The 57,671-nt window shown below is 41.7% G+C and carries 53 protein-coding genes (1 of these 53 cut by a window edge); 46 read left to right on the top strand and 7 right to left on the bottom strand.

What is annotated here, in order from left to right; all coding sequences use genetic code 11:
- Nucleotides 1–106: 106 nt before the first annotated feature.
- A complete protein-coding gene (locus H171_RS04090; RefSeq protein WP_100304013.1) occupies nucleotides 107–661 on the top strand; it encodes a DUF2318 domain-containing protein in 555 nt (184 codons plus the stop codon).
- Here H171_RS04090 and H171_RS04095 read toward each other — a convergent pair.
- Nucleotides 658–1,026: a winged helix-turn-helix transcriptional regulator gene (locus H171_RS04095; protein ID WP_100304014.1), complete on the bottom strand. Its 369-nt coding sequence runs from the start codon at nucleotides 1,024–1,026 to the stop codon at nucleotides 658–660. The two genes, H171_RS04090 and H171_RS04095, sit on opposite strands and share 4 nt — an antisense overlap.
- A 229-nt stretch (nucleotides 1,027–1,255) precedes the next feature.
- Here H171_RS04095 and H171_RS04100 point away from each other — a divergent pair, with 229 nt between their 5' ends.
- The 9 genes from H171_RS04100 to H171_RS24055 all read left to right on the top strand — a co-directional run bounded on the left by H171_RS04100 (nucleotide 1,256) and on the right by H171_RS24055 (nucleotide 9,555).
- Complete coding sequence (locus tag H171_RS04100; protein WP_100304015.1) at nucleotides 1,256–3,736, top strand: heavy metal translocating P-type ATPase; 2,481 nt, start codon at nucleotides 1,256–1,258, stop codon at nucleotides 3,734–3,736.
- A 7-nt stretch (nucleotides 3,737–3,743) separates the two neighbouring features.
- Entirely contained in the window at nucleotides 3,744–4,466 is a 723-nt protein-coding gene (locus tag H171_RS04105; RefSeq protein WP_100304016.1) for a hypothetical protein, read from the top strand.
- 22 nt (nucleotides 4,467–4,488) lie between these two features.
- Entirely contained in the window at nucleotides 4,489–4,695 is a 207-nt protein-coding gene (gene copZ, locus H171_RS04110; RefSeq protein ID WP_100304017.1) for a copper chaperone CopZ, read from the top strand.
- Nucleotides 4,696–4,777: 82 nt separating this feature from the next.
- Nucleotides 4,778–5,485, top strand: coding sequence for a response regulator transcription factor (locus tag H171_RS04115; RefSeq protein ID WP_100304018.1), 708 nt, complete (start codon nucleotides 4,778–4,780; stop codon nucleotides 5,483–5,485).
- On the top strand, nucleotides 5,482–6,864 hold the full coding sequence (locus H171_RS04120) for a sensor histidine kinase (protein WP_100304019.1): 1,383 nt from the start codon (nucleotides 5,482–5,484) through the stop codon (nucleotides 6,862–6,864). Before H171_RS04115 ends, H171_RS04120 begins: the two co-directional genes overlap by 4 nt.
- Before the next feature lie 123 nt (nucleotides 6,865–6,987).
- Nucleotides 6,988–7,959, top strand: a complete 972-nt coding sequence (pta, locus tag H171_RS04125; RefSeq protein ID WP_100304020.1) for a phosphate acetyltransferase — start codon at nucleotides 6,988–6,990, stop codon at nucleotides 7,957–7,959.
- Between the two features lie 250 nt (nucleotides 7,960–8,209).
- A complete protein-coding gene (locus tag H171_RS04130) occupies nucleotides 8,210–8,629 on the top strand; it encodes a YbaN family protein (RefSeq protein WP_157803113.1) in 420 nt (139 codons plus the stop codon).
- The gene (locus H171_RS04135) at nucleotides 8,610–8,909 is read left to right on the top strand and encodes a DUF4491 family protein (RefSeq protein WP_330398761.1); all 300 of its coding nucleotides are present in this window, start codon (nucleotides 8,610–8,612) and stop codon (nucleotides 8,907–8,909) included. Before H171_RS04130 ends, H171_RS04135 begins: the two co-directional genes overlap by 20 nt.
- A 229-nt stretch (nucleotides 8,910–9,138) precedes the next feature.
- Nucleotides 9,139–9,555, top strand: coding sequence for a hypothetical protein (locus H171_RS24055; RefSeq protein ID WP_157803114.1), 417 nt, complete (start codon nucleotides 9,139–9,141; stop codon nucleotides 9,553–9,555).
- 247 nt (nucleotides 9,556–9,802) lie between these two features.
- Here H171_RS24055 and H171_RS04145 read toward each other — a convergent pair whose 3' ends face one another.
- Together H171_RS04145 and H171_RS04150 are read right to left on the bottom strand one after the other, a co-directional pair.
- Nucleotides 9,803–10,477, bottom strand: a complete 675-nt coding sequence (locus tag H171_RS04145; RefSeq protein WP_100304022.1) for a DUF5680 domain-containing protein — start codon at nucleotides 10,475–10,477, stop codon at nucleotides 9,803–9,805.
- A gap of 555 nt (nucleotides 10,478–11,032) precedes the next feature.
- Complete coding sequence (locus H171_RS04150) at nucleotides 11,033–11,398, bottom strand: GNAT family N-acetyltransferase (protein WP_100304023.1); 366 nt, start codon at nucleotides 11,396–11,398, stop codon at nucleotides 11,033–11,035.
- A 164-nt stretch (nucleotides 11,399–11,562) separates the two neighbouring features.
- On the opposite strand from H171_RS04150, the gene H171_RS04155 reads away from it, so the two are divergent.
- The 14 genes from H171_RS04155 to H171_RS04220 all read left to right on the top strand — a co-directional run bounded on the left by H171_RS04155 (nucleotide 11,563) and on the right by H171_RS04220 (nucleotide 28,940).
- Nucleotides 11,563–12,501: a UbiA family prenyltransferase gene (locus H171_RS04155; RefSeq protein WP_100304024.1), complete on the top strand. Its 939-nt coding sequence runs from the start codon at nucleotides 11,563–11,565 to the stop codon at nucleotides 12,499–12,501.
- 232 nt (nucleotides 12,502–12,733) lie between these two features.
- Nucleotides 12,734–13,585 (top strand): N-acetylmuramoyl-L-alanine amidase family protein, encoded by an 852-nt coding sequence (locus tag H171_RS04160; RefSeq protein WP_100304025.1) that lies wholly within the window; start codon nucleotides 12,734–12,736, stop codon nucleotides 13,583–13,585.
- A gap of 291 nt (nucleotides 13,586–13,876) precedes the next feature.
- Entirely contained in the window at nucleotides 13,877–15,286 is a 1,410-nt protein-coding gene (locus tag H171_RS04165) for a glycoside hydrolase family 1 protein (protein WP_100304026.1), read from the top strand.
- Between the two features lie 186 nt (nucleotides 15,287–15,472).
- The gene (locus tag H171_RS04170) at nucleotides 15,473–16,843 is read left to right on the top strand and encodes a PTS transporter subunit EIIC (protein ID WP_100304027.1); all 1,371 of its coding nucleotides are present in this window, start codon (nucleotides 15,473–15,475) and stop codon (nucleotides 16,841–16,843) included.
- A 150-nt stretch (nucleotides 16,844–16,993) separates the two neighbouring features.
- Nucleotides 16,994–18,442: a M81 family metallopeptidase gene (locus H171_RS04175; protein ID WP_100304028.1), complete on the top strand. Its 1,449-nt coding sequence runs from the start codon at nucleotides 16,994–16,996 to the stop codon at nucleotides 18,440–18,442.
- A 16-nt stretch (nucleotides 18,443–18,458) separates the two neighbouring features.
- The gene (locus H171_RS04180) at nucleotides 18,459–19,835 is read left to right on the top strand and encodes a M24 family metallopeptidase (RefSeq protein WP_100304029.1); all 1,377 of its coding nucleotides are present in this window, start codon (nucleotides 18,459–18,461) and stop codon (nucleotides 19,833–19,835) included.
- 121 nt (nucleotides 19,836–19,956) lie between these two features.
- Nucleotides 19,957–20,742, top strand: coding sequence for a MurR/RpiR family transcriptional regulator (locus H171_RS04185; protein WP_100304030.1), 786 nt, complete (start codon nucleotides 19,957–19,959; stop codon nucleotides 20,740–20,742).
- A gap of 241 nt (nucleotides 20,743–20,983) precedes the next feature.
- Nucleotides 20,984–23,020, top strand: coding sequence for a BglG family transcription antiterminator (locus H171_RS04190; RefSeq protein WP_166433590.1), 2,037 nt, complete (start codon nucleotides 20,984–20,986; stop codon nucleotides 23,018–23,020).
- A complete protein-coding gene (locus H171_RS04195; RefSeq protein ID WP_025233773.1) occupies nucleotides 23,014–23,289 on the top strand; it encodes a PTS sugar transporter subunit IIB in 276 nt (91 codons plus the stop codon). Before H171_RS04190 ends, H171_RS04195 begins: the two co-directional genes overlap by 7 nt.
- Before the next feature lie 37 nt (nucleotides 23,290–23,326).
- On the top strand, nucleotides 23,327–24,607 hold the full coding sequence (locus tag H171_RS04200; protein WP_100304032.1) for a PTS ascorbate transporter subunit IIC: 1,281 nt from the start codon (nucleotides 23,327–23,329) through the stop codon (nucleotides 24,605–24,607).
- Nucleotides 24,607–25,305, top strand: a complete 699-nt coding sequence (locus tag H171_RS04205) for a tryptophan synthase subunit alpha (protein WP_013273214.1) — start codon at nucleotides 24,607–24,609, stop codon at nucleotides 25,303–25,305. The genes H171_RS04200 and H171_RS04205 overlap by 1 nt, the downstream gene beginning before the upstream one ends.
- A gap of 333 nt (nucleotides 25,306–25,638) precedes the next feature.
- The gene (locus H171_RS04210) at nucleotides 25,639–26,202 is read left to right on the top strand and encodes a TetR/AcrR family transcriptional regulator (RefSeq protein WP_100304033.1); all 564 of its coding nucleotides are present in this window, start codon (nucleotides 25,639–25,641) and stop codon (nucleotides 26,200–26,202) included.
- Nucleotides 26,203–26,315: 113 nt separating this feature from the next.
- Nucleotides 26,316–28,733 (top strand): endopeptidase La, encoded by a 2,418-nt coding sequence (gene lon / locus H171_RS04215; RefSeq protein WP_100304034.1) that lies wholly within the window; start codon nucleotides 26,316–26,318, stop codon nucleotides 28,731–28,733.
- Nucleotides 28,734–28,940 carry a DUF1858 domain-containing protein gene (locus H171_RS04220; RefSeq protein WP_330404158.1) on the top strand — a complete coding sequence of 69 codons (207 nt, stop codon included), beginning with the start codon at nucleotides 28,734–28,736 and terminating at the stop codon, nucleotides 28,938–28,940.
- A 72-nt stretch (nucleotides 28,941–29,012) separates the two neighbouring features.
- Here H171_RS04220 and H171_RS04225 read toward each other — a convergent pair whose 3' ends face one another.
- Complete coding sequence (locus H171_RS04225; protein ID WP_100304035.1) at nucleotides 29,013–29,396, bottom strand: DUF6483 family protein; 384 nt, start codon at nucleotides 29,394–29,396, stop codon at nucleotides 29,013–29,015.
- A 220-nt stretch (nucleotides 29,397–29,616) separates the two neighbouring features.
- On the opposite strand from H171_RS04225, the gene H171_RS04230 reads away from it, so the two are divergent.
- The 3 genes from H171_RS04230 (at nucleotide 29,617) to H171_RS04240 (ending at nucleotide 33,467) form a co-directional block, all read left to right on the top strand.
- Entirely contained in the window at nucleotides 29,617–30,741 is a 1,125-nt protein-coding gene (locus H171_RS04230) for a CdaR family transcriptional regulator (protein ID WP_100304036.1), read from the top strand.
- Nucleotides 30,742–30,869: 128 nt separating this feature from the next.
- A complete protein-coding gene (locus tag H171_RS04235) occupies nucleotides 30,870–32,261 on the top strand; it encodes a GntP family permease (RefSeq protein ID WP_100304037.1) in 1,392 nt (463 codons plus the stop codon).
- Between the two features lie 48 nt (nucleotides 32,262–32,309).
- A complete protein-coding gene (locus tag H171_RS04240) occupies nucleotides 32,310–33,467 on the top strand; it encodes a glycerate kinase family protein (RefSeq protein WP_100304038.1) in 1,158 nt (385 codons plus the stop codon).
- Between the two features lie 51 nt (nucleotides 33,468–33,518).
- On the opposite strand, the gene H171_RS04245 is transcribed toward H171_RS04240, so the two are convergent.
- Both H171_RS04245 and H171_RS04250 read right to left on the bottom strand, forming a co-directional pair.
- Entirely contained in the window at nucleotides 33,519–35,774 is a 2,256-nt protein-coding gene (locus H171_RS04245; RefSeq protein WP_166433591.1) for a methyl-accepting chemotaxis protein, read from the bottom strand.
- A 361-nt stretch (nucleotides 35,775–36,135) separates the two neighbouring features.
- A complete protein-coding gene (locus tag H171_RS04250) occupies nucleotides 36,136–37,131 on the bottom strand; it encodes an SPL family radical SAM protein (protein WP_100304040.1) in 996 nt (331 codons plus the stop codon).
- Nucleotides 37,132–37,290: 159 nt separating this feature from the next.
- Between H171_RS04250 and H171_RS04255 the strand changes: the two genes are divergently transcribed.
- Nucleotides 37,291–37,992, top strand: coding sequence for an ATP-binding protein (locus H171_RS04255; RefSeq protein ID WP_100304041.1), 702 nt, complete (start codon nucleotides 37,291–37,293; stop codon nucleotides 37,990–37,992).
- Nucleotides 37,993–38,078: 86 nt separating this feature from the next.
- Here the strand turns inward: H171_RS04255 and H171_RS04260 are convergent, their stop codons facing one another.
- On the bottom strand, nucleotides 38,079–38,756 hold the full coding sequence (locus tag H171_RS04260) for a Crp/Fnr family transcriptional regulator (protein WP_100304042.1): 678 nt from the start codon (nucleotides 38,754–38,756) through the stop codon (nucleotides 38,079–38,081).
- 112 nt (nucleotides 38,757–38,868) lie between these two features.
- Between H171_RS04260 and H171_RS04265 the strand changes: the two genes are divergently transcribed.
- The 18 genes from H171_RS04265 to H171_RS04345 form a co-directional block, all read left to right on the top strand.
- On the top strand, nucleotides 38,869–39,204 hold the full coding sequence (locus tag H171_RS04265; protein ID WP_100304043.1) for a cupin domain-containing protein: 336 nt from the start codon (nucleotides 38,869–38,871) through the stop codon (nucleotides 39,202–39,204).
- A 44-nt stretch (nucleotides 39,205–39,248) separates the two neighbouring features.
- Complete coding sequence (gene hcp, locus H171_RS04270; RefSeq protein ID WP_186802586.1) at nucleotides 39,249–40,841, top strand: hydroxylamine reductase; 1,593 nt, start codon at nucleotides 39,249–39,251, stop codon at nucleotides 40,839–40,841.
- A gap of 33 nt (nucleotides 40,842–40,874) precedes the next feature.
- The gene (locus H171_RS04275) at nucleotides 40,875–41,057 is read left to right on the top strand and encodes a DUF1858 domain-containing protein (RefSeq protein WP_100304044.1); all 183 of its coding nucleotides are present in this window, start codon (nucleotides 40,875–40,877) and stop codon (nucleotides 41,055–41,057) included.
- A 15-nt stretch (nucleotides 41,058–41,072) separates the two neighbouring features.
- Entirely contained in the window at nucleotides 41,073–41,693 is a 621-nt protein-coding gene (locus H171_RS04280; RefSeq protein ID WP_100304045.1) for a hypothetical protein, read from the top strand.
- Nucleotides 41,681–42,229: a hemerythrin domain-containing protein gene (locus H171_RS04285; protein WP_100304046.1), complete on the top strand. Its 549-nt coding sequence runs from the start codon at nucleotides 41,681–41,683 to the stop codon at nucleotides 42,227–42,229. Before H171_RS04280 ends, H171_RS04285 begins: the two co-directional genes overlap by 13 nt.
- Nucleotides 42,230–42,308: 79 nt before the next feature.
- Nucleotides 42,309–42,716, top strand: a complete 408-nt coding sequence (locus H171_RS04290; RefSeq protein WP_100304047.1) for a hemerythrin domain-containing protein — start codon at nucleotides 42,309–42,311, stop codon at nucleotides 42,714–42,716.
- 292 nt (nucleotides 42,717–43,008) lie between these two features.
- On the top strand, nucleotides 43,009–45,708 hold the full coding sequence (locus H171_RS04295; protein WP_100304048.1) for a cation-translocating P-type ATPase: 2,700 nt from the start codon (nucleotides 43,009–43,011) through the stop codon (nucleotides 45,706–45,708).
- A 547-nt stretch (nucleotides 45,709–46,255) separates the two neighbouring features.
- Nucleotides 46,256–46,975: a LytR/AlgR family response regulator transcription factor gene (locus H171_RS04300; protein WP_100304049.1), complete on the top strand. Its 720-nt coding sequence runs from the start codon at nucleotides 46,256–46,258 to the stop codon at nucleotides 46,973–46,975.
- Nucleotides 46,976–47,165: 190 nt separating this feature from the next.
- Nucleotides 47,166–49,664, top strand: a complete 2,499-nt coding sequence (locus H171_RS04305; protein ID WP_100304050.1) for a helix-turn-helix transcriptional regulator — start codon at nucleotides 47,166–47,168, stop codon at nucleotides 49,662–49,664.
- Between the two features lie 567 nt (nucleotides 49,665–50,231).
- On the top strand, nucleotides 50,232–52,067 hold the full coding sequence (locus tag H171_RS04310; protein WP_100304051.1) for a methyl-accepting chemotaxis protein: 1,836 nt from the start codon (nucleotides 50,232–50,234) through the stop codon (nucleotides 52,065–52,067).
- Nucleotides 52,068–52,166: 99 nt separating this feature from the next.
- The gene (locus H171_RS04315) at nucleotides 52,167–52,664 is read left to right on the top strand and encodes a chemotaxis protein CheW (protein ID WP_100304052.1); all 498 of its coding nucleotides are present in this window, start codon (nucleotides 52,167–52,169) and stop codon (nucleotides 52,662–52,664) included.
- A gap of 127 nt (nucleotides 52,665–52,791) precedes the next feature.
- Complete coding sequence (locus H171_RS04320; protein WP_100304053.1) at nucleotides 52,792–53,607, top strand: CheR family methyltransferase; 816 nt, start codon at nucleotides 52,792–52,794, stop codon at nucleotides 53,605–53,607.
- Nucleotides 53,608–53,613: 6 nt separating this feature from the next.
- Nucleotides 53,614–54,639, top strand: a complete 1,026-nt coding sequence (locus H171_RS04325) for a protein-glutamate methylesterase/protein-glutamine glutaminase (RefSeq protein ID WP_100304054.1) — start codon at nucleotides 53,614–53,616, stop codon at nucleotides 54,637–54,639.
- 182 nt (nucleotides 54,640–54,821) lie between these two features.
- The gene (locus H171_RS04330) at nucleotides 54,822–55,145 is read left to right on the top strand and encodes a hypothetical protein (RefSeq protein ID WP_100304055.1); all 324 of its coding nucleotides are present in this window, start codon (nucleotides 54,822–54,824) and stop codon (nucleotides 55,143–55,145) included.
- Nucleotides 55,146–55,166: 21 nt separating this feature from the next.
- Complete coding sequence (locus H171_RS04335; RefSeq protein WP_456300619.1) at nucleotides 55,167–55,379, top strand: excisionase; 213 nt, start codon at nucleotides 55,167–55,169, stop codon at nucleotides 55,377–55,379.
- Nucleotides 55,380–55,508: 129 nt separating this feature from the next.
- Complete coding sequence (locus tag H171_RS24970) at nucleotides 55,509–55,703, top strand: integrase DNA-binding domain-containing protein (protein WP_157803222.1); 195 nt, start codon at nucleotides 55,509–55,511, stop codon at nucleotides 55,701–55,703.
- Nucleotides 55,704–55,773: 70 nt separating this feature from the next.
- A complete protein-coding gene (locus H171_RS04340) occupies nucleotides 55,774–56,544 on the top strand; it encodes a tRNA threonylcarbamoyladenosine dehydratase (RefSeq protein WP_100304056.1) in 771 nt (256 codons plus the stop codon).
- Nucleotides 56,545–56,548: 4 nt separating this feature from the next.
- A protein-coding gene (locus H171_RS04345) for a rhodanese-like domain-containing protein (RefSeq protein WP_242976855.1) crosses the window boundary here: on the top strand, nucleotides 56,549–57,671 show its 5' portion. It continues 47 nt past the right edge of the window; 1,123 of the gene's 1,170 nt are visible here — the first part of the coding sequence; it begins with the start codon at nucleotides 56,549–56,551; its stop codon lies off the right edge, out of view.

The following is a 57,671-nucleotide window of genomic DNA, read 5'->3' on the forward strand; positions in this document are numbered from 1 at the left end:
CACTGGCACTGCATACTCCCGGTTTTAGGTATTATCATAGCAATGTTTTTTATGGGAGACAAACAGAAAAAGAATTAACAAAGTATAAATTCAGGAGGACATTTACATGTTACAGAAATTTCAGAACGGATATGACATAAGAGACGGAAAGAAACGCAGTGGACTTCCAATGAAGCTTGCGGTACTGATGATAGCTGCCGCAGCTCTTACTGCATGTGCACCCAAGGATACGGCGGAGAAAACAGAATCAACCAAAGCGGCGGCAGAAAGTACCCAAAAGGTGGAGAATGGAGAGACACTTGTAATTCCGGTAAAGGATATTTCAAGCACGGCCCAGTTTTATCCGGTTGATGTGGACGGTACTAAGATGGAGGTCATAGCTGTCCAGGCTCCGGATGGAACGATCCGGACAGCATTTAACACCTGCCAGGTATGTTATGATTCGGGAAGAGGATACTATAAGCAGGAGGGAGATGCTCTTGTCTGCCAGAACTGCGGAAACCGTTTTCCAATGAACCGGGTGGAAGTGGAGGCAGGCGGATGCAATCCCTGGCCTATTTTTGACAAGGAAAAGACCGTGACAGACGAGTCCATCACGATCTCTTATGATTTCCTTAAGGAATCCAAGGATATATTTGCCAACTGGAAGGCTTCTTATTAAGAGTTTTTTGTGGGGAATTTCATGGAGCAGCTTACGGTAAGGCCATTCTGCCTTAAGTAATCTGCTCCCCAATTATACATGGTTTCCAGAATAGGGCGGATACTGTTTCCCAGATCTGAAAGCATATACTCCACCTTTGGCGGCACCACCGGATATACGGTACGGATGATTAACTGATCCTCCTCCAGTTCCCGCAGCTGTTGGGTGAGCATTTTGGGTGTTGCCTGGGGGATGAGCTTGCGAAGCTCTCCAAACCGAAGGGTATTGTTAATTAAGTGCCATAAGATGAGGGCTTTGTATTTCCCTCCGATCATATCCAATGTGGCATCTACCGGGCAATGATAAGTTGTGCAGTCGTTGTTCATTTAAAGTCTCCTCCCTTAGTATCATTTTGGGTACTATAACACAAAAAAGTGCATACTTGCAAATTTCGCAATTAGTGCCATAATAATAACATGAGTACTCGAAAAATACAAGATAACAGGATAGTATATTTTTGGAGGCCATGGAAAAATTAGTATTATTGTGATCTTTGCCGACGCCGGAGGGGACGCCCAAAGGAAGGGGCAGTAAAAAATAGTGAGGTGAATCAGAATGGAAAGTCAAATTTTAAATATAAGGGGCATGACCTGTGCAGCCTGTGCGCAGAGAATTGAAAAAACAGTGCGAAAGCTTTCCGGTATCAGCCAGGCGAATGTGAATCTGGCTAGTGAAAAGCTGTTTGTGGAATATGACAGCAGCGCCCTTGAACTTTCTGCAATTAAAGCAGCAGTATCAAAAATCGGTTATGAAGTGGTGGAAAAATCCGAAAATGCCAATGTGACCATACCAATCGGTGGAATGACCTGTGCGGCCTGCGCCAAACGTATAGAAAAAGTTGTGGGAAAGCTGGAAGGCGTGATAAGTACATCGGTTAATTTTGCAACTGAAAAAGCTACGGTTACCTATGATCCTCAGAAGGTCAGGATGTCAGCCATACGGGCGGCCATTGAAAAGGCAGGCTACAAGGCTCTGGAAGTAAACAAAGCGGATGCAGCGGATGAGGACCGGGCCCGTAAGCAGCGGGAGATTAAGACCCTATGGACGAAGTTCATCGTGTCTGCGGTGTTTTCCATACCTCTTCTCTACGTTGCCATGGCACCCATGATTAAAATCATCAGTCTGCCTTTCCCGGCAGGGATCGCACCCATGGAGTACCCCCTGATCTATGCTCTTGTAGAACTACTGCTGGTGGTTCCGGTCATAGGCGTTGGATATAAATTCTATACCATAGGCTTTAAAGCCCTGTTTCAGAGAAGTCCAAATATGGATTCCCTGATCGCCATAGGAACTACCGCTGCTGTTCTTTACAGCATCTACAACACGTTCCAGATTGCAGAAGGTCATTTTATGGCAGTGGATTCCCTGTATTTTGAATCTGCGGGAGTTATCATCACCCTTATTCTGCTGGGAAAATCCCTGGAGGCAGTTTCAAAGGGAAGAACCAGTGAAGCGATCAAGAAGCTCATGGGCCTTGCGCCCAAGACTGCAATCATTCTTGAAGACGGCGTGGAAAAAGAGATTCCTATTGACGAAGTAGAAATCGGTGATATGATTTTAGTAAAGCCCGGCGAAAAGATCCCGGTAGACGGAACCGTGATAGGCGGCCACACTGCCATCGATGAATCCATGCTGACCGGTGAAAGCATGCCGGTGGATAAAAAAGAAGGGGACCAGGTTTATGCCGCTTCCCTAAACACCACAGGAACCATTCAGTTCAGAGCGGAAAAGATCGGCAGCGATACAGCCCTTGCTCAGATCATCAAGCTGGTAGAGGACGCTCAGGGCTCAAAGGCTCCGATTGCTCAGATGGCAGACATTGTTTCCGGATATTTCGTTCCGGTCGTTTGTGTGATTGCCCTGCTTTCCGGTATTGCCTGGTATATCGGCACCGCCGGAGACTTAAAGTTTGCACTTACCATATTTATTTCAGTTCTGGTTATCGCCTGCCCATGTGCCTTAGGTCTTGCGACACCTACTGCTATCATGGTTGGAACCGGAAAGGGCGCAGAAAACGGTATCCTGATCAAGGGCGGAGAAGCTCTTGAGACAGCCCATAAAATCAGTACGATCGTATTTGATAAAACAGGCACAATTACCGAAGGGAAACCCACGGTGACTGATGTTCTGGCCGTAGAAGGGGTTTCCAAAGAACTGCTGCTTCAGCTTACGGCTTCTGCAGAAAAGGGTTCCGAGCATCCCCTGGGGCAGGCAATTGTCCATGGTGCGGAAGATGCAGGACTTACCTTAAGTGCAGCGGAACATTTTGAGTCCTTAACCGGACGGGGGATAGAAGCGAAGATAGACGGAGAAGATATCCTTGCCGGGAACCGGAAGCTGATGACGGAACGAAGCATTTCCTTAACAGGAATGGAAGAAGCTTCAGACCAGCTGGCCGGGGAAGGAAAAACACCGATGTATGTAGCCATTAACGGCAAGCTGGCAGGTATTGTAGCCGTTGCGGACGTTGTAAAGGAATCCAGCAGGGCTGCCATTGAAAGCCTGCATAAGATGGGCATAGAAGTAGCCATGATTACCGGTGACAATAAGAGAACTGCAGAGGCGATTGCAAAGCAGGTAGGAATTGACCGGGTACTGTCCGAGGTTCTTCCTCAGGATAAATCCGATGAAGTCAGGAAGCTGCAGGCCGAAGGCCGCAAGGTAGCCATGGTAGGTGACGGAATCAACGACGCTCCGGCTCTTGCCCAGGCGGATATCGGTATCGCAATCGGTTCCGGTACAGACGTAGCCATGGAATCCGCTGACATCGTTCTCATGCGTTCCGATTTAATGGATGTGCCCACAGCCATCAACTTAAGCAAGCAGACCATCCGAAATATCAAGCAAAACCTTTTCTGGGCCTTCGGTTATAATGTGATTGGAATCCCAATTGCTGCAGGGCTTTTACATCTGCTCTTTAACGGGCCGCTTCTTAATCCGATTTTTGCGGCAGCAGCCATGAGCTTAAGCTCAGTTTCCGTGCTGACGAACGCATTGCGGCTGAAACGATTCAAACCAACCACAGGAACGAGGTGAACCGGATATGAACAAAAATGGAAAATTAATTGCAGCGGTGGGAGCAGCCGCAGTATTGGTGGCGGTGATCATTGCAGCGGTTATACAGACAGCGGGGGGAAATCTGGATGTAGTCGGAAAACAATCAGCCGGATCCTTTGAAACAATTTTAAATACGGTCCCCGATAATGTGAAAGCTGATGAAATCAATGGAGGCTGGTCCTTAACTGCCCCGGATGGCGGTGTACGCTTTATCTGGAGCGGAGATTACAGCCAGAGTCCACTTCATGACGTAATGCTGGAGCTTGAAGCAGCCCCATTTACCGATGCAGGGCTTGATACGGATAAGCTGCCGGATAATTACGCAGCCTATGATGGAATGCTGATGGTAGGAACAAAGCTTGGAACTGAAAAACCGGATTCCAAGGGTGAAGCAACTCCTCTTGCAGCCTATGAGCAGATCGTAAATAAGCACCGAAGCTTTATCAATTACCATATGGACATGGATCACTACGGGGTAAAGCTTGGAGACGGCAATATGTTTGAATGGGCAAAGAATATGGAGACAAATACCGTAAAAAACCAAAATCAGGATAAGGACATTGTTTTTGTATTAAATCCCGAACCTCTCATTGCAGCCGGTGTTGATCCGGAGAAAGTGGAAGGCTGGGTATATGCCCCGGTTTCAGTAATGGAAGGCGGAAAGACTTTAGAGGTTTATAAATTATTAAAACCCTTTAATTTAAAATAAAAATATAACGGAGGTAACTCAAATGGCAAAATCAGTTATAAATGTAGATGGAATGGCATGTGAACACTGTGTAAAGGCAATCACTAATGCAGTTGGTGCTTTATCTGGCGTATCCGGTGTATCGGTGGATCTGGCAGCAAAAACCGTAACCGTGGATCATGACCCGGATCAGGCATCTGTAGATAAGATCAAAGCTGAGATTGAAGATCAGGGCTATGATATCATTTAATAACAAGTAGAGAGGACGGGAACCGCCATTTGAGCGGTTCCCGCCTTTCGCGTTTTAATTTCTGACAGATAGAGGTGCTAGAATGCTTAAAAGCAGAAAAAATGTGTTGGTCGTGGATGATGAACCTAAAATACTGGAGGTCGTCTGTCTGCTTTTGGAAAGCAAGGGGTTCCGCACTTTCCCTGCCGAAAACGGCAGGAAGGCCCTGGAGATATTTGATTCGGAAAATATTTCTCTTGTTATTCTGGATCTTATGATGCCGGATATCTCAGGAGAAGAGGTGTGCATTGCTATCCGTAAAAAATCCCGGGTTCCCATCATCATGCTGACTGCCAAGGTGGATGAAATCGATATAGTGGACGGGTTTGGCCTTGGGGCGGATGATTATGTTACTAAGCCCTTTGGTTTGAAAGAACTGTATGCCAGAGTTGAAGCTGTTCTCCGCAGGACAGAAAGCGACCTGGTGCCCCTTGTTAAAAGGAATTCCTGGAGAAACGGAGATCTGATCATTGATTTTGAGAAGAATGAAGTTCGTAAAAAGGGAATCAGCCTGACCCTGACGCCCAGTGAATTGAAAATCCTTTCGGTGCTTATCAAATACCCTGGGAAGGTCTTTACCAGAGAGGAACTGATCGAGGCGGCTCTGGACAAGGGCTTTGCCGGATATGACCGAGCGATTGACAGCCACATTAAAAACATAAGGAAAAAGGTTGAGGATGATCCTAAAAATCCGGTGTATGTGCGGACGATCCCGGGACTTGGATATAAATTCGGAGGAGATGGAGATTGAAGAGCTTAAGAAAACAGTTGTCTCTTTCAATTTTGCTGACGCTTTTGATCACCATTGGGCTGATTGGCCTTCTTTCCAACTGGTTTATAAACCGGGAGTTTGAGAAGTATATCACTGAGCTGGGACGGGAGCGCCGGGAAAATATTGTAGATGATTTAAGCAGGCAATACGATAGTTTTAAACGGAACTGGAAGCTTGATTATGTCCATGCCATCGGCATGAATGCCTTGTATGACGGGTATATTTTGAAGCTGTATGACGCAGGAGGAAACATGGTATGGGATGCGGAAAACCATGATATGAGCCTATGCGGACAGATTATGAATGAGATATCAGCTCGTATGGAAGAGAGGGGCGCCGAGGGCGGCTTTGTAGACAACACCTATGCGATTGATCAGAATGGGAAAAAGGTGGGAGCCGTCTCTATTAAGTATTACGGTCCGTTCTTTATGAACGAGGCTGATTTTAATTTTATCAATGTCATGAATACAGTTCTTCTTATCATAGGAATTCTATCCAGCGCCTGCTCGGTGGTAGTCGGGTATCTCCTTGCCCGCAGAATATCCCGTCCAGTTACAAAAACGGCTTATATTGCCAAACAAATATCAAAGGGCAATTATGATATCCGGTTTGAGCCAGGTACAAGGATACGGGAGCTTGATGATCTTGCAGACGCAATCAATCATCTCTCCGATGCCCTTAAAACACAGGAAGGACTGCGCAAACAGATGACCGCGGATGTGGCTCACGAACTGCGGACACCACTGACAGCCTTGAGTTCCCATTTGGAAGCCATGATCGAAGGCTTATGGGACGCAACGCCTGAACGGCTGAAAAGCTGCCATGAGGAGGTAATGCGTCTTGGAACACTGGTTGAGGATCTGGGGCAGCTGGCGAAGATCGAGGGTGAAAACCTGGTCTTAAATAAATCCCGGATCGATTTGCTGGAAATTGTACAAACGGTGTCCGATACGATGAAGGGAGAAATCAGCAAGAAGAATTTGTCCCTTACCATAGAGGGATGTCCGGTCTTTGCCGAAGCGGATAAAAACAGATACAGCCAGGTTGTGGCCAATCTGCTTTCCAATGCCGTCAAATATACGCCAGAGGGCGGAGCTATAGGGATTAAAGTATATGAAACGGACCGGTGGGGGATTGTTAAGGTTAAGGATACGGGAATTGGGATTCCTGAAGCGGAATTGCCGTTAATCTTTGAACGCTTTTACAGAACCGATAAATCCAGGAACCGGAAATCCGGAGGTGCCGGAATCGGCCTTGCTATTGTGAAATCCATTGTTGCCGCCCATAATGGGACTGTGACGGTGGAGAGCGTTAAGGAGCAGGGAAGCTTTTTTACGGTAAGCATTCCCAAGAAGTGAAACCAATTATGAGAGATCATATTGATAAGTTTTGGACAGTTAGGGAAACGTTATTGATTTATTCATGTGATTTGGTTTATACTTGATATAGTAAGTATTATTTAACCAGAGGAGGAAATGAATATGTTCGAAAATATGGTTGCCGCATTGAAAGTTCAAAAAAGAAAAATCGTATTTACCGAAGGCACTGATCCAAGAATCCTGGAAGCAGCCAGCCGCCTTTACAAAGAAGGTGTTCTTACGCCTGTCCTTCTTGGCAATCCTGGTAAAATAGACGCAGCTGCCAAAGAATTTGGCTGGTCCGTCGATTGCATTGAAAAAATAGATCCGCTTAATTATGAAGGATTTGAAGAAATGGTAGCCGAAATGGTAGAATTGAGAAAAGGTAAGATGGATGAAGCAGCCTGCCGGGCCGCACTTGAAAAATCCAATTATTTCGGAACCATGTTGGTCAAAATGGGAAAAGCAGACTGCTTGTTAGGCGGAGCCACCTATTCGACTGCTGATACGGTAAGACCGGCTTTGCAGCTGATAAAAGCCAGGCCAGGCAGTAAAAATGTATCCAGCTGCTTTATTCTATACCGGCAGACAGAAAGCGGCAATGAAATGTATGCGATGGCAGATTGCGCCATTAATGTTGATCCCGACGAAAACGAGTTGGTGGAAATTGCTTTGGAGACAGCCAGAACGGCCAGTACTTTCTCTATTAATCCCAGTGTTGCACTGCTTTCTTACAGTACCCTTGGTTCCGGTAAAGGCGAATCCGTTGATAAAATGCGCAATGCGGCTGAGAAATTGAAGGCCATGGATTTAGACTTTCCGGTAGATGGTGAGCTGCAGTTTGATGCTGCTTTTTCTCCCACAGTAGCGAAGGTAAAGGCGCCGGACTCTCATGTAGCCGGGCATGCCAACACATTTATTTTCCCGGATATCGATGCCGGCAATATCGGCTATAAAATTGCACAGCGCCTAGGAGGTTTTGAAGCTTTCGGTCCCATTCTGCAGGGTCTCAATGCTCCGATCAACGATCTCTCAAGAGGATGCAATGCTGATGAGGTCTATAAAATGTCAATTATAACAGCGGCTTTGATATAAGCCTGCTATAAAATGTAGAGATATCTTGAATCGCTAAAAGCATCAGAATAGAATATTTTGACGCTTTTGGCGATTTATAAGTTGAAAAAATATTACCTGCTAAAACTGGAGATACCTATGACGATGCACATCGCCCCGGATACCGAGGTGGCACGAATAATCAACTCATAGCCCCAATACTATTATATAGATCATGATATATATATCCGGACTACAGGAAGCACCAGCGTGGAATGAACAGGAGGATCTTGTGTTAAAAAAAGTCATATATGTGTGTATTGGAATCGCTGCCATGGCCTTGGGAACTATGGGAACGGTGGTGCCTGGCCTGCCTGCCACTCCGTTCTTCCTGGTAGCCTTGCTTTGTTTTACAAAAGGTTCTGAAAAACTCAATTGCTGGTTCAGAGGCACAGGCCTGTATGCAAAATATGTGAAAAGTTATGAATACGACCGGTCAATGACAAGAAAGCAGAAGCTTACCATTCAGGCAGCCGCAGGATTGATGATGCTTATCTCCTTTATTATGATCGGAAATCTTGCTATACGTATGCTTCTTATCGTAGCCTTTATTCTGCATAATTATGTTTTTATCTTTGTGATTAAAACGCGTCAGGCAGGCAGAATGGAAATGACTATAAAGGGAGAGGTTGATGACAAATATGAATTATGATGGAATTCTTATCGGTATCGGATCGTTTCTTATTATCGGATTATTACATCCGGTTGTTATCAAGGGAGAATATTACTTTAGCAGCAGAATCTGGCCGCTTTTTCTGATCGGGGGAATCTTGTGTATCGGCTTCTCTCTTGCATGCGCTAAGGTAGTATCATCCGCACTTTTGGCAGTTTTGGGCTTCTCGCTTTTATGGAGTATAAAGGAGCTTAAAGAACAGAAAGAAAGGGTGGAAAAAGGCTGGTTTCCCAGAAATCCAAAAAGAAAATGGCAATGACAAACAAAAAACGATCCATAAAGGATCGCTTTTTGAATTGCGGAGAAATCGCCGTCAGGTACAAGAAAACATATCGATTCGGTTTAGTGATATTCCGGTATATGACCAACCAAATCTTCGGTCCCAACGGAACCCTACGACGGTATTTGCCCAGATCTGAACTGGGAAAAACCAAAACTCCAATCCGTTGCTTAACCATACATAAGTAAATCGTCCAATGCAATTTCTCATGGACCCAGGATTGACAAATCTGACTCCAGGGCTTGGAGGACCAGGCCTTCTGGGAACGCCGGATGGTGGTGGTCCCATAGGTACCGGACCGCCGCCTCCTGGTGGCCTGCCAGTAGGTGGAGATGGTGGTCTGCCAGTAGGTGGAGATGGTGGTCTGCCAGTAGGTGGAGACGGCGGTCTGCCAGTAGGCGGAGACGGCGGTCTGCCAGTAGGCGGAGATGGTGGTCTGCCAGTAGGTGGAGACGGTGGTCTGCCAGTAGGCGGAGACGGTGGTCTGCCAGTAGGTGGAGACGGAGGCCTGCCGGTAGGCGGAGACGGCGGTCTGCCAGTAGGCGGAGACGGCGGTCTGCCAGTAGGCGGAGATGGCGGTCTGCCAGTAGGTGGAGATGGCGGTCTATTAGTAGGTGGAGCCTGAGGTCTATCAATAGGCGAGGTTGGCGATCTATCGGTAGGTGGGAATGGGGGCATATTTTTTCTTCCTTTCCGGATGTTGATATTAACATTATATGAGATACAGGAAAAGGAATTGCCATGAACCGTAAGGAAAATAAGGATTACGCCAAATCGGATATAGGTATAGACTGTTCTTATTTTAATACATGGTTAATAACTTAAGAGTCAGTCATATTGATAATTTAAATACAGGCATTGTGCTAATCATCTTACTTTACGATTCCCCCATGAAAATAACACTCATATACCTGTAAATTCTTATAATATATTTCTTCATATCCCTGATACCATTTGAAATCTCCGCACACCTTGCAATTATAAAAATAATCATTCTCTTGATAGAAGTCAGGACCGCGGTAGGGTTTATCCCGGGGTACGGCCAATAAAGCTGCCTTTAAAAAATCACTGTTAAAATTACTGCTTGTTACCCGACCGGAGTAATTCATTGCATAGATAGGTATGCTGTTTTTCCACACAGCCTCTTCTCCGGAAAAACACTCGCCGCCGATATACGTGTCTAAATACAAGAAGGCACCTTCCTCATATCGTAAATCATGGGAGTTTGGCCTTGAAGAGACACATTCCCTGCCTTTCCCAGCATAAGTATTACATTTTGCCTTAATAAGAAAATCAATTAATTCATTACTGTCGCAGGAATCCTGCTTGACGATGGAAGTAATGCAGGAATCATTATCTTTTACTAAATGGTCAATCGTAATTTTAAAGAATTCTGATATACTGATGAGATTGGAAATATCAGGATATGCTTGGCCGCTTTCCCATTTTGTTATGGCTTGGCGGGATACGGATACTTTTTCAGCTAGTTCCTCCTGTGTTAAGCATTTGCTTTTTCTTAGAAGCTGTAATTTTTCTGGAAAAATCATAGAAATCCACCTCCGTGTTTTTTACTATCTTACCATATTTGAATCGTACTTTTGTAGTCCCTGCTGGTTGCTTTTTTGCTACTTTTACTTGCTTATTGCATTTAATAAGTGCCGTTGACATTTTCGGATAATGTGAGCACTTTATGGACAGATGAAGTTTTTAGGTGAAAAGAATTATACTCTGTAATTCATTATTGAAATCGTTTAAGGATATACCTATTCATGTTATGACTTACTTTTCATGAATAAATAAGCTGAAATTAGATATGCATTCAGTAACAAATATTGATAGTTCGTAGATTAGGTGGTAGTATATTCTTGATACTTATTTTATTGATCATATGGGGGAGATTGTAATGAAGCTTGAAAAGATGGAAGAATTTTTTGATAGTCGACTAGACGGTTATGAGGACCATGAGCTATTTCCGTTACTGACAGAGGGAATGGAGAGTATTATTGGGCTGACTTTGCATTATCCTTACATAAATCTCTGGGATACTCTATAGAGGACTGCTGACCTAATATCATATCCGGCAGCCCTCCCCTTATGTTATACTATAATTTGCATAACATCATCAGTAGATCCCGATACGTCCCATCCTTTAATTTTTCAGCATTTTCAATTGTCCCGCATATCTTAAACCCATGTTGTTCATAGACATGGACTGTTCTTTTATTATCTGCAACGACCTGAAGTTCAACCTGTTCATATCCTAGCTTTTTCGCATAATCGAGGCAGCATTTAGTTAGCATATGACCTATTCCCAGATCCCAGTAATCTTTTAACACTGCAATTCCATAACCAGCTCTGTGTCTTGTTTTCATATTTTCCCTCATGCAATAAATAGTCCCATTAGCAACCAGTTTATTGTCAATATACCGTGGTTCGTTAATTCTGCAGCAGCTAAGCCTTTCTGGCATATGCAATCATCATATTGAATAATTTGACTATTTTTTTCAGTATTGTTATAATATTGACGAACACAATTTTATTTGTGATCAAAAGGATTCCGATACGGATATAATATGTTTCGTTTAGGAAGTCCCCATTAATACCATTTATTATTAGATGAAAGAGGATTGCAATGCAAACAAAGATCGCTGTAGCTGATTACCATTCTAATTTGAAAAAGTTTCTCGAATTTACTGAGATACGTACCAAGATCACAAGTCTGATTCCGTTCCTTATGTCTCTGGCTTATCTGTTTTACCGCAGGCAGCCGGTAAATGTTGAGCGCACGGTTTTATTTTTTTGTTCTATGTTTTTGTTCGACTTAACGACAACTGCGATCAATAACTATATTGACACCAAAACGAATGGTCAAAAGCTGTCTTTTTCACGGGGCAAAGCAAAGCTTATCATTTATCTGCTGTTCGGCATAAGCACTGCTTTGGGTCTTGCCCTGGCATACCGCACGGATTTGGTCGTGCTGCTGTTGGGCGGTCTGTGCTTTCTCTGCGGAGTGTTTTATACCTGGGGGCCGGTTCCAATTTCCCGTTTACCCTTGGGAGAGATTTTTTCAGGACTGTTTTATGGTCTGTTTATCCCTTTTCTGATGCTTTACATGAACATGCCGTCTGGAACATTCCTGACTTTAACCGTGGATTGGCATACAATCCGGTTTGTTTTAAATGTTGCACCTGCGTTTTCACTGCTTTTGCTTTCGGCTGGCCCAATCTGTGCGACTGCGAACATTATGCTGGCTAACAATATCTGTGATCTGGAAAAGGATATTACGGTAGGGCGTTACACGTTACCTTACTTTTTCGGCAAACATGCATTAGGAGTTTTTGCCGGGCTGTATTATGTAACTTATTTGACATGGGCGGCGTCTGTTGCATTTAAGATCCTATCTCCGGTCTGTTTGCTGGCGTTATTCACCATTATTCCGGTTCATAAGAACATTTGCCGCTTCAGAGCGGAACATATCAAGGAAAAGACCTTTGTCCTTTCGGTACAGAATTATATTATCATTGTGGGAGCTCAAACACTGGTGATCTTTTTAAGCGGTTTATTTCTTTGATGGGAAACTGCTGTTATCGCAGAGCTTTTAATAGTTCATGTTTACTATCATTAATGCTGGAATTTACAGCAAGTCAATTCCAATCCTTTGATCACTGGCATAAATTCACTCCCAATGTAAGGAAAATGTTTAAATCCTAACGATCATTAAGTAAATTGTAAATATATCGTAATGCCAAAATCTGGGATCTGCTGTTATACTATATCTTATAAAAGATGAAGGAGGACATAACATGAAGAAATATTTAAAGTTACTGTTAACCGGTATTAGCTCCTTAGCATTAGTCCTGTCGGCCAGTGCTTTTACAACTCAAGCAGAGGAACAGACTTCGTTGCCAAGCTCCATCCGTATTTACGGAACAGTAACCCAGGTTTCCGAAAACAGACTCCGTATGATAAGGAAAGACGGTGCCAGTACAGACCAGGAAATCATTCTGAACCTATCCTCTGAGTCGAAAATTTTAAATGCCGTCAGCGGAGATCCTGAAGCAGTTGGACAAATACAGGAAGGAGAATTTATTTATGCTGACATTAGTCCGGTTATGACCATGAGCCTGCCGCCTATGACAAATGCCTTTACAGTGCTTTGTAAAATCCCGGCTGACTATCAGGTTCCGGAATACATAACGGTAGCGTCTATGTCTATAAACTCAGATGGGAAGACGGGTATCCTTACCTCTGATACAGGGAAGCAATACAGGATAACAGAGCAAAGTAACCTGTTTCCATATTTAACCCGTAACATAGTTACGGTCCATGATCTGACAAAAGGACGTAATTGCCTGGTCTGGTCAACGGATAATGCGGTTTCAAAAATTATGGTATTCCCAAATTCAGGCACATCGGATGTGCAAACCGGCTGGGTAAAAAAAGACGGCAACTGGTATTTTTATGATATCAATGGCTTATCATATACTGGCTGGCTGAATGATAACGGTGACTGGTATTACTTGGATCCTGAGAGTGGAATTATGAGAACAGGATTCATCACCCTGGAAGGCAAAACATACTATCTTCAAAAAGATGGCCGCATGCTTACATCTGCCAAGACATTTATCCCCGATGAAAACGGCGTATTAAGATAACCGCTAATCAAAGCCCGAGGGCCGGAGATAATGGCTGGATTGTCAAGCCAGCTATAAACCATTGCAAAACTAGTTTCAAAGCCAATTTCAAAAACAGAAATAGTTAGTAAAATAAGCATTAAGGTGAAAGAAGCCCCTTCCCCTTAATGCTTATTTTTATAATAGATAACGAAAGCTTAAGCCGGATAAAAATCGTTCGTATTCTGAACTACATGAAATTTTTAAAAGGATTATAATAAAAAGTGTAAAACGTTTTGCGATTATTGTTTAAGAGAGGAATACAGAAAAAACATGAGTATCAAAGGAAATTTTTTATGGGGCTCGGCAACCGCTGCTTATCAATGTGAAGGAGGTTGGGACGAAGATGGGAAAGGATTAAATGAGTGGGATGTCTTTAACCATGAAAGTTCTCTGAATATAAACAATGAAGATGGTGACGTTGCCAGTGATTTTTACCATAGGTATAAAGAAGATATAGACCTGATGGCAGAAGGAAACCAAAATACTTATAGATTCTCAATCTCATGGGCCAGAATCATTCCGTGGGGAGTTGGCGAGGTCAATCCGAAAGGAATTGAATTTTATAACAATGTGATTAACTATTGTCTGGAAAAAGGAATTACCCCGAATGTGACATTATTTCATTACGACCTCCCCAACGAGATGGCTAAAATCGGCGGATGGGAGAATCGAAAAGTTATAGATGCATTTAATGAATATGCAAAAGTATGCTTTGAAAACTTTGGAGACCGGGTTAAGATTTGGTCCACGATCAATGAACCAAGATATTATGCGTATTGCAGTTATGTTGTTGGAAATTATCCGCCAAACTACAAAGCTGATTTTGGACGCTTTTGGAACGTTCTTTATAACCTGATGCTGGGAAGTGCGAAAGCCGTTCAAAGCTATAAAGAGTTAGGTATGAAAGGAATCATTGGGGTTGTTCATGATAATGGAAATGTTGAATTAGACCCTGACACGAAAGAAAAAGAATTAGTAAAATTAAGGGCTGATATTTTTTACAACCGTATGGTTTTAGATACCGCCGTGTTAGGTAAAATACCGGCTGAAATGAACAAGGTGTTAGAGGATAACAATGTTGATGCCTCATTTATTTATGAAGAAGATATTCCTGATTTTGAAAAAGGCAAGATCGATTATATTGGTCTGAATCTTTATAATCGTCAGTATGTAACCGATTATTCTGAGGGTGAAACTGAAATATTCCACAATAATAAGGGAAAAGGATCAAAATCCAAAGAAGGAATTCGTATTAAGGATCTGTTTGAGACATCATTTGACCCTGATGTCAGACGTAATCTTTGGGGAAGAGAGGTCTATCCAAAATGTATGTACAATGCCTTAAAGGAAATTAAGGCAAAATATGGAGATATTTTGGTTTATGTCACGGAAAACGGATGTGGTCAATATGAAACTCCCGATGATAATGGCTATGTAAAAGATACGGAAAGAATAGAAATATGCAGTGAATTTATCGACTACATGTTACAGGCAAGAGAAGAAGGAGTCAATGTGCAAGGGTATTATATGTGGTCTTCCATGGATCTTTATAGTTGGATTAATGGCTATGAAAAGCGGTATGGCATTGTCAGAGTTGATTTTAAAAACAACAACAGACGAATTCCCAAGGAAAGCTACTACTGGTATAAAGCGCTTATCGCAGCCCAAAGGGGCATCTGAAAAGGGCAGAAAATCCTATGGTATCCACCTGAAGTTTTCGCCACCGGTTTCAAAGTACTTTTATAAAATATTATTGAAGTGTACAAATAAGTAAAGGAACGATTTGGCTGCTAACATAATAAATTTTGATATAGCTATATAATGGTAAATTCCAATGAAGAATAATATGGGTGGAGGAAAAATAAAATGAAATATGTTGAGATGTCAAAGCAAGTATTAGAGCATGTTGGTGGTATTGAAAACTTGAATCATGTTGAGCACTGCGCAACCAGGCTTCGTTTACACTATAACAGCAAGAAACTTGTAAATGAAGAAGCGTTAAAAGGAATTGAAAATGTCCTTAGTATTGTCAGCAAAGCCGGACAGGTCCAGATTATCATTGGGCCTAATGTGAATGAAGCATATAACGATTTCTTAGATACGTCAGGATGGAAAGAAGGCGCAACCAGCGAAACAGCTGCCCCGGAAGAACCGGAAGAAAAGAAGGCGATGTACTATGTTAATAAATTTGGTAACTTCATGGCCGCAGTCTTTATGCCGATTGTTCCAGCACTGATCACAGGCGGAATGATTCTGGCATTTAAAAACTTACTGGTTAACTACTTTGGTGTTGCCATGGATTCTGGTACTGCGGTTATTTTATCTTCGATTTTCAGTGCTGCATTTACCTTTTTGCCGGTTTACATTGGATTTACAATGGCGAAGCGTTTAAAAATGGAACCAATCATGGGCGCTTTTTTAGGCGGACTGCTGGTTAGTTCCAATATCAGCGGTGCAGCAGGATTAAGCTTCCTGGGAATTGGAATTCCGGTGGTAGAATATACAGGCAGTGTATTGCCAATTATGCTTGGTATTGGCTTTATGTATTTTGTGGACAAGTTATTCCAGAAATATATTCCTGAAACAGTAAGATATTTTTTGAAACCATTATGTACAATGATCGTTGTTGTCCCTGTTACTTTAATTGTTTTAGGGCCGATAGGAACCGTTTTAAGTACTTATGTAGGTGTTGGAATTACAAACTTAATGAATGCAATTGGCGGAATAGCCATGCCGGTTTTTGCGGTGGTTTACCCTTACATGGTCATGCTGGGATTAGACAAAGCCATTATGCCAATTGGATTTAACAGTGTTGCGACAATTGGATATGATCCGGCGATTATGGTTATGGGATTTATCTCAAACCTATGTATAGGCGGAAGTGCATTGGCAGTAGCTACAACCATTCGAAACGATAAAAGCAAAAAAGGTATGATTGCATCCTTTGGTATTACTGCACTTTGCGGAGTTACGGAACCTGCATTTTATGGGTCGTTAATTATGAGGCCAAAAGTTTTGATTGGTACTGCAATCGGAGCGGCAAGCGCTGGTTTGGTTGCTGGTATCTTTGGATTAAAGAGCTATGTTATGGGAGGATGCCCAGGATTATTAACAGCTTTGTTCTTTGTCGATAAAAATGGCGGCCTGGGTAACTTCTTTTTGGCCGCAATAGTATCAATTGTGGCAGTTGCGGTATCTTTTGTATCATGTAAGTTTATTCTTTCAAAAACAGAGTAATAAAAATAAAATAAAAATTTTAAATAAGGGTGGCTGGCTTAATCTATTATGTAAGAATATTATAAAAATCACTCCTGTGAATAATATTCATAGGGGTGATTTTTTATAGTGAGAGGCACACTTTTAACCTTATTCAGGAGGAAGAATGTAATGAAAGTTTTGATAGCCCAATTTGTTATTGAATCCAATGCAAACATTCCGTATAAAAGTAAATTGGAAAATTTTAATCTTTTATTAGGAGAAGATTGCATTCGGGAAATGAATTGTGAAAATGTATTTGGGAGAGAAGGAATCGAAATCATACCTTCCATTTATGCCAATGCGGCAGCAGGTGGTGTATTAGAGAAAGATGCATTTGATTTCATTGAAAATAGAATTCTGGAGGATGTTAAAAAGCACATTCATGAAATTGATGGTATCTATCTTCACCTGCATGGCGCGAGCGAAGTGGAAGATTTAGATGGCGGATCAGGTGATCACCATATAGTGAAGGAAATTCGCAAATTAGTCGGGCCTTATTTACCGGTTGCAGTGGTTTGTGATCCACATGGCAACTTATCAAAGGAATATGTAGAAAGCACAACACTGATCCGCAGTTACCGGAATTCTCCACATACAGATATAAAAGAAACGATCTCGTTTATTTGTGAAAAGATGGCAGCACTGTTGAAGACGCGTCAAAATATTACGCCGGTATACCGTAAATTACCGATGATTTTGGGCGGGGAACAAAGTGTTTCTGCGGATGAACCAGTTAAATCCATCAATCAATACTTAGAAGAATTAGAAGAAGATAAAAGAATTCTAAGCTGTTCCTGGCATGTAGGCTATATTCGCCATGATTGTGATGTTGCAGGATGCGGTATTGTTGTTATCCCAGCAACAGAAACCGACCAGGAATATGCAAATATAATTGCAGATAAATTAGCCAAGTATGTATGGGATAAACGGCATGAATTCCATTATACCGGACTGACTGCACCGCCGGAAGAAGCAATGAAAATGGCTTTGGAATTTAAAGGTATGCCTGTATTCATCACTGATTCCGGGGATAATGTGACCTCTGGAGCCGTGGGAGGCAATACATTCCTGTTGCGCCAGGTACTGGCACTTGACAATACCTGCAACAAGAAATTTTTGTTTGCCGGCATAAATGATGCAGATGCATTAATAAAACTGGCCGGTTTGCAAGAAGAGGAAGAGACATCAATTTCTTTAGGAATTAATTTGGATGAGTTATCCGCTAAAGTAGATTTAGATGTTACAGTCAAAGCAAAAGGATATTTGGCAGGCTACTCTTATGTAGGTGAAGGGAATTTTGGCGATTGTATTGCCATTGGTGTCAAGGATAAACCAATTGATATCATTGTTTCAGGAAATAATCATCCATTTGTGGAAATACACCAGTTTCATACTGCTGGCGTAAACTATGAAGACTATGATATCATTATAGTTAAGCAGGGATATATTTTCCCGGAATTAAAAGAAGAAGGCAAATTAACTGTTATGTCATTAACCCAGGGTGCAACGCTGCAGGATACTTCAAAGCTGCCATTCAAACGCATTATGCGCCCAATGTTTCCGATTGATGACATTTAAAGAAGGAGAATATAAAATGATACAGCTAAAAGAAATAAAAGCGCCGGAATTAGAACAGAATCTTGTACCAGTTGCATTAAGTGATGAAACAATGGAAGAAAGAAAAGAAAAACTGTTGGCAAAGATGAAAGAGAAAGGTTATGATACAATTGTTATCTATGCCGATTTGGAACATGGAAGTAATTTTGAATACATATGCGGTTTCCTGCCTCGTTTTGAAGAGGCTTTATTCGTGCTTCATTCTTGTGGTAAGGCATATATGGTATTAGGAAATGAGAATTTGAATAAAGCAGCAAAATCAAGAATTGAAGTAACGGCTGTGCACATGCCGTATTTTTCCCTTCCCAACCAGCCAATGGACACAGAGAAAAGCGTCGCTGAAATTTTAGGGCAGTGCGGATTGGAAAAAGCAAAAAATATTGGTTTTGTTGGTTGGAAGAATTTTACCGGCAAATCCGAGGATAATACTTCATTATATGATATTCCTTACTTTATCGTACAAGCAATCATGAGCATCTGCAAGGAAGCCAGATTTTCTAATGCTGCTGGCTTATTCATTGGAGATGGAGGGGTACGAACCACAAACAATGCCAATGAATTTGCGCATTATGAATTTGGGGCTGCACTTGCAGGAAATTGTATATTGGAAGTTATGGAAGAGTTTGATGAGGGAAAAACAGAAATGCAGCTTGCAGAGAAATTAGCAGCATTTGGACAGCCTCATAATGTGGTAACAATCATGGCGGCAGGGGAGCGTTTTGTAAAAGCCAATATATACCCAACCAATAAAGTAATTAAAAAAGGAGACCGCATTTCAATCACTACGGGATTCAAGGGGGGATTACAAAGCCGCGGCGGATATGCGGTATTCAGCGAAGAGGATTTGCCGGAAAGTGAAAAAGACTACTTAAAGAAGGTAGCAATTCCCTACTACACTGCGGTAAAAACTTGGTTAGAAACGATTTATATTGGTATGGACGGAAACGAATTATATGATAAAATAGAGGAAGTGCTGCCAAAAGCCCGGTATGGATGGTCATTAAACCCTGGTCACTTGTGTGCCGATGAAGAATGGCTTGCTTCTCCAGTGTACCCTGGTTCTGAGGAACTAATAAAGAGCGGAATGCTGTTCCAGATTGATATTATTCCATCTGTTCCCGGATATGGCGGAATCAGCTGTGAGAGCGGAGTTATGCTGGCTGACAAGGCATTACGGGAAGCAATAAAAAAAGAATATCCGGAAATGTGGAACCGAATCCAGAAACGCAGGGCTTATATCAGGGAAGAATTGGCAATCAATCTTTCAGAAGAAGTTATTCCAACAAGTAATGCGACGGCATACTGCCGCCCATTCTTACTCAATAAGAAAGCAGCATTCACTGGTTCCAAATGAGGATTTTGATCGTTGTTTAAATATCGATCCTAAACACTTTTATCTGCATACCCGTCCGGTTATAAATAGCTTATAATAGAAGAGTACTCATGCATTAATAAGCTCAATGGAGGAATGTAAGGTGGAAATCAACAACCTAGGTCTCTTAAACTCTTTATCATTAATAGTAAACGCAGGAAAATCAGATAATATAGAATATGTATTAGCACAGTATATTTTAAAAAATCTATATAGAATTTCCAGTGTCAGTATTTCAGAAATCACAGAGGAATGCTTTACATCTATATCAGCCATCAGAAGATTCTGCGAACAACTGGGATACGATAATTTCAGCAAATTAAAAAGTTCAGTGACTAAATTAGTATTTCCTAGCAATTTAAGATATAGAGATATTGAAGAATATTCCAATTATCAGAGCCATATAAAAAGTCTTATTAATGACATGATTATAGATATCGATGAGCATTTTAATTTTGAAAAGATAAGTTTTTTGTGTCAGCTGCTTCATAAAGATGTTAATATCGTGTTCTTATGTGCAAACAATACAAGCGGAACGATCGCAAAGTTCCAGCAGGAATTAATGTTTGCATCTAAGGTTACTCATGTTATTTCAAATTCATTTACTAAGAACAATGTTTTAAAATCTTTCAATGATGAAGATATCATAATTACTGTATCAGCATCCGGAAAATTTGCAGAGCTGTCACTGGAATTTGTTAAAAGTTTAAGAGGCCATAAATTTTTGATAACGGGAAACAGGGATCAAAGTTTAAAAAGTGCTTATGAAGATGTTTTTTATATAAGTAAGAATAGTATCTCAAATGATTACCTTAGTATTTATGGGAAATATGGCATTACCTATATACTTGATTTATTATCCATGCAATATATATTTTTATATTCTTAGATGATTAAAAATTTAGCTTTCGCATAACTGATATCTGAGCAAATTCAATTATGTGGAAGCTGCTGATGATTTTGTAGTTTAAACAACCTTGACCTATGGATCATCATATGGCGTCAGCGCAAGCGGCGTCTTTTTTTGTGGTCCGCCTGCCATATACCTATCCATTCAAAAAAAGTGAAGTAAATTGGATTTGTCGATGCTTTCATTGGAATGCTATACTTATCACATAAAGGAGGAAACCATGGAAAACCGACTTTTAGAAATATTCCGCCTTGTCTGCCAGAGCAACCGTGAGTTTACCGTGCGGGAGCTGGCACAGCAGTTTTCTGTAAGCAGCAGAACGATTTACAGTGATATAAAAAAATTAAACGAATTGCTGGAGGCTTCCGGATACCCTGAAATCAATGCAGATAAGGGGAAGATGTTTTATACGGATCCGCTGATGATTGAGTTTGAGAGTCTGATCCTCTCAACGCCGGCTTTTGTCTTGTCGAATTTAAGAATACGGCGTCTGCGGATTACCACGTCCATTCTTTTGTCCGGCGACCAGTTCACGGTGGATGACCTGTTGAAGGAACTTGATATATCAAGAAATACCCTCATCGCTGATTTAAAGGAAGTAAGGGAAATGCTCAGCTTTCATTCCATCGCGGTAGAGGCCACACCCTTTAAAGGGTACCGGATCTCGGGCAAAGAACAAAACATCAGGAATCTTCTGATTCTTTCCATCAGTGAAGATCCGCTGTTTTTTGAGGACAGGGCAGGAAAAGAAGATATGCAGATCCTTTATTCCTGTGAGGCCTTTCTGGACGATGTGGCAAGAAGGCTTAATGTAGAACTAAGCGATGTATCATTTAACCGTATGCTGATCGCCTTTTATGTTACCTATGCAAGGATCTCCATCGGAAAAGCTTTCACCGGGGGACCAAAGGATGTGTTAACAAGAGAAGAAAAGGCTTTTGTGGAACGGCATGAGGAAATTGAAGCGATATTCGGCAGGGAAGTATCGATTGATGACTGCTTTTACCTGGCCAATAAACTGGCAGAAGCATCTGTGGTCAAATCCGAGGAGCTGCTGTCTGAAAAATGGCTGCCATTTAATCTGGTAACAAACCAGTTTATCGATGCAGTGGCACAGGAATACTCCTTTGAAGCTTTTCGAACCGATTCTACGCTTTATGAGGGGCTGCTTAACCACCTGCGTCCTGCTTATAAGCGGGCTTTGGCTGGGGAATGGGCTGAAAATCCATTATTGAGTTATGTCCTGGAAAACTTCTTCCAGCTTAACAAAGCAGTGGCAAAGAGTGTAAAGGTACTTGAAGAAGAGCTTAAAGTGCATTTTAATGAGCATGAGATATCATACTTCACATTGTTTTTTGCTTCTGTAATAGAAAGAAATGAAAAACAGATCCGCAGGACGCCCAATGTCATCATTGTCTGCAACGCAGGTATCAGCACTTCTGAGATATTAAAGAGCAGGCTTCAGGCCATCTTCCATGTGAATATATTGGGGACATTCAGTGTGAGAAATGCGGCACTGTGGCTGAAGGAGCATACTCCGGACCTGATTATATCCACGGTACCTTTTAAGTGGAAGGACACAAAGGTGCTGAAAGTAAGCCCTTATTTATCGGATTATGACATAAAGGAAATACAGAGCCAATTGTCATTTTTAACTGCCAGGATCCATATGGCCGAGGTGATGAACATTATTGGCAAATATGTGGAAATCGAGGATCATAAGCTGGCGCCTTTAAAAAATGAATTAAGTATATATTTGGGAATTACAGAAAATTCAGAACCAAAGAAAGGAATTTATCAACCGATGTTAAAAGAAATTTTGACCACAGATTTAATTAAAGCAAAATTTGAGGCCGCCAGTCGGGATGAAGCCGTAAAAGAAAGCGGCAGGCTCCTTGTGGATAAAGGGCTGGCAGATGAGTCTTACATCCAGGCAATGCTAAAAAATGTTGAGGTGAATGGAACCTATATTGTCATCTCACCGGGAATCGCCATGCCGCACGCAAGACCTGAGGAAGGTGCACTGGATATCGGCCTTAGTATTGTAACGTTAAAAGAACCCGTTGTATTCGGACATCCGAAAAACGACCCGGTTAAAATCGTGGTGGGCCTTTGTGCCATAGACCACCAATCACATTTAAAAGCGCTTACCGAGCTTGCGGACATTTTAATGGACGAAAAAAAGGTAAATGAAATAACCAATGCAAATTCCGCAGAGGAAATATTACAGATCATAAAGGGGGATTCACAATGTTAAAAATTGTTACAGTATGTGGTGCAGGAGTGGGAAGCTCCATGATGCTTCGCCTGTTTACCCAACAGATTCTTGATGCAGAAAAGATTGAAGCAACTGTAGATGCTTCGGATATCGGTTCCGTCAGCCCGGATTCCTATGATATTTTAATTACAACTTCAGATTTTGCCGATGTTTTAAGAGATTCAAAAGCGCACATTATCAGGATCGACAATATGATGGATAAGCAGTATTTAAAAGAACAGCTTCTTGAAGCAATAAACAAGAGATAATCGGAAGGCGGATGGCGGCCTTGGAAGGGAGAGAAAAATGGGAGTAGTAATGTATTTGATTAATAATGTTTTCAGCCAGGCTGTATTCATTATTGGAATTGTTGTAATTGCAGGTATGATTGCCCAGAAAAAAACCTGGGATCAGATCCTTCCCAGCGTGATTAAGACGATGATCGGCTTTACCATGATCAACGTAGGAGGGCAGACCCTCGGTATGTCTCTGCTGCCTTTGCAGGGAATGATTTCAAAGATATTCAATATGCCGGCTGTGTCAGTGGATATTGGTGCGGCTCAAACCGAAAGCCTTACCGGGATCGGTACAGAAATGGCATTGATCTTTGCACTGGGCTTTCTGGTGAACCTTTTGCTGGCAAGATTCACACGCTTTAAATATGTGCATTTGTCAGCCCATGTATCCTTCTTTTATGCCGGATTGATTGCGGCGCTGTTAAAATTCGGAACCAATCTGGCTTTTGTACCGCTTGTAATAACAGGTTCCATATTGTTAGGCCTGTATATGACCTTTTCCTGTGCCTATGTGGCGGTATTTATGAAGGAAGTAAAGGGAGGAGAGGGCTTTACCCTTGCCCATTCCAGCTCCATCGGAATTCTGATTTCTTCTCTGCTTGCCAAAACCTTCGGGAACAAGGAAAATGACCTTGAAAACTTAAATGTTCCAAAGAAGCTTAATTTCTTACGGGAGATGACCATTTCCTTAACCATTGTAATGACGGTTCTCTTTCTGATCATAAGCCTGATTTCCGGCCCGGCCTGGATGCGTGAAAACATTACCGGCGGACAGGATATTGTTGTGTTCAGCTTTTTACGGGGCCTGTCCTTTGGAATGTGGATCACAGTTATTATAACAGGTGTAAGGATGATGCTTTCCGAAATCATTTCCGCATTCCACGGCTTTGCCAATAAGATTATCCCTAATTCCGTACCAGGACTTGATATCCCTCTGCTTTTCCCGAATTATCCTAATTCCGTGATATTGGGCTTCCTGAGCAGCTTAATTGCCGGTTTGATCGGTATGATGATTCTTGGCTTTATTAACTATCCGGTTGTGGTATTCCCGGCTTTGATCCCCACCTTTTTCACCGGTGCTGTAACAGCCATTTTCGGAAATGCCCATGGCGGACGCAGAGGTGCGATCATAGGCTCCTTTGTAAATGGTTTGATCCTTATTTTTGGACAGGCTCTGCTTCTGCCCATGATTGGAACTTATGCGCCGATTATGCGTATTTTAAGCGAGACAGATTATTCCTTCTACGGTCCGATCTTAGGCTGGGTGCTTAAGCTGTTTGGAGGCATCTAATGAAAAATTTAGTGTTTTACCTTACTTTGCATTATCCGGACAGGGAAACTTTTTTTAAGATTTTAGAATTATTGGATCATAAAAAGGCAGGTTTTGTTGAAATCGGAATACCGGTTGACAATCCTTTTGTAGACGGAGCAGTGATACAGCAGACTCATAAAGAAGCGTTGGAGCAAAAGATAAGCTACGTCGATGTAATACACACCCTGGAAGAAATCCGCAGGCGTTTCACGTTTAAAGTTGTGTTAATGACTTATAAGGAAGGCGTAGAATACTTTCATCTTTCTGACGTACCGAAAGACCTATATGACGGTTTTCTATGTGTGGATGGAGAATTTCCGACCGGATCCTTCCCGAACCAGATCACTGTACTGGGCCGGTCCCTTAGTGATGAGAGCATAGCAAAGGCTCTTGCGCATAATGACCTGTTTGCCTATATCGTTTCCGGGGAAGGGAAAACCGGATCGTTTGATAAGCTTCCTACGGAATACGCTGAAGTAGTAAAAAAAGTAAAATCTGTTTCAAAGACACCGGCCTATGTAGGCTTTGGTATAAAATCCGCCGAGGACGTGAAGGAAGTCATGAAAAATGGCGCCGATGGAGCCATCATAGGGACGGAGTTCATAAAGCGTTACCAGCTTGGAGGTATGGATGCTTTGAATGCTTATATGGAAGAGTTGAAGTTAGCCGATGCATAGGCTGGTCTTCCAATCTGCTTAACATGACAAGGGGAGTGTTAGGTTAAGCAGAGGGCAGGCAATAGTTTAGTATCCAGATTAATACTGCCAGCATGATAATGTTATACAAAAAGATAGAGGTTATAAAATAGCCCTGTCATAAAGCTATGTACGAAAAATAAGTCTTGATTGGCCTGAAAAGTCATTTTCAAGACTTATTTTTTATGTTATGAAAGGTATTTTATTGTGAAAACCCCTATTACAGATAGGAATATAATATTTAATTAGAAAAAGTAAAAAAATAGTTGACAATAAGTGAATGATCATTTATTATAAAAACATAGAGGTGATGGCATGAGAAAAAAAGACGACGAAAAAGTGAAAAGCATAAAGGAAGCAGTTATCAAGCTGATCCTGCAGGAGGGCTTCCATGGCACTTCTGTCTCTAAAATCGCTAAGATGGCAGGGGTTTCGCCGGCAACGGTTTATATCTACTTTGAGAATAAAGAAGATATGCTGCACGATATTTACCTGGAATACTCGGAGGAAATATATGATTATTTATTGGACCGTGTAAAACGGGAAATGGAGGGACGGCAGCAGATCGAAGTGCTCATCCGAAGCTACTATAACTATATATTAGAGAACAAGGAAATCTTTAGCTTTGTGGAGCAATTTTCCAATTGCCCCTCATTGGCCAACAACTGTTCCGGGAAAAAAGGCATTTGTAATATTTACAGCCTGATGTCGGATATGAAGAGGAGTAATCTCGTTAGGAATTACAAAGAAGATAATCTTTTGGCCATCATTTTTCAGCCGGTGAAAGCAATTGCTGTTGATAACCGTAAGAACGAGACACAGAAAGAGGTTTTGCTGCAGGAAATGATTCAAATTATACAAGACGCAATATTGCTTTAGTTTTTTACAAGCGAGATTATTTTGTGAATATATTTTACAAAAAGTCTCGCATAAAAACAAATCCATATTAAATGAACATTCACTTAAGGAATACGCACAGAAAGGATAAAACTATGACAAATCATGATAAAAATAACATAGGAATCGTTTTCCCAATTTCCAACAAGGTTTTATTGCCGGATGTCGTAACTACGGTTCGTTTAGAAGCCCTTGACGAAACACATATGATGTATCTGGAAAACGAAGAAACCATAAAGATAGCTTTGCCGTTAAAACAGAATTTTGGTAAGAATCCAAAGCATGAGGAAGATTTTTACCGGACAGGCCTGACCTTTGAGGTTACAGGAATGGACCAGACGGAAAAAGGGATCCTGCTCTCCGTAAGGCTGATGGACCAGGTCAATGTTAAAGAGCTTCAAATAGAAGACGGCGTTATCTATGCCCAGTATGAGCTTAGTCAGAATCAGGAAGATTTAGACGAGAAGAGCCGGGAAGAAATGCTGGGCTATATCAAAAATGTTACCAGTGAGATAAGCTCCAAATTTTCAGGAGGAGAACAGTACCAGAGGATTGTCAATGAGTTTAAGGATTTGAATTCCATTATTGTGTATCTGTCTCAATTCCTTCAGATACCCAACGATGAAAAGCATGAGCTTCTGGAAATGTCTTTAAAAGATAGAAGCCTACGTTTCCTGGATTACATGTTGAAGCAAAAGGAAATGATCGAGCTGCAGATGGAGATTTCCGAGAAGTTCTCCGAGAAAGCAAACCGGTATTACAGGGAATCCGTACTTAGAGAACAGTTAAAGGCCATTCAGGAAGAATTAGGAGAAGGCAAAAAGGACGAAGGAAAAAAGGAGCCAGATTATTTAAAGAAGATCGAAGAGGCAGGTATGCCGGATGAGATCAAAGAGGCGGCTCTTGAAGAACTGGAAAAGTTTGATGATCAGGGCCCTAATAAACTGGATTACAACGTGATCCGTAATTATCTGGATCTTTTGGTTCAGCTTCCATGGAAAAAGGAAGAGGCAAAGGACATTGATCTTGACGAGGCAAGACGGATTCTTGACGAACAGCATTACGGACTGCAAAAAGTAAAGGACAGGATCATTCAGCATCTGGCAGTCATGCAGTTAAACAAAGCTAAAAAAGGTTCCATACTTCTCCTTGTAGGACCGCCGGGAACCGGAAAAACAAGCCTTGGCAAAAGCATTGCAGAAGCCCTTGGCAGAAAATACATCCGTTTAAGCTTGGGCGGTATCCGGGATGAATCGGAAATCAGAGGGCACCGAAGAACTTATGTCGGAGCCATGCCGGGAAGAATTATCCAGAGCATCCGAAAGGCAGGGAAAACCAATCCTGTCATGGTATTGGACGAAGTGGATAAGATTATGTCCGGCGGTTTCAGCGGAGACCCTGCCAGTGCGCTTTTAGAGGTTCTTGATCCGGAGCAGAACAACAGCTTTACCGATCATTACATGGATCTTCCTTATGACTTATCCGATGTTTTCTTTGTGGCAACAGCCAATTCTTTGGAAAGCATTCCAGGTCCTCTCTTAGACCGGATGGAGGTCATCCAGATAACCAGCTATACCATGGACGAAAAGTTCCATATCGGAAAAAATCATCTGATCCCAGAGGTCCTGAAAGAACATGGCTTAAAGCAGGAGCAATTGGTGATTGAAGATGAAGTATTGCAGAAGATTATCAGTGATTATACGCTGGAAGCCGGCGTGCGGGGGCTGAAAAAGCAGCTGTCCGGCCTGGCCAGAATTACAACGGAAAAAATCGTGTCCAAAAAAGCGGAGCTGCCTTTTGTGATTAAGGAAGAAGATCTGGAAGAATATCTTGGCAGTCAGGTATCCCGTCACGATAAGGCCCAGCAGGATAATCCTCCGGGAGTGGTTACAGGCCTCGCATGGACACCGGTGGGAGGAGAAATACTCTTTATCGAGGCGACCGATATGCCGGGAACCGGAGCGGTCATATTGACCGGAAAGCTGGGAGATGTGATGAAGGAATCTGCTAAGATTTCCTTAAGCCTGTTAAAATCCAGACTGCCTTTAAATGCCTTTAATTTTAAAGAAAGAGACCTTCATATCCACGTTCCGTCAGGAGCGGTTCCTAAAGATGGTCCATCGGCCGGAATTGCATTATTTACAGCATTAGCCTCGCTTGTTACCGGCAACAAGGTGGATTCAAGACTTGCCATGACCGGAGAAATCACTTTACGGGGAGCGGTCCTGCCCATCGGAGGCTTAAAGGAAAAGCTTCTGGGCGCTCAAAGAGCCGGAATCAACAGGGTCCTGATTCCCAAAGATAATGTAAGTGATTTAAAGGATGTACCGGAAGAAGTAAAGAATCAGCTCACGATTATACCGGTGGAAACGATTGAGGATGTACTAAAAGAGTCGTTGGGGATTTTCCTGCCCAGAATCGAACATGTATATTTTCAGAAGGGCGGGAACGGACTATTTCCCGATGGGCTAAACACACCACATAAAAATATAGAGAGAAAAGGGGTAATCTAAATGAATATGACAGTGACAAAGGATACTTTAATCGGAGAGGTCTTAGAAGCAGACCGAACCACCGCACACTTCTTTTTTGAAATGGGAATGCATTGCCTTGGCTGTCCCGCATCTGCCGCTGAGACCGTGGAAGAGGCCTGCATGGTCCACGGCGTTCCGGCGGAAGAACTGATCGACAAGTTAAACAAGCATATGTCAGAGCAATGACATTATCAATTTAAAAGGAAGGCGTCTTCAGATGAAGATGCCTTCCTTTTATCATGTCATATGGATGTTCGATTAACCTCTGCCCAGAAGAGCTTCTGCCATGCTGTCATAGCCATAAATGGATGATACGTATCTTAAACCGTCTGTAATTTCGTTTTTGGAATAATCATGCTCTTCAAGAAAGTTAAAATCGATCTGATTTAAGTGATAATAAAACATGAGCGCCATTTTAAAATGTTCCAAATCGTCGGAATCCAGCTCATCCAATAATTTGTTTTCTGCCTCATTGATCTTTCCGGCCTGGATAAGAGCTAAAAGCTCAAGATAATTTGATGCCGTCTCCTGGTCTTTAAAATTCAGTTCCTCTTTTTCTCCTAATTCAATATGAAAAATCAGCTTCAGCAGAGTTGTCACCATTTCATGAATCATGCGCATGATAAAATCATCTTGTAACATAAAATTCTCCTTTTTTACCGTCGTATATAATAAGTATAAAATGTTATGATAAAAAATAATTTACCACAAATCTGAGTAAAAGTAAAATGTATATAGTAAGAAAAGGATAAAATCCACTGCTATTGAAGGAAAAAGCAAAGTATGGTAAGCTGTTTTCAATAATGATGAAGAAATATCCGATGATTTCGAATGATATAGTTTAAGCTACGGGAGGATGCAGATGATAGAAACAGAATTAGCTAAGAAATTCATTGAACAGGTCACTCAATATACAGAATACAATATCAACATAATGAATGAGCAGGGGGTCATTATCGCCAGCCGGGATCCAAAGCGGGTGGGGACGTTTCATGAGGTGGCCTATTATATTGTGACCGGAAGCGAGGATATCGTAGTCACTTCCACAGAGGAGGATTATCCAGGAGTAAAGCCCGGGATCAACATGGTCATTAACATTGACGGCAGACGGGAAGGAGTGGTAGGAATCACCGGTAATCCGGGGGAGATAAAGCCCGTTGCTCTGATTACCAAAATGGCCATCGAAGCCATGCTGAAATACGAGAAGCAGCAGGAGGAACTAAGGCGCAGGAGGAATCGGAAAGAGCATTTCACAAACCTTTTGATCCATGTGGAATATCCGGATCCGGGAGAGCTGCGGAACATTGCAAAGCAGCTTAATTATTCAGAGAACATAATCCGTATCCCAATATTGTGTAAACTGGATGACATTAAGCCGGAGCCGTTTCTGGACATGATCAAGAAAAGTCCCAGGCACGGGCCGGAGGATATCAGCATTATCCTGGATAGTAACCATATCCTCATATTCAAAACAATGCCGGAACAGATACGAAAAGTATTTGCAGATTATAAATACATCATTGCGGAATATTTAAGCACTGCTTTAAAATGGCTGAGGGAGCAGGAGAAAAGCTGTAAATTTTATATCGGTTCCTTTCAGGGAAGCTTTACCCAGTATTATAATGCCTACCGGCACTGTAAGTGGCTGGAGGAAAATGCAGATTCCGGTTCTGCCTCCTTTTTTTATGACCATACGGGGAATTATGTACGTTCCATAGTACCGATGAATGAGCTGCAATGGATGTTCAATATTTATGAAAGGGAGCTGGGGGAAGAATTTAAAAAGACATTTATGGAAATAGCCGGTGCTCTTATAAAGACAAATTATAATCTGGTAACGGCATCAAAAGAGCTTTTTGTGCACAAGAATACGCTTTTGTACCGTTATAATAAAGTGAAAGATATCTTGAATATCAATCCGATAGAATCCTCGTCGGACCGGTTTTTTCTGGAAGCCTTTTATAGTTTTTTAAGAAAAGAACACTAGTTTTGTATTGAGAATACAAAAATCAGGATAATATTGATACTCATGGTATTAGAAATCCGGGACATAATGGTGCTATGATATCATAAAAGAGCAAAAACTGTTGTCACTGTTTAGAAGGGGGTCATTTTATGACAGGTTTACCACTGATTTTTATTTTTGTATTGGCAATTATCCTGATGATCGTTGCAATTTCCAAGTTTAAGATTCATCCGTTTATTGCCATCATGAGCATATCACTGCTCCTGGGACTTATTGCAGGGATACCGCTGGTTGATAAGACTTTAGAGGATGGGACCAAGGTAAGCGGCCTTGCAAGTGTAATCGGGGCCGGATTTTCCGGAACATTCTCCAGCATCGGTATTGTTATCATCCTTGGAGCCCTGATCGGAACCATATTGGAGAAAACAGGCGCGGCTCTTAAGCTGGCTGATATGGTGATACGGCTTGTGGGGAAAAACAATCCGGTTCTTGCTATCGAGATGATGGGTTGGGTGGTATCCATCCCTGTTTTCTGTGATTCTGGTTTCGTAATTTTAAACCCGATCCGGAAAGCCCTGGTAAACCGGACTGCCGCATCATCCGTAGCCATGACTGTGGGCCTTTCCTCAGGGCTATACATTTCCCACGTTTTCATTCCTCCCACACCGGGACCCATTGCGGCGGCTTCTACCCTTGGCATTGGGGAAAACCTGCTTCTGGTTATGGGAATGGGCGCATTATGCTCTATCTTTCCACTGATTGCAGGGTTCTTTTATGCAAAATACATCGGAGGTAAGGTACGGTCTGATGATGAAGCCGATATGGGTGAGATCGCAAAAACTTATGAGGAGCTGGTTGCCGAATACGGCAAACTTCCCGGCAGTTTCAACGCCCTTGCTCCGATTATTCTTCCCATCCTTCTTATGGCTTTTTCCTCGATTGCAGCCATGGCCAATATGGAGGGCTTTGGGGCTGATGTTATTAAATTTTTAGGAACTCCCATCATTGCTCTGGCAGCAGGTACTGTATGTGGTATCCTGCAGCTGAAAGGAGCTGGCAAGATGGAAGAATTTTATGAGATAACCAATGACACTTTAAAGACAGTGGGGCCGATTCTGTTTGTAACGGCTGCCGGTGGAGTGCTGGGTAAAGTGATTTCATCTACTGATATGGTGAACTATATTAAGGATCATGCTTCAGTACTCAGCACCATGGGTATTTTCTTCCCATTCTTTTTGGCAGCTATCTTAAAGAGTGCCCAAGGTTCCTCTACCGTTGCTCTGACCACCACCGCAGGAATTGTTGCTCCGTTGCTTCCAATGCTGGGTCTTGAAAGTCCCGTCCGGGTAACGCTTGCCTGTATGGCAATTGGCGCTGGAGCCATGACCGTTTCCCATGCAAATGATTCCTATTTCTGGGTAGTGACAAATTTTGGAGCCATGACTCCGGAAAAGGGGTATAAGACTCAGACAATGGCAACGCTTATTTTGGGGATCGCAGGAATCCTGGAAATATTCCTTTTAACTTTAATCCTGCATTGATAAGAAGAGATAAGAATTAAATTCACTGGTCAAAGGAGGACTTAGTATATGAAATTATTGTTTGCATCTGACTCGTTTAAGGGGACTCTTTCCAGTGAACAGACCATAGAACTGTTAAAAAAAGCTGCGGCGGAAGTGTTTGATCAGTGGGAAGGTATCGGAATCCCCGTAGCTGATGGAGGAGAAGGAACCACGGATGCGGTGATCGCAGCCATGCAGGGAGACAGAATTCCCGTAACCGTCTGTGGGCCGCTTCTTGCTCCTGTAAACGCTTATTACGGAAAATTAGATGAAAAACGAGCCATCCTTGAGATGGCGGCGGCTTCCGGGCTTCCCCTGATTCCAAGAGATTTAAGGGATCCAAGGAATACCACGACCTATGGGACCGGAGAACTGATAAGAGATGCTTTGGACCGGGGCTTTACCGATATTTCCATAGCAATCGGTGGTTCAGCGACCAATGACGGCGGCATGGGCTGTATGAGGGCATTAGGAGTAAGATTCTTTGATTCGGAGGGAATAGAGTTAGAAGGAACAGGAAAAGATCTGGAAAAAGTCGCCCACATCGATCATTCCGGCATCCATCCCCAGATTTCTAAAGTGAAAGTGACAGCCATGTGTGACGTTAATAATCCCTTATGCGGGAAAGACGGAGCCACCTACACGTTTGGAAAGCAGAAGGGCGGTTCGCCCCAGGTTCTTGATGAACTGGAAAGAGGAATGCAGAACTACCGGGATGTGATGATACGGGAACTGGGTATTAATCCCGATCATATGCCTGGTTCCGGAGCCGCTGGGGGCCTTGGTGCGGCACTTCTGGTATTTCTTCAAGCGGAGTTAAAATCAGGAATTGAAACGGTTCTGGATTTAATTGATTTTGATTCCCGCCTGGAAGATGTGTCTATGGTTGTGACCGGAGAGGGGCGCACGGACTGGCAGTCCTGTTTTGGAAAGGTGATACAGGGCATTGGAATGAGGTGCAAAAGAAAGGGGATTCCGGCTGTTGCTCTGGTAGGTGCTATGGGAGAAGGTGCAGAGAAGATTTATGACTTTGGGATCTGCTCCATCATGACAACGGTCAATGGGGTCATGGTACTGGATAAGGCTTTGGAAGATGCCGAGGACTTATACTATCAGGGAGCTCTTCGGATGTTCCGTTTTATAAAAACTGGCATGGAAATACAGAAAAAGGCTGCGGATATTTAAATCCGCAGCCTTTTTGCAGGCAATTGTCAGTAGAAAAGAATTCTGAAGCTATTAATATTTATCATAAGTTTCTTCTGGATCAGAATCCTCCCAAGCAGCAGAATCCTCCATAGTAATAGAATCCTTCCAAGCAGCAGGAGCCTCCCAAGCAGCAGTTGGTGCACTGGTTGCGGAAGGTGCTTTATCCATCAGCTGAAATTTTCCTACTAGAGATTTTAGATTGTAGGCCTGGGCGGTCAGCTCTTCGGAAGTGGCCGCGCTTTCTTCCGATGTTGCGGAAGTGGTCTGTACGACGGCGGATATCTGGTCAATGCCGGTTGTAATCTGCAGCAATGCGTCAGACTGGGCGGCGGATGCTTCCGCGATTTCTGCGACCCTGACGGAAGAAATATTTGATTTTTCAACTACAAGCCGCAGTGCTTCTGCAGTCTCATCTGCTATTTTTGTTCCGTTTCCAATGGCAGTAATAGCGTTTTCAATAAGAGCCGTGGTATTTTTAGCAGCTTCCGCAGATTTACCGGCCAGATTGCGGACTTCATCGGCTACCACCGCAAATCCCTTTCCGGCGGAACCGGCTCTTGCAGCTTCAACGGCCGCATTTAATGCCAGGATATTAGTCTGGAAAGCGATATCGTCAATGGTTTTAATGATCTTGCTTATTTCGCCGGAGGTGCTTGCGATTTCATTCATTGCTGAAATCATATCCCTCATCTTCTGATCACTTGTCAGCATGCCTTCGCATGCCTCCAGGGACAGGGTATTAGCCTCTAAGGCGTTGGAAGCGTTTTCTTTAACCCGTTCTGAAACCTCGTTAATGGCTGCGGACAGCTCTTCGATGGAAGAGGCTTGTTCCGTGGCTCCCTGGCTGAGAGCCTGGGAAGCATCAGATACCTGGGAGGCCCCGGTGGAAACCTGTTCGGAAGCCTGGTCGATCTCTAAAAGTGTATCGCTTAAAGTAAGGCGGATGTTCCGCATTGCTTCCAGGATATACTGGTATGCTCCGGTGTATTTTTCCTCATGAATGGACGTTGCTTTGAAGTTGCCGTTGCTCATTTCGCCCAGAACCTCATTGATATCCTGGATGATGAATTTTAAGTTTTCCGCCATATCCATAAATGTTCTGGAGAGTACACCTATTTCATCCATGGACTGAACCTCCAGCTGGATATCCAAGTCACCGGAAGCGATGCTGGCTGCAGCGGACATCACACCGTCAATAGGACGAAGAGTCTTTTTTAAGAAAACAATGACAACCGCATTAATTATGATCAGTGCAAGGACTGCAAGAAGAGTCATTAATTCAATGATCTTTAATACATCCTTTGTCAGATCCTTCTTTTCCAGACAACTGGAAGCCCACCAGGTCTGTGACCCGCAGGTAATCGGGTAATAATATCTGGATTCCAAAGTTCCGTCGGATCTTTTGGTATCAATCTGGAATTCAGTTTTAGCCTGCTGCAGGGCTGTAATTTTTTCATAATCTGAAGGAGAAACCATTTCACTTAGGTTTCTGCCGATGTTATCGTTTGATTGGCTGTCATAGACAATCTTGTTTTCTCCCGTGTAGATATCAACATACATGGTATGATATTTTGAATCTGAAGTTTTTATCTTAGAAAAGTTAGAAACGTTAATATCGGCCAGAATAACTCCGATAACGTCTTCCCCCTTCATAACAGGATAAGCAATGGTACTCATCATGATTCCGTCATACATATAAGGATCAGTGATATAAGTAGCCTTTGTTTCCTTGGCAAAACGATAATAATCCTTTGTGGAATAGTCGCTGTATGCTCCAAGAGACTGAGCGGTTTTATTTTCAGCCTCCTTTTTGTCTACATAGAGGGAGTAATCCTTGACACCGGGATCAAATTCTAATGGCTCAAAAAATGCACCGATCCCATAAATATCAGGATTGGTGTCCACGGTTGACCAGGCAGAATTTAAGATATAATTCTCGATCGCATAATTAATTTCCTTAAGTCCAACATCATATACCCTGCTCTTACGGACGGTGCTTTTCCAATCGCCGATAGCGTTCCGGTCGTTGTATGCACGGTATAAGTAATCCTGCAAATTTTTGGCGGTTCCAGAAGCATCGTTGATGATGGCCTGTACCATGAGGCCGTTCTGGGCAGATATTCCAGAAAATTCACCGTTGATTGCCTTTGAAACTGCTTTGCTTGCCTGCGCTGCAGAGATCGTAATGAGCAAGATCAGGCTCGCTACCAGTATGATTCCCATAGTAATGGAAGTCTTTGCAGCAAGTTTCAAATTGCTGAACTTTAGCTTTTTCAATATCTTCATAATTGTATTACACTCCCTTTGATTTAATGATCGGTCCGCTCTGTGGAGTGACCGGAAAATTTTACCAGCAAATGAGTAAAAAATATACTGCATGTTATGCAGTAAAATTTTATGGTCTTATGCGGGTAAAAGAAAGATCCTCCTTTCGTATTTTAAGCATGGTTTGTGACCTTGTTATACTACCTATATAACAATTATATATTCGACATAAAAGGACAAAAAAATAATAGTATATCTTGATTTTTCGAAGAATCGCAGCAATTATTGAGGCAATTCTCAAGGCTTACAGGAAGAACTTTGGCCGCCCATAACTTATGGAAGCGGCCATTTTAAGAGAGCTGGAAATGCTCCGGGTATTTTTTTAAACTACATATAAAATCGTCATCCCTCTAAGCTTTTCTTCGATTTGCTGTCTTAAAAACTGTTCCCCACTGCTTCTTAAATCATCACGGTAGCAGTATTTTCCCCGTCCCCGCCCGGTCATGAGTTCTTTGTCATAAAGGCGTTCTGCCTGAGGAAATGCCTCTGTGTTGATTGCGTTTTGAACATAGCTGTAAGTCATGAAAATGATTTCAATGGGTGCCTGTTCCCTTACCTTTTTGGAAAGCCGGTCTGAGAGCGTATCAATCAGTTGAGAATACAGGACTTTCCAGTCTTCGGTCATAATGATGGGAGCAATCAAAAGTCCTACCCGGTATCCGGCGTCACACATACTGTTTAAGGCGGTAATTCTGGCATCTAAGCCGGAGGTACCCGGTTCAAACCGGGTGATGATGGGCTGGGGGTTGACACTCATCCGCATGATGACACGGCCGCCATGGCTGATGCCGAGAAGGGGTTCTACCTTATTGAATTTCGTTGGGAAGGTGAGAAATCCATAGTTGCTCTTACTGAAATTTTCAATTGTCCATGCCAGATTTCCGGTTATGGTATTTTCAAGGACAAGATCACTGTTGCTTCCTATCTCGTAGGTATAATTTTTTTCAGAGCGGGCTCCGTGGTCCATGATTTTTTTCAGCATCTGCTCCCGGTTTACAAACAAACGCAAATAAGCGCATTTGTTGTAGTTGCATACCAGATAGCAGTAGTGGCACATGGCGGTGCAGCCGGAAGAGGTATAAGGAACAAGAAAGTCCGATACCTTGTGATTGGGAACGAAGTTGTGGGTTTTGCGGACCCCTATGATAAGATGGTGCTTCATAGCCGGAAAATCACTGTTTGGGCGGGTTCGCAGCTCGTCTATTTTATTGTGGCTTTTAATGGGAATCCATGGAATCGTGCTGTATTTTTCCTTTAGACGCTGGCCCAGCTCATATTCAAGGGATTCTGGTTCGTAATATATTTTATCTGGGAACATGGGATACCTCCGATTAGGAGTAGTATGTGTGAAAAGTTAAGAGGTAAACCCGCAAAACAGCATAATTTTTTATGAATTTTTTGTTGTAATTACAACGGACAGAAACAAAATAGCATAGTATGATAGCTTCAGAAAGCAAATATGAGGAGGCTATAAGGAATGGTTCGTAGAATTATTCAGATCGATAAAGAAAAATGCAATGGCTGTGGTCTTTGTGCGGCAGCATGCCATGAGGGAGCCATTGGAATGGTAAATGGAAAAGCAGAGCTTATGCGGGATGACTACTGCGATGGATTAGGGGACTGCCTTCCCACATGTCCTACCGGAGCCATTACATTCGTAGAGCGGGAAGCAGCCGCTTATGATGAAGCGGCAGTGGAATTAAATAAGAAAAAGGCTGAGGCAAAAGGACACGCTTCCTATAGCGGCTGCCCAGGAAGCCGGGCTATGCAGATAGAACGTACTGCCGAAACAAAGGAAATGGCTGAGGCTCCTGTCCAGTCCCAGTTAAGGCAGTGGCCGGTTCAGATCAAGCTGGTTTCTGTGAAAGCACCTTATTTTGAACAGGCGGATTTATTGATCGCTGCGGATTGCAGTGCCTATGCATATGGAGATTTCCATCAGAAATTCTTAAAGGGAAAGGTCGTTCTTGTTGGATGTCCGAAGCTGGACCAGGTAGATTACAGTGAGAAGCTGACGGAGATTATAAAGAACAACACCATTCAAAGCATTACGGTCGTCCGAATGGAGGTACCATGCTGCGGCGGTCTGGAACATGCGGCCTTAAGAGCCCTCGAGGATAGCGGAAAAGAAATTCCATGTGACGTAGTTACCATCTCTGTTGATGGGAATATATTATAAAATTAAAAGCGGAATCCGGGGATAGTTGAACCGGATTCCGCTTTTTAAATAGTATTACGAGATAAGGTCCGTCAGGCAGGAAGAAGTTATCCTTCATGGAGATCCTCTTTTAACGTGAACCGGTTCTTCTTATAGGTTAAAATTCCTTCGTCCTGCAATTTGCTCATTTCATTGGACAGGGCACTGCGGTCAATGGATAAGTAATCCGCAAGCTGCTGCCTGTTAAATGGAATATCAAAAGTGGAGGAATTGTTTTTTAAGGATTCGGCGGAAAGGTAGGAGAGCAGTTTTTCCCTGATGGTTTTTTTGGACATATGCTGCATTTTTTTCGTGAGGATTAAATTCCGCCTGGCAATGGAAGATAAAAAATTTTGTAACAGGCGTGTGTGGAAGGAGCATGCGGAGGTGCAGACGTTCATTATCCTGTTAAAATCCATAAACAGCACATCGCATTCGGAATCAGAGATAACACTCATTTCAATCGGTATGGAGGGGATGCAGGCATAGGTTTCCGCAAAAAGAGCGCCGGACATCGCCTCAGAAATAATGGTCCGTTTGCCCCAGAAATCCTCCTGTATGATAAGAGCAGTCCCGGTGAGCACCATTCCAACGGAACGAATGTAATCTCCGCTTCTTATGATAAATTCATCTTTTTTATAATGTTTAATCCGGGCAGACAGGCATTTTAACATTGCGCTTATTTCCTCTGGCTGGACTCCGGAAAACAGGTTTGACTTTCTTAATATGGATAAGTACTCCTCCATTTGCCGTCTCCTTTTAAATTATTTTTATTATGTTGTAATTACAACAGAAATGATGAGATTATTATATTATAATCTGCTTATAAAAGCAATAGAAAAACAAGGAGGCAGCCAAATGACAGAGAAATTCATTAAAAATATAAAGCATGAAGAAATCGTAATGTTATCTGATCTGGTTCAGGCAAATGAAGGCCAGATCGTCAGCAAGACCCTTGCACAGAATGAAGCCCTTAGCATTACGTTATTTGCATTTGATAAAGGGGAAGAAATCAGTACCCACGAATCCAACGGAGACGCCATGGTGACTGTTTTGGAAGGAACCGGGAAATTTACGGTAGATGGAAAGGAATATCTGTTAAATAAAGGAGAAACTCTTATCATGCCTGCCAAAAAGCCTCATGCGGTTTATGCAGAAGAACGCTTTAAGATGGTATTGGTTGTAGTGTTTTAACCAGTTGAAATAAAAAGGACAGAATAGAAAGGTTGGATATAGATATGGATCATAAGATGTTTTGCTTTCAGTGTGAGCAGACGGCAGGCTGCAGCGGATGTACGGGCAGCGCAGGAGTGTGCGGCAAATCTGCCAGCACTGCAAATTTACAGGATGAACTGACAGGGGCCCTGATCGGACTGGCAAAGGCATGCGGCAATAATTCCCCTTTGGATACTACCACAAGAATCCTTATAGAAGGGCTGTTCACCACCATCACAAATGTAAATTTCAATGATGAAGTTTTAGTAGAGATGATTAAAAGGGTACAGGAAGAAAAAGAAAAGATCGTGCCGGATTGCAGCAAATGTACTTCTGTTTGCGGAAATACTTCAGATTATGATATGAAGAACATTTGGGAGGCACAGGAAGATATCCGTTCCTTAAAATCTTTGATTTTATTCGGACTTCGGGGCGTTGCAGCCTATGCCTATCATGCTATGGTTTTAGGATATGAAGATGAAGGGGTCAATCATTTCTTTTATAAGGCATTGTCAGTCATTAGCTATGATCTGACCATGGAGCAGCTGCTTCCGGTGGTTCTTGAAGTGGGAGAAATCAATTTAAAATGTATGGAATTGCTTGACAAAGCAAATACCACCGCATTTGGAACTCCGGAGCCAACCAAAGTGCCTCTTGCCATTGAAAAAGGTCCGTTTATCGTAATCACCGGACATGATTTATATGATTTAAAACAGCTTCTTGAGCAGACAAAGGATAAGGGGATCAATATCTATACCCATGGAGAGATGCTTCCGGCTCATGGCTATCCGGAATTAAAGAAATATCCTCATTTAAAGGGAAATTTCGGAACTGCCTGGCAGAATCAGCAAAAAGAATTTGATAACCTTCCAGCACCCATTCTCTTTACCACAAACTGCCTGATGCCTGTGAGAAATAGCTATGCCGACCGTGTATTCACCACAGAAGTGGTTTCCTATCCGGAAATGGTCCATATAGGAGAGGACAAAGACTTTACCCCTGTCATTGAAAAAGCGCTGGAGCTTGGCGGATATGAGGAAGACCATGAAATGACAGGAATCAACGGCGGTAAAGAAGTCATGACAGGATTTTCCCATGGAACCGTATTGGGAGTTGCAGATCAGGTCATTGATGCAGTGAAGCAGGGAGCGATCAGCCACTTCTTCTTAGTAGGCGGCTGTGACGGTGCTAAGACAGGAAGAAATTATTATACCGATTTTGTAAAGCTGACTCCTAAGGATTCTATTATCTTAACTCTTGCCTGCGGAAAATACCGTTTTAACGACCTTGACCTTGGAACCATTGGTGGCCTTCCAAGAATTATGGATATGGGGCAGTGTAATGATGCATTCAGTGCCATCAAGGTAGCGGTGGCTCTGGCAGAAGCCTTTGGATGCGGGGTCAATGAACTTCCCTTGTCCATGATATTATCCTGGTATGAGCAGAAGGCAGTGTGCATTCTTCTTACCTTGCTTCACCTTGGAATCAAGAATATCTACCTGGGGCCATCCTTACCTGCATTCTTATCACCAAATGTATTAAACTTCCTTGTTGAAAACTACGGAATATCACCCATCAGCACACCGGAAGAGGATATAAAGAAAATTCTTGGATAATATAAATAATTAATAAATCAGGAGGATTATCATATGATAACGAAAGAAATGTATATTGGAGAAATATTAAGAAGCAATCCAAAGGCAGCGGAGATTTTAATGAGCTGCGGCATGCACTGTCTGGGATGTCCGTCATCCCAGATGGAATCCTTAGAAGATGCATGTATGGTACACGGGCTTGATGCAGACGCAGTGCTGGACAAGCTGAACCAATAAGGAAAGAGGTGTAACATGAGTGCCTTTTTAGGACCGATTCATACTTGGTTATATAACAAAATAAAATTTCAGGATGCAATGACTGATGCAATTTTAGACTTCGCAGAAGAAAATGGCTGCGGCAAAGAGCTTAGGGCCAGGACTGACAGCAGATACGGAGTGCTTTTAAACGGAAATCTGGAGGATATGATCGATACGGGCAATATCCACGGCTGGCTGCAGGAAAAAGTGAGCCTGGTGGAAAACAGACTTGCTTATGTGGTAACGGAACTCATGGGACCGGATCAGGAAAGATTATCTCATATTGTTAATGCTGTCCTGGAATTTGGAAAAAGAAATTCTGCGGATAAAAATATCACTGTACGCAAAGGCTATGATTATCTGGAAAGTACCTTGCTTAACGGCATGCCCTGTGACAGAGTGAACGAGCTGGTACAGGAAACGGAAGACAGCCTGGTATGGAGACAGACCCAGGATATCCATGGTGCTTATTGGACGATGATCCATGGGGATGTAACACATTACTATACCTTAAGAGAATCTCTGATAAAAGGAATGTTTGAGGATTCCGAACTGGAATTTCATCAGATTGAGGATCAGGTATATGAATTGAGGAGACGCTTATGTACGGAATAGATATATTAATGAAGGAGCATGAGAACATTCTGACTTTTACCGGCTTATTAAGAAGCATCAGCGCCGATATTCTGGAGGGGAAGCCGGTGGATGCTCCCCTGCTGCGGGAGTGCCTTGAATTTGCAAGAAATTACGCAGATAAGCATCATCACGGGAAGGAAGAAAAGATCCTGTTCCGGATCATGATGGAAAATATGGGACCTGTTGCGGAAAAGCTAATCAGGAATGGTATGCTTGTGGAACATGATTTGGGAAGATTGTATCTTTCTGAGCTGGAAAAAGCCATTGATGAATATGAGAAACATCCGGGAACAGAGTCAAAGTTAGATATCATCTCCAATGCGGTTGGCTATGGTGCCTTATTAAAGCGCCATATTGAAAAAGAAGATGAGGCCGCTTATGCATTTGCAGTACGTACACTGGCAGAAGATAAGTTAAAAGCTGTGGATGATGAAACGGAATCATTTGAAAGACAGGCAAAGGATCAGGGCGTACAGGATAAGTACGAATCCTGGATCCGCGAAAAAACAAGGTAACACGTACGGGGCGGCCTGAAGGGGAAACAGGCCGTCCCGCCTGTTACAAGGAAAATACAAAAGAAAGTGGCGTATAGGAATGGAATTAAAAAATTATATGGAGCAGCATGATCGGATCCGGGAAGAATTAGTGATCTTAAATAAGTTGTGCAAAAACAGGGACTTAGAACAAACGGCATCGGAAATCGCCTTACATATAAACAGTCTTGCCGGAAAGCTGAAAATACATTTATCCTCAGAGGATCAGTATCTCTACCCGGCCTTTCTAAGATCCGGTGATTCAAAGCTGATGAATCAGGCGGAGGAATATCAAAAGGAAATGGGGAACCTGCTTTCCATGTTTACGGAATTTAAGGAAAGGTATAATACGAAGATAAAAATCCTTACAGAAAAGGAAAGCTTTTTCGGCGAAGCTGAAAAAATCATGAGAAGCATTGATGTGAGAATGCGAAAAGAAGAAAGCGGTTTATACCGTCTGGTAAGATAAGAGAAAAAGGCCCGGAGGCTGTGCACGAAAACTTCGTGTAACAGTCTCTTTTTATGTTATAAAACCGTAAAAATGGGAAGGCTAATTCTAAATTCCTTCGTATAAAGAAAGGGTAAAGATTTTCTAATATTCAGTATCATTTAGTAAAAACGATTTGCATTGTTATCATTTTTTATACTTTTTTAGAAAGGTGTGGTAACAGTGATAGGAAAACTGAGACTGGAAAGGTTGATGGAGGAGAAACTTAAGGAACCAATGAATGATGAATTTTAACTGAAAGGAGGAGGATGAAGTGGAAAATTGGTATGTAACTAGCACAGCAGAGATACTTGAACATTTTAATACGAACGTAAATACTGGAATATCGGATCAAGAGGTAGCAAACCGGCAAAGCAAATATGGGAAAAATGAGTTTGCAAAGCAGGAAAAAACCAGTCTGATCAAAGAAATTCTGCATCATCTTAAAGATATTTCAACGATAATCCTGCTGTTAGCTGCCTTACTGTCTTTAGGGATGGCACTGAAGGATGGTCATGGCTTTATAGAGCCAGTTGTAATCGTTTCTATTGTTGTCTTAAATCTAATACTTGCAATTACCCAGGAGCGTGGCGCTGAAAAAGCTCTGGAGGCATTGTCCAGCTTAAACTCTCCTAATTGTATTGTTATACGGGGTGGCGTACAAAAAGAGATGGATACAAGTGAATTGGTTCCCGGTGATATCATTAAGCTTCAACTGGGAAGCATTGTTCCTGCCGACGCACGCCTGATTACCAGCACCAATTTACAGGTGGATGAATCAGCGCTCACAGGAGAAAGCGAGCCTTCGGAAAAAGATGCAGATATTCTGCTGCAGGGCAGTGTTCCCCTTGGAGATCAGCTTAATATGGTATTCTCCAGCTGTCATGTGACATCAGGACATGGGTTAGCAATGGTCACTGCTACCGGAATGCAGACAGAGATGGGGAAGATTGCCGGATATTTAAACAATTCACAGAAAATAAGAACACCGCTGCAGCGACGTTTGGAGAAAATAGCAAAGTCCATCAGCATTGTTGCCATAGCTGCAGCGGTATTACTCTTTTCCATCGGTATTTTACAGGGAGAATCCGTTTGGTCCATGATTATGCTTGCGGCAACGCTGGCTGTAGCAGCAGTACCGGAAACCCTAAATTTAATTGTAACCTTATCCCTTTCCCAGGGTGTAAAAAATATGGTGAATAAAAATGCACTGATCCGCAAGCTGACCGCAGTAGAGACTCTTGGTAACACCTCGGTCATCTGCTCAGATAAGACCGGAACACTGACACAGAACCGGATGACCATTGAAAAGCTTTGGCTTCCCGGAAATGAGCCGTTTGGAGCCGGAGATGAATTTGTCAAGGATCAGACAGAGCTTCTGAAGTTGTTTGCACTGGCAAGTAACGCTTCTGTCCAGGAAGAAGAGGATGGTACCTTAACCATCATGGGAAACCCGACGGAGAAAGCCATTATGCGCCTTCTGCATGAAAAGGGCTTATCCAAAGAACGTATTTCTGAGCATTACCGCATAGTAGGAGAAATCCCTTTTTCTTCTGAACGTAAGATGATGACCATTGTCTTGGAGGCGTCCTCGGGAGGATATTTAATTCTTACCAAAGGTGCTCTTGATCGGTTGCCTCTCAAATCATTTGATAAGGAAACAGAAAAAGAAGTTGACTATGTTCATAAGATTTTTGCCGGAGAGGCACTTCGTGTTCTGGCCCTTGGAATCCGATATTTAAATGAAGCTCCTTCTATGGAAAAGCCAGAGGAAATTGAACAGGATCTGGAATTATGCGGGCTTATTGGTTTAATTGATCCGGCTCGTCCGGAAGCAGCCCAGGCAGTGGAAAGGGCAAAGATGGCCGGTATCCGTACCATCATGATCACCGGGGATCATGCGGCAACAGCAAGTGCAATCGCAAGAAACATTGGAATTCTGGGTGAAAATGAAAAGGTTCTCACCGGACAGCAGCTAAATGAGATGTCAGATGAAGACCTCTGCAGGAATATCCATCATTACTCTGTTTATGCCCGGGTTTCCCCTGAGGATAAAATCCGAATTGTTGAAGCATGGCAGGAAAATGGGGAAGTCGTTTCCATGACCGGGGACGGTGTCAATGATACACCGGCATTGAAGGCAGCAGACGTGGGAATCTCCATGGGTCAAAGCGGGACTGAAGTAGCAAAAAGTGCTTCTGACATGGTCTTAACAGATGATAACTTTGCTACGATTATCGATGCGGTATCAGAAGGAAGGAATGTTTTCTCGAATATCAGAAAAACCGTTTACTTTCTGTTGGTATGCAATATTTCTGAAATTGTCATTATGCTGGTTGCCCAGTTAAAAGGCTGGGGGATCCCTGTAACTCCAATCATGCTGTTGTTAGTCAATGTGCTTGGTGACGGTATTCCAGGTATTTGCTTATCCAGGGATACTTCAGATCCTCGTCTTATGGATCGGGAGCCCATCCGCAGAGACGAAGGATTTTTAGCCGGCGGACTTCTTCCGGTAATTATACAGCAGACCATTGCATGTTCCGTAGTGGTTCTGGTTGGATATTACATCGGAACGTTCCGGGCACTTCCGGGAACGCAGGGACCCTCACAGGCAATCGGACAGACCGTTGCCTTTCTGGTTTTAGGTTGGACCTCCATCCTTCATTTATTTACAGTCCGCAGCAGGAAGTCTATCTTCAAACGGACGATTAAGGATAATCCGCCGGTATTATACAGTACTATGGGTATGATCGCAGTATTCAGCCTTCTGGTGGCATTTCCGTCCATAGGAAAAATCTTTGGCTTAACTTCTATAGGTTCTAATCACTGGCTGCTTGCAGCTGGTCTTTCCCTAATACCGACGGTCGTAGCCGAGATTGGAAAATTTATTGATGAACAGACAAACATTCGCGAGATTTATGAATATCGAAATCGTGTGATCCGCCACCGGATAAGAAAAGACGACAGCTTTTAACCTCATCAAGTAGGGTATAATAAAATTTGGACATTTAAGTAAGTCCATATGCTTGTATAAAAAATATGAGTATGTGGGCTTATTTTAGTGCCTTAAACTGTAAATGCAAACATATCCCCAAGTGTTTTATTACAACCTGATGACGTTACCGAAAGCCGGTTATAAGAATGAACATTAGGGAGATTGCCGGCAAGCTTTATACATCTGAAAAAACTGACAGAACAATAGAAGCGTATACTGTAAACTTAACATTCATTCAAAAACTGAGTTGGCAATTAAAGAATTCTGAAAAACTTTAAAATACTACATAATTGAGTATGAACCCAAAATTGATCTTATGTATACTTCTTTAGTAGAATACAGATCTGGAAGATTTTACAAGTGTTCGTTACTCAGGAGAAGAGCCTGGAAACAATACTTTTTACCATTTTGAGCTTGGTACTGAAGGATTAGTCCGTTTTATTAAGACCAAGGCAAGCCAGGACAAGAATGTACAGTTACTAAAGATCGTTAACAAATACCGCGAAATTGCATAGGGAGAAAATATATGTTCAGTGTATGTATTTGTGAAAACAATATAATGACCTTTAATAAGTATAAAGAAATATTGGATATAATTTCAAAGAAGCATGATATTGATATTTCGATAATGAATTTTCAAAGTGGTGAAATGCTCCTACAGGTACTAAACAATTATTTGGTTGATATTATCTTTATGGATATTTATTTGGAGGGAATGAATGGAATCGAGACTGCTAGGCGGCTACAGCAAAATGGTCTTCAGCCTCCCCTTATATTCGTGACAAAGAGTGAAACGCATGTATTTGAAGCATTTGATGTCAGGCCGATCAATTATTTAATTAAAGGTAAAGTAACAGTAGAGGAGTTTGAAAGAGTGTTTTTGAGGGCAGTTGATATTGCCAAGCGGAGAAGAAAGGAGCTTTTACTCTGTAAAGTTCGGGATTGCAATATTGTATTACAAATAAAGGACATTGCCTATATTAAAGTGACAAAGCGCCTCATTACCGTCTGCTATAAAGGTAGAGAAATTAAATTTTACAGCAGTCTAGTGAAGTTGGAGCAGCAATTACAGGACTATAACTTTTTAAGGATACATCGATCCTATATTGTAAATTTGTTGCATATCACTACATTTTGTTCCAATTACGTTATATTAAAAAATGGAAACAGAATACCTATGGGTGCTACCTATGTCAATGAATTAAAGCAGGCATTTTTTAACTTATATGGCGAAACTAAAAGTTAAATTATTATATTGATACTTGAATATTATCATCGATGACTTCGGAATGGGGCAAAGTTAGTTTAGTATATTGGCTGATTTCGAATGATACGCCAGAGGAATATGAGAAAAGATCATGATCATGTTGAGTTTCAGATTTGACAATTAAAGGGACATACGATATATTCCCCCAATCAGAATTGGAGGAAGAAAAATGAAAAAAAATGTGGACAAACAAAAAAAGTATTATTTTTCGGGCAGGCTCAAAAGGCAGCTTAATCAAATATCACATCACTCCTTAACGATCGTGGAAGCACCTTCCGGTTTTGGAAAGACTACGGCCGTCAGAGAGTATTTGAAAGAGAACCTATCCCATAATGCCTGTGAATATTGGTATACCTGTTTGGGCGAGTCTGTTTCTGTGGCCTGGTTGGGAATCTGTGAGTTGTTCTCCAATGTAAATGTAAAAGTAGCTGATGACCTAAAAAACCTGAAGATGCCCACTATGGATACATTATTTTATATGACATCATATCTCAGAGATTTTAGCTGCCAAACGGAAACCTATTTAGTAGTGGATAACTACCAGCTTGTTAATTGCGATATTCCTCGTGAGTTAATAAGTGTTTTTTCCATGCATGGAAATCCCAAGCTACATATGATATTCATTACTCAACAATTGGAAGCTAAGCAGCAAATTTCAATTCATAATAATAATATACATACCATTAATGCATCTGCTTTCTTATTTGATAGGGAGGATACCGTCAGATTGTTTCGAATGGAAGGTATCCGTCTCACCGATGATGAGTTGAAAAAAATATTAATGAGCACTGAAGGCTGGGTATCCGCCATTCGTCTGCAAATCAAAAACTTTTTAGAAATAGGTTTTTTTGATCTTACCACCACTGATATTGGGCAGCTTGTGGAAAAAGCCATTTGGAATAGGCTTACGCCGGAAGAGAAAGCTTTTTTTTTATTAGTTTCGGTTCTGGACAGTTTTACGATACGTCAGGCGGCTATTATGTTGAATCAGGAGATCCTGCCTGAAAAAATTGATGAACTTCTCAAGAACAACGACTTCATAAGATACCTACCAGATAAGTGTATGTACAGCATGCACAGCATTCTCCAAGATTATCTCCGAGATCGGTTTTATAATCAGATGCCTGCGGATTATCAAAATCAAACATTTCGTAAAGCTGGAGTATCCTGTACCGCCATATTACAGTACTATTCAGCTGCCGAGTTTTTTTATAAAATCAAAGATTTTGACGCTATTCTATCTTTACCTTTTAGCCGTGAATACTTATATAAACATAAAGGAAAGAATCTATCGGTTTTTATAATCACGATAGTCAATGAATGCCCGGAAGAGATATTATGTAAATATCCTCTTACCATGATTGTCTTCGGATACTATACAATTTTAGACGGACAGACTGAAACTTACCGAAAGTTGTGCAGTCTGCTTCGCATAGCAGTTCGATGCGATTCGGATTTCGATCGGGAGTCATTACGGAAAATAAGAGGCGAATACACCCTCCTAGTAACTCTGGGAGAATTCAATGATATTTCCAAAGTGAACAAGGGCCATGAGACAGCTCTGAAAATTTTGGGTAAACCATCTATAATGATTAAGTCTGATATTCCAATGCTATTTGCTACTACCTCTGTTCTAAATATGTTCTGGAGAGAATCCGGTGAACTAGAAAATGAGCTGCAGCAAATAGACATAGGCGCTCACTTATATCACAAGATAGGCCAAGGACATGGAATCGGCTACAACACCGTCATGCGTGCAGAGGCTTTGCTCATGCGTGGCGAGGATAACGAAGCTGAAATTCTGTGTCATAAGGCCCTCTATGAAGCTCGCAGTTATTATCAGACTGATATGTGCATCTGTGCAGAATTAGTTCTTGCCCGCATTGCTATCCTACGTGGAGAGGTGAAAGGTTATTTTACCGCAATAAAAAATATGCAAGATTATGCTAAGGCAGATTCCAATTTATATGTTCTACATATGGTAGAATACTGCATGTCGATCATAGGTCTTTTATTGGGTATTAAATATTATGTTGCACCATGGCTTTATGATATGGAGAGTATAAAAAACGTGTTGTATGCACCTGTTATACCGCACGCACAAATACTTTACCTAAATCTTTTGCTTATGGAAAATAGGTATCCTGAGTTTTATGGTATTTCCCAGCTTATTCCAGACAAATCAAAAAACGCAAATGAAAACATTAAATATATGATGCCACAAGTATATTATCTAAAGTTTCTTGCTATAGCAAAATATAATAACGGAGATCGATTCGCAGCTCAAGAATATCTTAAGCAAGCTCTTTCTATTGCGATGCCCGATAAGATTTATCTTCCGTTTGCTCAAGAAGCGGGTCAATTGAATTCTCTTTTAGATTCCTTAAGGAACTCAGTATCCGATAAAGATGGTATAAATGCTATAATAAAACTTGGTAGACGACAAGAAAGGGGAATGAAAATCATTAAAAAGGCTATAAACTCAGATAAATCTCCGCTGACACCAAGAGAAAGAGAGATCGCCCAGCTTGCAAGGGATAGATTAAGCGCAAGGGAGATAGCTGGCAAGCTGTATATATCCGAAACAACTGTCAGAACAATCCTTAGAAGTGTATACAGCAAACTTGACATTCATTCAAGAACTGAGTTAGTTACTAAACAATTCTGACAAAAAAATGCAAAATACTACATAATTGAGTATAGATAAAAAAATAATTTGCTGTATTCTTAAGGCAGATTATTTTTTATATTTAGATATGGTTTTGAGTTTAATATAACCTATAAATATACTAAATAGCATTTTGTAACATAACAATTTTAAAGGAGGAGGAAGCTTGGATAAAGAATTTTTAAGCGAGCTAATGCTGGATATATTCATAATAGAAAGGGGGATGGGGTATACCCTGCTGTGAGTCGGTAGTACCAGTCTGATCCTCGATATCGCCTAAACTAAATTTCTCATTTCAAGAAAGACTAACGATTAGAAGTCAAGTATCAAAATGAGGAATGAGGAAAAATCGATTAATATGGCGTCCTATAGCATAGACAAACAAACATGTGTCAGATGTGCATCTGCAATCTGCGCAGAACAAATATACAAAGAGACTGTGGTTGGAGCCTCCTACAAACCACGAGTGGTAGGTAAATAAAACCAATCCACAGTATGAAGAGTATAGCACAAGTCCCTGGAGAGGGACTAAGAAATACTACTATTTAATAATACGAGGTAAATAAGATGAATTGGTTTTATAATTTAAAGGTATCTGTAAAGATGTTAATAGGCTTTATTGTAGTAGCTTTTATCGCAGGCATGATAGGCGTAGTTGGCATAATTAACATAAGTAATATAACCAACAAGTGCGAAGACATGTATGCAAGGCATGCTGTAAACCTTAGTCAATTGATTACAATCGCTGAGAGGTACCAGATGACGAGGTCCGATTTAAAAGATCTGATTATACTTACAGATGATGAATCAATGAATAAAACGGTTGAAAAATTAAACGACGATTATGAAGTTTTAACTGAATACTTAAAGGAATTTGAAAAACTAATTAAAGACTCAAGAATTATAGAGAAGTATGACTATCTGATTAATTTGTTAACTAATGATTTCGTTGCATATAAGGACCAAATGATACAGTTAACTCAATCAAACCAAAATGATCAGGCATATATTATAATGACTTCTGAGGGAGCTGAAATAAATAATAAGGTTGCAGGAGCTATGGAAGAATTAATTAGATTAAAAATAGAAATGGTGAAGGATGCATCAGAAGACAATACAGCTTTATCAAAAACATCTACAGTTACAATGATTATATTAATAATTTTTGGTGTGATCATTTCAGTCATACTCGGTATCTTTATTTCCGGTAGCATAAGCAGACCTGTTAAGAAACTGGCTGAAGCAGCTGATAAACTTGCTCAGGGTGATGTAAATGTAAATGTTGAAGCGACTACCAGAGATGAAATCGGTTATCTTATGGAATCATTTAGCCATATGATAGAAAATATTCGAGGTCAGGCTTTTACTGCTGAGAAAATAGCTGCCGGAGACCTGACTGTTGACGTCACTATAAAATCAGAAAATGATCTGCTTGGTAAAAAGCTTTATGAGCTGGTTGAAAAAAATAATGAAGTGTTAGCTAGCATTAGTGCCGCATCAGAACAGGTAGCATCAGGCGCTAAGCAGATTTCTGACTCCAGTATGGCTCTTTCCCAAGGCGCAACAGAGCAAGCCAGTTCTATTGAACAACTTACTGCTTCGATAGAAGAAATATCGGCTCAAACAAAAAATAATGCCGAACATGCAAATGATGCGAATGGTTTGGCTTCAACTGCGAGGGTAAATGCGGAACGAGGCAATGAGCAAATGAAGGAGATGCTCAAGGCAATGCATGATATCAATGATTCTTCTGCCAATATCGCCAAGATTATCAAGGTCATTGATGAAATCGCATTCCAGACCAACCTATTGGCTCTCAATGCCGCAGTAGAAGCAGCAAGGGCAGGACAGCACGGGAAAGGCTTTGCAGTCGTTGCAGAAGAAGTGAGAAACCTGGCGGCGCGCTCAGCGAATGCAGCGAAAGAAACCACCGATATGATCGAGAATTCCATAAGGAAAGCGGAAGGTGGAACCCAAATTGCAAATGAAACGGCTAATGCACTCGCCGAGATTGTAGAAGTTGTTGAGAGAGTTGCAAGTTTGGTTAATGGCATTGCTGTGTCTTCCAATGAACAAGCGACAGGTATTGCACAGATCAACCAAGGAGTGATGCAGATATCGCAAGTAGTTCAGACCAACTCGGCAACTTCTGAGGAAAGTGCGGCTTCCAGTGAGGAATTGGCTAGTCAGGCGGAACTCCTGAAAGAGCAGGTGGGCAGATTTAAACTGAAAAAAGAGAACCGGCCTTTATCCTATAGGGGTTTGGAGGACATTAATCCTGAGGTTTTACGGATGCTTGACACCATGAATAAAAATAAAAAGTTCAATGAAGATGGGGGTACAGAGGCAGTCGCCGGTTCTAGGAAAATAGCATTAAGTGATAGTGAATTCGGAAAGTATTGATGGTGAAAGACAGTTAAAAAAGAGATTGTTATAGACTTTATAAGGCTGGAAAGAGAGACGGGAGACCCTCTTTCCACTTTATAAGAAAGGGGTATTCGAATGGCACAGATAGATGTTCTAGAATTAATGGAGCAAGAAGATACTCAGAAAGGTAAGTTTCTCACCTTTTCCATGGGAAGCGAGATGTATGGGATCGAAATCCAATATGTCATTGAGATTATTGGTATTCAGGCTATTACTGAAGTGCCGGAACTACCGGAGTATATTAAGGGAATTATTAATTTGAGGGGAAAAATTATACCTGTTATGGATGTAAGACTTAGATTTTATAAGCCTTTTATGGAGTATAACGATAGGACCTGCATTATAGTAATTGATATCGATGACACCTATATTGGACTAATCGTCGACAGCGTTTCAGAAGTGCTTTCGATACCGGAGGGTGAGATTGTCGATCCACCAGAGGTTAATAAAACCGGCAACAGGTACATAAAAGGCATAGGTAAGGTTGATAACGAAATGAAGCTAATCCTTGACTGTTATAGATTACTTAATGATAGAGATAAAGAAAAATTAGACAATTCTCTATTGGATTGATTAGTGATAAACAATAAGTTTGATGGAATTTGGGCTGTAGAGCCTCGTATAGAATTATTTATGATGGAAAATGACAAAAATGAGCTTTTTTATTAGATAAGGCTTGAAGCCGGAAAGGCGGTGAGATATGGTTAGCATTACAGAAAAAGAGTTTAAGCAATTTGCCCAATACGTTAAAACCAACTATGGTATCAATTTGAGTGAGGAAAAGCAGACACTGGTGTCCGGAAGGCTTAACAGTGTGCTTCTAAGCAAGAATTTTAAAAGTTTAACCGAGTATTTGAACTATGTTGAATCTGACAAGACAGGGCAGGCGGTTGTTACACTCATTGACAAAATCGCCACCAATCACACCTTCTTCATGCGGGAGGCAGATCATTTTGAATATTTCAGAGATAAAATACTCCCATATCTTACGAGAATTGTTAAGGACAAGGATTTGCGGATTTGGAGTGCAGCATGCTCCTCGGGGGAAGAACCTTATACCCTGGCGATGATTATTGATGAATTTTTCGGCAAGGAAAAAATGTTGTGGGATGCAAAAATATTAGCCACTGATATCTCCAATAATGTTCTTGAAACTGCAAAAAAAGGTGTGTACAGCAAAGATAGAATTTCGGCTTTGCCGGCGTCTTGGAGGTTGAATTATTTTAAAGAGATTGACGCTGAAAATACCATCTTGACTGATAATATCAGGAATGAAGTGATATATCGAAAGCTTAATTTGATGGATTCTGTATTCCCGTTTAGACAGAAGTTCCATATAATCTTTTGCAGGAATGTAATGATTTATTTCGATAATAAGACGAAAAATGAATTGGTTGAAAAGCTGTATGACAAGACTGAATATGGTGGTTACTTGTTTATAGGGCATTCCGAGTCATTAAATCATGATTTCGCCCGGTATAAATACATTATGCCAGCCGTCTACAGAAAGGAGTAGGTGTATATGGAGAACCGGAAAAAGATTAGGGTATTGATAGTTGATGATAGCATGATGTCTCGTGAAGTTATAAGAAGAGGGATTTCATCTGACCCATTGATTGAAGTCGTGGCTTTAGCAGGAGACCCATTTGAGGCTAGAGATAAAATTCTTAAGTTCCATCCTGATGTGATCACCTGTGATGTAGAAATGCCCAGGATGAATGGAATTGAATTTGTGCGCAGGCTGTTACCCCAATACTTTGTTCCTATTGTTATGGTCACAACAGTCAGTGATGCAGTTTTTGAGGCAATGGAAGCGGGAGCAATCGATTTTGTTGCAAAACCTGATATTCAATCGCCAAAAGGGGTCGAAGAATTCATCTGTGATTTGGTTAAGAGAATAAAGACTGCTTCAACTGTCAAGAATGCATTGCCCGAAAAGGAAAATGTTACATTAAAAGTGCCAGGTAATATGATACTTGGTGTTGACAATATTATTGCCATTGGTGCCTCCACCGGGGGCACAGAAGCTATATATAGTATACTCCGTTCCCTACCCCCTACTATTCCTGGAATTGTGATTGCACAGCATATTCCGCCAGTTTTTTCAAAGATGTTCGCTGAAAGATTGGACACCCAAACCTCTTTGAAGGTCAAAGAGGCTGAGACCGGGGATTATGTAGATCAGGGTACGGTGCTCATTGCCCCGGGAGACAGGCACATGAGGATTAAAAGAGTCGGAAGAAGATATCAGGTAGAGTGCTTTTACGGGGACAAAGTCAACGGACATTGCCCCTCAGTGGACGTCCTGTTCGAGTCGGTAGCGAAAGAAGCGAGCGGAAGTGCCGTAGGGATTTTACTGACAGGGATGGGACATGATGGAGCAAAAGGACTTTTAGCCATGCGTTGCAAAGGCTACAGAACCATCGGTCAGGACGAAGCGTCGTCAATTGTGTACGGAATGCCAAAGGTAGCCTTTGATATAGGGGCTGTGGAAATACAGGCTGCATTGGGCTGCATACCCCAAGTGTTGCTTAATTTGATCAGTTAGGTTATTATGATGGAGTTGGTTGCGGGATTGGGAATACATCGTACTGACAGAGAAGATGACAGCAAACGTACTTTCGCTTTAGCATCCTGCATAGGGGAAATATGCGAAAGATACATTTCTCATGATGTTATCTATTGCCATCGTAAGGTTATGCTGAATTAAGTTTGGGCGAATTGTACACGATGATTCAATCTGGTGCCCCTAGTGCGTCAAAAGATAATACGTTGCAAAATATGCTAAAAATGCAAACTGAAACATTGCTTCCGCGATACCAACAAGAAGTCGAGTATTCAAAGGCATACACAGACGCTTTAAAGGATATTCCATCTGAATACAAAGACAAAATTGAAAGCAGTGGAGTAGATATTGAAGCTTTACCTGGTGATCTGGCTGAAAAGATTCAAAAAGCAATAAATGCTAATGAAAAGTTAAAATCTTCTGAAAAACAATTAGCATTTAAATTAATTCATAAACGTAGAGTCGGCTTTTATGTCGGCTCTTTTTGAGTATGATTAAATTGAAGGGACGTGATTTTTATAGACAAAACTAAGGAAATACCAATTTGGCAAAAATCTAATTTAACAGTAGAAGAAGCTGCTGTCTATTCCGGGAAGGGAGTTAACAAGATACGTCAATTATCTGACAATGAGGATTGTAAGTTTGTATTATGGGTAGGAAGTAAGCGGTTAATTAAAAGAAGACTATTTGATACGTATATCGAAAGACAATATTCTATATAAAGTTTAGTTGATAATATGAGCTTGTATGTGGTAAAATCGTTATCATACCAAAGGCTCTTTTTAATAAAGGAGCGAACAATATGGCAACAAAAAGAAAAAACAATAAAGGAAGAGTATTAAAGGAAGAGTATTAAAAGAAGAGTATTAAAAGAAGGTGAAAGCTTCAGGAGTGATGAGAGGTATCAATATCGCTTTAATCTTGGAGATGGGAAATGCACGTTATATATGCTAATACACTATCGGAGTTGCGCGAGAAAGAAGGGGCAATACAAAGAAAGGGGAATAATGGGGTGCATGAAACGTCAACTTATATTAAGCATTTAGAAGTATAATAATTGAAGTGCTTTTTATTCCTACTAAATTGATAGTAAATTAAAGAAAGAGGTAGAATCAATTGTTAAACCAGTTTTCAAGAACCCAGTTGTTATTGGGTGAAGATGCCATGGAAAAATTGCTGAGTGCAAAGGTTGCTGTTTTTGGTATCGGCGGCGTAGGCGGATATGTGGTAGAAGCCTTGGTAAGAAGCGGAGTCCGTTCCTTTGTACTAGTTGATGATGATAAGGTTTGTCTTACTAATTTAAACAGGCAGATCATAGCCACCAGAAAAACGGTAGGCAAATATAAAGTTGAAGTAATGAAGGACAGAATATTGGAAATCAATCCGGATGCCGAAGTGGAAATGCACCAGTGCTTCTACTTGCCGGAAAATGCGGATGATTTTGATTTTAAAAATTATGATTATGTAGTGGATGCAGTTGATACTGTAACTGCAAAGCTTGAACTGATCATGCGGGCAAAAGAGGCAGGCGTTCCGGTCATCAGCTGTATGGGCGCAGGCAATAAACTGGACCCTACAAAATTTCAGGTTGCGGACATTTATAAAACCACCATGTGTCCCCTGGCAAAGGTCATGCGCAGAGAGCTTAAGAAAAGGGGTGTAAAGAAGCTTAAGGTTGTTTTTTCCACAGAAAAGCCAACAAGGCCTCTGGAGGATATGTCCATCAGCTGCAGGACAAACTGTATCTGCCCGCCTGGAGCCAAACATAAGTGCACGGAACGGAGAGATATTCCCGGAAGCGTGGCCTTTGTTCCTTCTGTAGCAGGGCTTATCATAGCCGGAGAAGTCATCAAGGATCTGTCTCTAAATGGAAAGATGGGGAGGTAATCACATGTTTGACGGCAATATGGCTCATGAACACGATCTTTCATTGGAACAAATGAAGAAAATGGGCCCGGAGGAATATGTGCTTGTAGACGTCAGGGATCAGACGGCATACAACCATGGATTTATACCAGGGGCTATCAATATTGAAAAAGAAGCATTGTTAAACGGGGAGCCTTCCCTTCCCAGGGACAGGAAGATCATATTATATTGTTTAAAAGGGATCATCAGTGAAGAGGCTGCAGAGCATCTGGCAAAACAGGGATATGAAGCGTATAATCTTCGCGGCGGCTATGGAGAATGGCTGCTTCGGGTCATGGAAAAGGAAGATACGGGAAAAGAACGCCTGGAAGAAATAGAAAAGAGCATCCGGAAGAAATTTCATAAGGAACTGTTCAGTAGATTTGCCAAGGCCGTTAATGAGTATGAGCTGGTAAAGGAAAACGACAGGGTTGCTGTCTGTATTTCAGGTGGTAAGGATTCCATGCTCATGGCAAAGCTGTTTCAGGAATTAAGGCGGCACAATAAGTTTCCCTTTGAGCTGGTCTTTCTTGTCATGGACCCAGGCTACAACGAAACCAACCGACAGGTAATTGAAAATAATGCAAAGCTTTTGAATATTCCCATCACTGTATTTGAAACCCAGATTTTTGATGCGGTTTATGATGTGCAGAAATCCCCGTGTTATCTGTGTGCCAGAATGAGGCGGGGTTATTTGTACAGCAAGGCAAAGGAACTGGGCTGTAATAAGATTGCACTGGGACATCATTACGATGATGTTATTGAAACAATTTTGATGGGCATGATGTACGGAGCACAGATACAGACCATGATGCCCAAGCTGCACAGTACGAATTTTGAAGGAATGGAACTCATCCGCCCTATGTATCTCATACGGGAGGATGACATTAAGGGTTGGAGAGATTACAATGATCTGCACTTCATTCAATGTGCATGCCGGTTTACGGATACCTGCACGACCTGCAGGACCGATGGCAGCACCGGATCAAAGAGAATGGAGATAAAGGATTTAATCAGGCAGTTAAAGAAAGTCAACCCGTATATTGAAAGTAATATTTTTAAGAGCGTGGAAAATGTAAATTTAAACACCATCATTGCATACAAGGAAA

Origin of the sequence: [Clostridium] celerecrescens 18A (genome assembly GCF_002797975.1) — a bacterium.
GTDB classification, from domain to species: Bacteria; Bacillota; Clostridia; order Lachnospirales; family Lachnospiraceae; genus Lacrimispora; species Lacrimispora celerecrescens.

Bases quoted from the DNA above. Each gene is read 5' to 3' on its own strand.
- H171_RS04090 (WP_100304013.1), top strand. From the start codon at position 107: ATGTTACAGAAATTTCAGAACGGATATGACATAAGAGACGGAAAGAAA.
- H171_RS04095 (WP_100304014.1), bottom strand. From the start codon at position 1,026: ATGAACAACGACTGCACAACTTATCATTGCCCGGTAGATGCCACATTG.
- H171_RS04100 (WP_100304015.1), top strand. From the start codon at position 1,256: ATGGAAAGTCAAATTTTAAATATAAGGGGCATGACCTGTGCAGCCTGT.
- H171_RS04105 (WP_100304016.1), top strand. From the start codon at position 3,744: ATGAACAAAAATGGAAAATTAATTGCAGCGGTGGGAGCAGCCGCAGTA.
- copZ (WP_100304017.1), top strand. From the start codon at position 4,489: ATGGCAAAATCAGTTATAAATGTAGATGGAATGGCATGTGAACACTGT.
- H171_RS04115 (WP_100304018.1), top strand. From the start codon at position 4,778: ATGCTTAAAAGCAGAAAAAATGTGTTGGTCGTGGATGATGAACCTAAA.
- pta (WP_100304020.1), top strand. From the start codon at position 6,988: ATGTTCGAAAATATGGTTGCCGCATTGAAAGTTCAAAAAAGAAAAATC.
- H171_RS04135 (WP_330398761.1), top strand. From the start codon at position 8,610: ATGACAAATATGAATTATGATGGAATTCTTATCGGTATCGGATCGTTT.
- H171_RS24055 (WP_157803114.1), top strand. From the start codon at position 9,139: ATGGACCCAGGATTGACAAATCTGACTCCAGGGCTTGGAGGACCAGGC.
- H171_RS04145 (WP_100304022.1), bottom strand. From the start codon at position 10,477: ATGATTTTTCCAGAAAAATTACAGCTTCTAAGAAAAAGCAAATGCTTA.
- H171_RS04150 (WP_100304023.1), bottom strand. From the start codon at position 11,398: ATGCCAGAAAGGCTTAGCTGCTGCAGAATTAACGAACCACGGTATATT.
- H171_RS04155 (WP_100304024.1), top strand. From the start codon at position 11,563: ATGCAAACAAAGATCGCTGTAGCTGATTACCATTCTAATTTGAAAAAG.
- H171_RS04160 (WP_100304025.1), top strand. From the start codon at position 12,734: ATGAAGAAATATTTAAAGTTACTGTTAACCGGTATTAGCTCCTTAGCA.
- H171_RS04165 (WP_100304026.1), top strand. From the start codon at position 13,877: ATGAGTATCAAAGGAAATTTTTTATGGGGCTCGGCAACCGCTGCTTAT.
- H171_RS04170 (WP_100304027.1), top strand. From the start codon at position 15,473: ATGAAATATGTTGAGATGTCAAAGCAAGTATTAGAGCATGTTGGTGGT.
- H171_RS04175 (WP_100304028.1), top strand. From the start codon at position 16,994: ATGAAAGTTTTGATAGCCCAATTTGTTATTGAATCCAATGCAAACATT.
- H171_RS04180 (WP_100304029.1), top strand. From the start codon at position 18,459: ATGATACAGCTAAAAGAAATAAAAGCGCCGGAATTAGAACAGAATCTT.
- H171_RS04190 (WP_166433590.1), top strand. From the start codon at position 20,984: ATGGAAAACCGACTTTTAGAAATATTCCGCCTTGTCTGCCAGAGCAAC.
- H171_RS04195 (WP_025233773.1), top strand. From the start codon at position 23,014: ATGTTAAAAATTGTTACAGTATGTGGTGCAGGAGTGGGAAGCTCCATG.
- H171_RS04200 (WP_100304032.1), top strand. From the start codon at position 23,327: ATGGGAGTAGTAATGTATTTGATTAATAATGTTTTCAGCCAGGCTGTA.
- H171_RS04205 (WP_013273214.1), top strand. From the start codon at position 24,607: ATGAAAAATTTAGTGTTTTACCTTACTTTGCATTATCCGGACAGGGAA.
- H171_RS04210 (WP_100304033.1), top strand. From the start codon at position 25,639: ATGAGAAAAAAAGACGACGAAAAAGTGAAAAGCATAAAGGAAGCAGTT.
- lon (WP_100304034.1), top strand. From the start codon at position 26,316: ATGACAAATCATGATAAAAATAACATAGGAATCGTTTTCCCAATTTCC.
- H171_RS04220 (WP_330404158.1), top strand. From the start codon at position 28,734: ATGAATATGACAGTGACAAAGGATACTTTAATCGGAGAGGTCTTAGAA.
- H171_RS04225 (WP_100304035.1), bottom strand. From the start codon at position 29,396: ATGTTACAAGATGATTTTATCATGCGCATGATTCATGAAATGGTGACA.
- H171_RS04230 (WP_100304036.1), top strand. From the start codon at position 29,617: ATGATAGAAACAGAATTAGCTAAGAAATTCATTGAACAGGTCACTCAA.
- H171_RS04235 (WP_100304037.1), top strand. From the start codon at position 30,870: ATGACAGGTTTACCACTGATTTTTATTTTTGTATTGGCAATTATCCTG.
- H171_RS04240 (WP_100304038.1), top strand. From the start codon at position 32,310: ATGAAATTATTGTTTGCATCTGACTCGTTTAAGGGGACTCTTTCCAGT.
- H171_RS04245 (WP_166433591.1), bottom strand. From the start codon at position 35,774: ATGAAGATATTGAAAAAGCTAAAGTTCAGCAATTTGAAACTTGCTGCA.
- H171_RS04250 (WP_100304040.1), bottom strand. From the start codon at position 37,131: ATGTTCCCAGATAAAATATATTACGAACCAGAATCCCTTGAATATGAG.
- H171_RS04255 (WP_100304041.1), top strand. From the start codon at position 37,291: ATGGTTCGTAGAATTATTCAGATCGATAAAGAAAAATGCAATGGCTGT.
- H171_RS04260 (WP_100304042.1), bottom strand. From the start codon at position 38,756: ATGGAGGAGTACTTATCCATATTAAGAAAGTCAAACCTGTTTTCCGGA.
- H171_RS04265 (WP_100304043.1), top strand. From the start codon at position 38,869: ATGACAGAGAAATTCATTAAAAATATAAAGCATGAAGAAATCGTAATG.
- hcp (WP_186802586.1), top strand. From the start codon at position 39,249: ATGGATCATAAGATGTTTTGCTTTCAGTGTGAGCAGACGGCAGGCTGC.
- H171_RS04275 (WP_100304044.1), top strand. From the start codon at position 40,875: ATGATAACGAAAGAAATGTATATTGGAGAAATATTAAGAAGCAATCCA.
- H171_RS04280 (WP_100304045.1), top strand. From the start codon at position 41,073: ATGAGTGCCTTTTTAGGACCGATTCATACTTGGTTATATAACAAAATA.
- H171_RS04285 (WP_100304046.1), top strand. From the start codon at position 41,681: ATGTACGGAATAGATATATTAATGAAGGAGCATGAGAACATTCTGACT.
- H171_RS04290 (WP_100304047.1), top strand. From the start codon at position 42,309: ATGGAATTAAAAAATTATATGGAGCAGCATGATCGGATCCGGGAAGAA.
- H171_RS04300 (WP_100304049.1), top strand. From the start codon at position 46,256: ATGTTCAGTGTATGTATTTGTGAAAACAATATAATGACCTTTAATAAG.
- H171_RS04305 (WP_100304050.1), top strand. From the start codon at position 47,166: ATGAAAAAAAATGTGGACAAACAAAAAAAGTATTATTTTTCGGGCAGG.
- H171_RS04310 (WP_100304051.1), top strand. From the start codon at position 50,232: ATGAATTGGTTTTATAATTTAAAGGTATCTGTAAAGATGTTAATAGGC.
- H171_RS04315 (WP_100304052.1), top strand. From the start codon at position 52,167: ATGGCACAGATAGATGTTCTAGAATTAATGGAGCAAGAAGATACTCAG.
- H171_RS04320 (WP_100304053.1), top strand. From the start codon at position 52,792: ATGGTTAGCATTACAGAAAAAGAGTTTAAGCAATTTGCCCAATACGTT.
- H171_RS04325 (WP_100304054.1), top strand. From the start codon at position 53,614: ATGGAGAACCGGAAAAAGATTAGGGTATTGATAGTTGATGATAGCATG.
- H171_RS04330 (WP_100304055.1), top strand. From the start codon at position 54,822: ATGATTCAATCTGGTGCCCCTAGTGCGTCAAAAGATAATACGTTGCAA.